49 protein-coding genes and 1 pseudogene (1 of these 50 running past the window's edge) are annotated in these 57,671 nt (G+C 41.0%); 26 read left to right on the top strand and 24 right to left on the bottom strand.

Features of this window, described 5'->3' with window-relative positions:
* Window positions 1-529, bottom strand: partial view of an ABC transporter ATP-binding protein gene (locus IQ246_RS07655; protein WP_194001650.1) — the beginning only. The gene continues 1,280 nt to the left of window position 1, outside the view; the window shows 529 of its 1,809 coding nt (coding positions 1-529); the start codon lies at window positions 527-529; the stop codon falls past the left edge of the window.
* 143 nt (window positions 530-672) lie between these two features.
* Here IQ246_RS07655 and IQ246_RS07650 point away from each other — a divergent pair, with 143 nt between their 5' ends.
* The 3 genes from IQ246_RS07650 (at window position 673) to IQ246_RS07640 (ending at window position 4,020) form a co-directional block, all read left to right on the top strand.
* Window positions 673-1,521: a prohibitin family protein gene (locus IQ246_RS07650; RefSeq protein WP_194001648.1), complete on the top strand. Its 849-nt coding sequence runs from the start codon at window positions 673-675 to the stop codon at window positions 1,519-1,521.
* A gap of 81 nt (window positions 1,522-1,602) precedes the next feature.
* A complete protein-coding gene (locus tag IQ246_RS07645) occupies window positions 1,603-2,019 on the top strand; it encodes a DUF1824 family protein (RefSeq protein ID WP_194001646.1) in 417 nt (138 codons plus the stop codon).
* 72 nt (window positions 2,020-2,091) lie between these two features.
* On the top strand, window positions 2,092-4,020 hold the full coding sequence (locus IQ246_RS07640) for an ABC-F family ATP-binding cassette domain-containing protein (RefSeq protein ID WP_194001644.1): 1,929 nt from the start codon (window positions 2,092-2,094) through the stop codon (window positions 4,018-4,020).
* 156 nt (window positions 4,021-4,176) lie between these two features.
* Here the strand turns inward: IQ246_RS07640 and IQ246_RS07635 are convergent, their stop codons facing one another.
* The gene (locus tag IQ246_RS07635) at window positions 4,177-4,995 is read right to left on the bottom strand and encodes a TlyA family RNA methyltransferase (protein ID WP_194001642.1); all 819 of its coding nucleotides are present in this window, start codon (window positions 4,993-4,995) and stop codon (window positions 4,177-4,179) included.
* A 585-nt stretch (window positions 4,996-5,580) separates the two neighbouring features.
* Between IQ246_RS07635 and cysK the strand changes: the two are divergent.
* From cysK to IQ246_RS07620, 3 genes and pseudogenes are all read left to right on the top strand, one after another.
* Window positions 5,581-6,539 (top strand): annotated as a pseudogene (gene cysK / locus IQ246_RS07630) (cysteine synthase A).
* A gap of 15 nt (window positions 6,540-6,554) precedes the next feature.
* A complete protein-coding gene (locus IQ246_RS07625; protein WP_194001640.1) occupies window positions 6,555-7,244 on the top strand; it encodes a J domain-containing protein in 690 nt (229 codons plus the stop codon).
* 135 nt (window positions 7,245-7,379) lie between these two features.
* On the top strand, window positions 7,380-8,252 hold the full coding sequence (locus IQ246_RS07620; RefSeq protein ID WP_194001638.1) for a 6-carboxytetrahydropterin synthase: 873 nt from the start codon (window positions 7,380-7,382) through the stop codon (window positions 8,250-8,252).
* Window positions 8,253-8,461: 209 nt separating this feature from the next.
* Here IQ246_RS07620 and IQ246_RS07610 read toward each other — a convergent pair whose 3' ends face one another.
* A complete protein-coding gene (locus IQ246_RS07610) occupies window positions 8,462-9,457 on the bottom strand; it encodes a PrsW family intramembrane metalloprotease (protein WP_194001636.1) in 996 nt (331 codons plus the stop codon).
* On the bottom strand, window positions 9,450-10,370 hold the full coding sequence (locus IQ246_RS07605) for a class I SAM-dependent methyltransferase (RefSeq protein ID WP_194001634.1): 921 nt from the start codon (window positions 10,368-10,370) through the stop codon (window positions 9,450-9,452). The genes IQ246_RS07610 and IQ246_RS07605 overlap by 8 nt, the downstream gene beginning before the upstream one ends.
* 313 nt (window positions 10,371-10,683) lie before the next feature.
* On the opposite strand from IQ246_RS07605, the gene mscL reads away from it, so the two are divergent.
* Window positions 10,684-11,115 (top strand): large conductance mechanosensitive channel protein MscL, encoded by a 432-nt coding sequence (gene mscL / locus IQ246_RS07600; RefSeq protein WP_194001632.1) that lies wholly within the window; start codon window positions 10,684-10,686, stop codon window positions 11,113-11,115.
* 88 nt (window positions 11,116-11,203) lie between these two features.
* Here mscL and IQ246_RS07595 read toward each other — a convergent pair whose 3' ends face one another.
* On the bottom strand, window positions 11,204-12,892 hold the full coding sequence (locus IQ246_RS07595) for a DUF3352 domain-containing protein (protein WP_194001630.1): 1,689 nt from the start codon (window positions 12,890-12,892) through the stop codon (window positions 11,204-11,206).
* Between the two features lie 629 nt (window positions 12,893-13,521).
* Here IQ246_RS07595 and IQ246_RS07590 point away from each other — a divergent pair.
* The 3 genes from IQ246_RS07590 (at window position 13,522) to IQ246_RS07580 (ending at window position 19,689) form a co-directional block, all read left to right on the top strand.
* Window positions 13,522-16,197: a M1 family metallopeptidase gene (locus IQ246_RS07590; RefSeq protein WP_194001628.1), complete on the top strand. Its 2,676-nt coding sequence runs from the start codon at window positions 13,522-13,524 to the stop codon at window positions 16,195-16,197.
* Window positions 16,198-17,244: 1,047 nt separating this feature from the next.
* Window positions 17,245-18,456: a glycosyltransferase gene (locus IQ246_RS07585; protein WP_194001626.1), complete on the top strand. Its 1,212-nt coding sequence runs from the start codon at window positions 17,245-17,247 to the stop codon at window positions 18,454-18,456.
* A gap of 42 nt (window positions 18,457-18,498) precedes the next feature.
* Window positions 18,499-19,689, top strand: a complete 1,191-nt coding sequence (locus IQ246_RS07580) for a glycosyltransferase family 4 protein (protein ID WP_194001625.1) — start codon at window positions 18,499-18,501, stop codon at window positions 19,687-19,689.
* An 18-nt stretch (window positions 19,690-19,707) separates the two neighbouring features.
* On the opposite strand, the gene IQ246_RS07575 is transcribed toward IQ246_RS07580, so the two are convergent.
* Entirely contained in the window at window positions 19,708-19,965 is a 258-nt protein-coding gene (locus tag IQ246_RS07575; RefSeq protein ID WP_244141955.1) for a hypothetical protein, read from the bottom strand.
* Between IQ246_RS07575 and IQ246_RS07570 the strand changes: the two genes are divergently transcribed.
* The 7 genes from IQ246_RS07570 (at window position 19,947) to IQ246_RS07540 (ending at window position 29,849) form a co-directional block, all read left to right on the top strand.
* The gene (locus IQ246_RS07570; protein WP_194001623.1) at window positions 19,947-22,094 is read left to right on the top strand and encodes a polysaccharide biosynthesis tyrosine autokinase; all 2,148 of its coding nucleotides are present in this window, start codon (window positions 19,947-19,949) and stop codon (window positions 22,092-22,094) included. The two genes, IQ246_RS07575 and IQ246_RS07570, sit on opposite strands and share 19 nt — an antisense overlap.
* 2 nt (window positions 22,095-22,096) lie before the next feature.
* A complete protein-coding gene (locus tag IQ246_RS07565; RefSeq protein WP_194001621.1) occupies window positions 22,097-23,527 on the top strand; it encodes an O-antigen ligase in 1,431 nt (476 codons plus the stop codon).
* Window positions 23,528-23,554: 27 nt separating this feature from the next.
* On the top strand, window positions 23,555-24,730 hold the full coding sequence (locus IQ246_RS07560) for a glycosyltransferase (protein ID WP_194001619.1): 1,176 nt from the start codon (window positions 23,555-23,557) through the stop codon (window positions 24,728-24,730).
* Window positions 24,731-24,748: 18 nt separating this feature from the next.
* Window positions 24,749-25,702 (top strand): glycosyltransferase family 2 protein, encoded by a 954-nt coding sequence (locus IQ246_RS07555; protein WP_194001617.1) that lies wholly within the window; start codon window positions 24,749-24,751, stop codon window positions 25,700-25,702.
* Between the two features lie 97 nt (window positions 25,703-25,799).
* On the top strand, window positions 25,800-27,185 hold the full coding sequence (locus IQ246_RS07550) for an oligosaccharide flippase family protein (protein WP_194001615.1): 1,386 nt from the start codon (window positions 25,800-25,802) through the stop codon (window positions 27,183-27,185).
* A gap of 512 nt (window positions 27,186-27,697) precedes the next feature.
* Window positions 27,698-29,422: an AarF/ABC1/UbiB kinase family protein gene (locus tag IQ246_RS07545; RefSeq protein WP_194001658.1), complete on the top strand. Its 1,725-nt coding sequence runs from the start codon at window positions 27,698-27,700 to the stop codon at window positions 29,420-29,422.
* Between the two features lie 52 nt (window positions 29,423-29,474).
* Complete coding sequence (locus IQ246_RS07540) at window positions 29,475-29,849, top strand: hypothetical protein (protein WP_194001613.1); 375 nt, start codon at window positions 29,475-29,477, stop codon at window positions 29,847-29,849.
* A 79-nt stretch (window positions 29,850-29,928) separates the two neighbouring features.
* Here the strand turns inward: IQ246_RS07540 and IQ246_RS07535 are convergent, their stop codons facing one another.
* The 9 genes from IQ246_RS07535 to IQ246_RS07495 form a co-directional block, all read right to left on the bottom strand.
* Window positions 29,929-30,963 (bottom strand): Npun_R2821/Npun_R2822 family protein, encoded by a 1,035-nt coding sequence (locus IQ246_RS07535; RefSeq protein WP_194001611.1) that lies wholly within the window; start codon window positions 30,961-30,963, stop codon window positions 29,929-29,931.
* A gap of 16 nt (window positions 30,964-30,979) precedes the next feature.
* A complete protein-coding gene (locus IQ246_RS07530) occupies window positions 30,980-31,870 on the bottom strand; it encodes an Npun_R2821/Npun_R2822 family protein (protein ID WP_194001609.1) in 891 nt (296 codons plus the stop codon).
* A 4-nt stretch (window positions 31,871-31,874) separates the two neighbouring features.
* Window positions 31,875-32,849, bottom strand: coding sequence for an Npun_R2821/Npun_R2822 family protein (locus IQ246_RS07525; RefSeq protein WP_194001607.1), 975 nt, complete (start codon window positions 32,847-32,849; stop codon window positions 31,875-31,877).
* Window positions 32,850-32,852: 3 nt separating this feature from the next.
* The gene (locus IQ246_RS07520) at window positions 32,853-33,812 is read right to left on the bottom strand and encodes a glycosyltransferase family 10 domain-containing protein (RefSeq protein WP_194001605.1); all 960 of its coding nucleotides are present in this window, start codon (window positions 33,810-33,812) and stop codon (window positions 32,853-32,855) included.
* Window positions 33,813-34,017: 205 nt separating this feature from the next.
* Window positions 34,018-35,229: a glycosyltransferase family 4 protein gene (locus tag IQ246_RS07515; RefSeq protein WP_194001603.1), complete on the bottom strand. Its 1,212-nt coding sequence runs from the start codon at window positions 35,227-35,229 to the stop codon at window positions 34,018-34,020.
* 4 nt (window positions 35,230-35,233) lie between these two features.
* Window positions 35,234-37,483 carry an ATP-binding cassette domain-containing protein gene (locus IQ246_RS07510; RefSeq protein ID WP_194001601.1) on the bottom strand — a complete coding sequence of 750 codons (2,250 nt, stop codon included), beginning with the start codon at window positions 37,481-37,483 and terminating at the stop codon, window positions 35,234-35,236.
* 171 nt (window positions 37,484-37,654) lie between these two features.
* A complete protein-coding gene (locus IQ246_RS07505) occupies window positions 37,655-38,818 on the bottom strand; it encodes a glycosyltransferase family 4 protein (RefSeq protein ID WP_194001599.1) in 1,164 nt (387 codons plus the stop codon).
* 17 nt (window positions 38,819-38,835) lie between these two features.
* Complete coding sequence (locus tag IQ246_RS07500) at window positions 38,836-39,678, bottom strand: putative nucleotide-diphospho-sugar transferase (protein WP_194001597.1); 843 nt, start codon at window positions 39,676-39,678, stop codon at window positions 38,836-38,838.
* A 155-nt stretch (window positions 39,679-39,833) separates the two neighbouring features.
* Window positions 39,834-40,757 carry an alpha-1,2-fucosyltransferase gene (locus IQ246_RS07495; RefSeq protein WP_194001595.1) on the bottom strand — a complete coding sequence of 308 codons (924 nt, stop codon included), beginning with the start codon at window positions 40,755-40,757 and terminating at the stop codon, window positions 39,834-39,836.
* Between the two features lie 637 nt (window positions 40,758-41,394).
* Here IQ246_RS07495 and gloB point away from each other — a divergent pair.
* The 3 genes from gloB to dnaB all read left to right on the top strand — a co-directional run bounded on the left by gloB (window position 41,395) and on the right by dnaB (window position 44,672).
* On the top strand, window positions 41,395-42,165 hold the full coding sequence (gene gloB / locus IQ246_RS07490; RefSeq protein ID WP_194001593.1) for a hydroxyacylglutathione hydrolase: 771 nt from the start codon (window positions 41,395-41,397) through the stop codon (window positions 42,163-42,165).
* A gap of 178 nt (window positions 42,166-42,343) precedes the next feature.
* Entirely contained in the window at window positions 42,344-42,802 is a 459-nt protein-coding gene (gene rplI / locus IQ246_RS07485; RefSeq protein ID WP_194001591.1) for a 50S ribosomal protein L9, read from the top strand.
* A gap of 526 nt (window positions 42,803-43,328) precedes the next feature.
* On the top strand, window positions 43,329-44,672 hold the full coding sequence (gene dnaB / locus IQ246_RS07480) for a replicative DNA helicase (RefSeq protein ID WP_194001589.1): 1,344 nt from the start codon (window positions 43,329-43,331) through the stop codon (window positions 44,670-44,672).
* Window positions 44,673-44,825: 153 nt separating this feature from the next.
* Here the strand turns inward: dnaB and IQ246_RS07475 are convergent, their stop codons facing one another.
* Together IQ246_RS07475 and IQ246_RS07470 are read right to left on the bottom strand one after the other, a co-directional pair.
* On the bottom strand, window positions 44,826-45,347 hold the full coding sequence (locus IQ246_RS07475; protein ID WP_194001587.1) for an FKBP-type peptidyl-prolyl cis-trans isomerase: 522 nt from the start codon (window positions 45,345-45,347) through the stop codon (window positions 44,826-44,828).
* Window positions 45,348-45,425: 78 nt separating this feature from the next.
* Window positions 45,426-45,749: a phasin family protein gene (locus IQ246_RS07470; RefSeq protein WP_194001585.1), complete on the bottom strand. Its 324-nt coding sequence runs from the start codon at window positions 45,747-45,749 to the stop codon at window positions 45,426-45,428.
* Window positions 45,750-45,883: 134 nt separating this feature from the next.
* On the opposite strand from IQ246_RS07470, the gene IQ246_RS07465 reads away from it, so the two are divergent.
* Window positions 45,884-46,192: a TIGR03792 family protein gene (locus tag IQ246_RS07465; protein ID WP_194001583.1), complete on the top strand. Its 309-nt coding sequence runs from the start codon at window positions 45,884-45,886 to the stop codon at window positions 46,190-46,192.
* A 255-nt stretch (window positions 46,193-46,447) separates the two neighbouring features.
* Window positions 46,448-47,353, top strand: coding sequence for a site-specific DNA-methyltransferase (locus tag IQ246_RS07460; protein ID WP_194001581.1), 906 nt, complete (start codon window positions 46,448-46,450; stop codon window positions 47,351-47,353).
* A 46-nt stretch (window positions 47,354-47,399) separates the two neighbouring features.
* Here the strand turns inward: IQ246_RS07460 and IQ246_RS07455 are convergent, their stop codons facing one another.
* The 3 genes from IQ246_RS07455 to IQ246_RS07445 all read right to left on the bottom strand — a co-directional run bounded on the left by IQ246_RS07455 (window position 47,400) and on the right by IQ246_RS07445 (window position 48,159).
* Complete coding sequence (locus IQ246_RS07455; protein WP_191760344.1) at window positions 47,400-47,612, bottom strand: hypothetical protein; 213 nt, start codon at window positions 47,610-47,612, stop codon at window positions 47,400-47,402.
* Between the two features lie 145 nt (window positions 47,613-47,757).
* Complete coding sequence (locus IQ246_RS07450) at window positions 47,758-47,970, bottom strand: helix-turn-helix domain-containing protein (RefSeq protein ID WP_194001656.1); 213 nt, start codon at window positions 47,968-47,970, stop codon at window positions 47,758-47,760.
* 33 nt (window positions 47,971-48,003) lie between these two features.
* A complete protein-coding gene (locus IQ246_RS07445) occupies window positions 48,004-48,159 on the bottom strand; it encodes a hypothetical protein (protein ID WP_194001579.1) in 156 nt (51 codons plus the stop codon).
* A 258-nt stretch (window positions 48,160-48,417) separates the two neighbouring features.
* Here IQ246_RS07445 and IQ246_RS07440 point away from each other — a divergent pair, with 258 nt between their 5' ends.
* Window positions 48,418-49,470 carry an SGNH/GDSL hydrolase family protein gene (locus IQ246_RS07440; RefSeq protein ID WP_194001577.1) on the top strand — a complete coding sequence of 351 codons (1,053 nt, stop codon included), beginning with the start codon at window positions 48,418-48,420 and terminating at the stop codon, window positions 49,468-49,470.
* Between the two features lie 84 nt (window positions 49,471-49,554).
* On the opposite strand, the gene larE is transcribed toward IQ246_RS07440, so the two are convergent.
* Window positions 49,555-50,385 carry an ATP-dependent sacrificial sulfur transferase LarE gene (gene larE, locus IQ246_RS07435; RefSeq protein ID WP_194001575.1) on the bottom strand — a complete coding sequence of 277 codons (831 nt, stop codon included), beginning with the start codon at window positions 50,383-50,385 and terminating at the stop codon, window positions 49,555-49,557.
* Window positions 50,386-50,521: 136 nt separating this feature from the next.
* A complete protein-coding gene (hrmK, locus tag IQ246_RS07430; protein ID WP_194001573.1) occupies window positions 50,522-52,372 on the bottom strand; it encodes a hybrid histidine kinase/response regulator HrmK in 1,851 nt (616 codons plus the stop codon).
* Window positions 52,373-52,544: 172 nt separating this feature from the next.
* Between hrmK and IQ246_RS07425 the strand changes: the two genes are divergently transcribed.
* Window positions 52,545-53,411: a branched-chain amino acid ABC transporter permease gene (locus IQ246_RS07425; RefSeq protein ID WP_194001571.1), complete on the top strand. Its 867-nt coding sequence runs from the start codon at window positions 52,545-52,547 to the stop codon at window positions 53,409-53,411.
* Window positions 53,412-53,432: 21 nt separating this feature from the next.
* On the opposite strand, the gene IQ246_RS07420 is transcribed toward IQ246_RS07425, so the two are convergent.
* Both IQ246_RS07420 and lipA read right to left on the bottom strand, forming a co-directional pair.
* Window positions 53,433-53,570 carry a photosystem I protein PsaX gene (locus tag IQ246_RS07420; protein ID WP_194001569.1) on the bottom strand — a complete coding sequence of 46 codons (138 nt, stop codon included), beginning with the start codon at window positions 53,568-53,570 and terminating at the stop codon, window positions 53,433-53,435.
* Between the two features lie 159 nt (window positions 53,571-53,729).
* Window positions 53,730-54,689 carry a lipoyl synthase gene (gene lipA, locus IQ246_RS07415; protein ID WP_194001567.1) on the bottom strand — a complete coding sequence of 320 codons (960 nt, stop codon included), beginning with the start codon at window positions 54,687-54,689 and terminating at the stop codon, window positions 53,730-53,732.
* Window positions 54,690-54,948: 259 nt separating this feature from the next.
* On the opposite strand from lipA, the gene IQ246_RS07410 reads away from it, so the two are divergent.
* Both IQ246_RS07410 and IQ246_RS07405 read left to right on the top strand, forming a co-directional pair.
* Window positions 54,949-55,584 carry a response regulator gene (locus IQ246_RS07410; protein ID WP_194001565.1) on the top strand — a complete coding sequence of 212 codons (636 nt, stop codon included), beginning with the start codon at window positions 54,949-54,951 and terminating at the stop codon, window positions 55,582-55,584.
* 701 nt (window positions 55,585-56,285) lie between these two features.
* The gene (locus tag IQ246_RS07405) at window positions 56,286-57,620 is read left to right on the top strand and encodes a hypothetical protein (RefSeq protein WP_194001563.1); all 1,335 of its coding nucleotides are present in this window, start codon (window positions 56,286-56,288) and stop codon (window positions 57,618-57,620) included.
* The last annotated feature ends 51 nt before the right edge of the window (window positions 57,621-57,671 follow it).

Here is a 57,671-nt window from a genome sequence, read left to right as displayed (position 1 = left end):
CACCAATAATTAAAACGGTTGTGGCAACTTGGATGATATCATTTGCTCCACTATCCAAAAATCGCTCTAATTGGTTAATATCATCACTGAGGATGGACATTAAACCGCCAGTGCTGCGTTCTTCAAAATAAGCCAATTCTAATTCTTGCAAATGTTTGTATGCATCCAAACGCAAATCATGTTGAATATTCTGGGCCAAATTTCGCCAAAGTCGAGCGTAGGCGTACTCAAAAATTGATTCTAGTATCCAAACAATAACAGTGAGGAAGGAAATAATCAGAAATTGCCAAAAGACATCCTTCACTCCTAACTGTGCAATGATGGAATTCTGCTGCTTTACTACTACATCCACCGCTATACCAATTAATCCAGGTGGTGCTAAATCAAAAAATTTATTCAAAATAGAATAAGTAGTCGCCAGCCAAATTTGTTTACGATACTGGTGTCCATACTCAAGGAGGCGCTGGAGAGGATGTGCGGAATGTTTACGCCTTCTTGATGCCCGATGAGATTTTAATACTATAGCCACGGCTTTTCGCAGTTGCGTGTAAATGATATTACCACAAAAATAGGGAGCATTTTAACTTTTGTAGCCTTTGGTATGTGTAGGTAGGCATCTGACGTGTCAACATAATACAGGACTTACCTGCGGACAAAAACGGAGATAAAAACTTGAAAAATCAGCAATTAGGAAATTGGCAAACCACAGTCTTCGGAATTGTGTTGGCAATATTGGTGATTATTGGACTAAATGCCTTTATTATTATCAACCCAGGACAAGCAGGAGTGATTAGCATCTTGGGTAAAGCCAGAGATGGTGCTTTATTGGAAGGTATTCATCTGAAACCACCCTTCATCTCCGTAATTGATGTGTATGATTTGACTGTACAAAAGTTTGAGGTGCCAGCAGAAAGTTCTACTAAGGATCTACAAAATTTATCTGCTAGATTTGCGATTAATTTTCGCCTTGATCCCATACAAGTAGTTCAAGTCAGAAGGAAACAAGGAACTTTAGAAAATATTGTATCAAAAATCATCGCACCTCAGACACAAGAAGCATTTAAAATTGCAGCTGCTAGAAGAACAGTGGAAGAAGCAATTACCAAAAGAAGTGAATTGAAGGAAGACTTTGATAACGCGTTAGGCGATCGCTTAGACAAATATGGGATAATTGTGTTAGATACTAGCGTAGTTGACTTGGCTTTCTCACCGGAATTTGCCAGAGCAGTTGAAGAAAAACAAATTGCTGAACAACGAGCACAAAGAGCCGTTTATGTGGCGCGGGAAGCTGAACAAGAAGCCCAAGCAGAGGTAAATCGCGCTAAGGGTAAGGCGGAAGCTCAAAGACTATTAGCAGAGACTCTCAAAGCCCAAGGAGGACAGTTAGTTCTGCAAAAAGAAGCAATTGAAGCTTGGAAGACTGGCGGCGCTCAGATGCCAAAAGTTCTCGTTATGAGTGGTGACTCAAAAGGCAGCGTCCCTTTCCTTTTCAACCTAGGGAATGTTTCAAATCAACCCTGATTCGAGTAAATAATATTAATAAGTTGGGCTATGCCCAACTCAGACACCAAAGAAACATCAACCAGGGAATAATCCAAGTTTATGTCAACTCCTAATCATCACAATCTCACCGCTGAAGAAGCGAAAAAAATCCTGAATAAATTCAACTGTCTAGACATTGCACCTGTCCTCAAGCCATCAGAAAAAGCTGTAACTCGCCATGCTTTAATTTTGCTTACCAGCCTTTCTGATTATCAAATTTTAGGAATTTGTGCTGATACAGCAGAAGAAGGAATTTTAGCTATGAAAACCTATTCTCTGGCTTTTGGTTATGAAGCACCCAACAATCTACCTACATCGGAAGGCCCAGTTTATATAAAATTAAATGGTAAAAATGGCTTGTGCTATCTAGATTCCTATTTCGGACATCATCGCGGGGTATTAGTGTCTTGCCAATCTTACCAAGAAGGGGGAATTAACGAAATGTATGGACATTTACCTTTGGATTTATTTGTATAGATTTTGGCAGTAGGTAGGGAGTATGCCTTGCCTACTGAATTAATAACCAATAATAATTAATTACTAAATATTATGAGTATTATTACACTACAATCAGTGAAGAAAGACTTTGGCATCAAAGAAATTCTCAAAGATGCTAGCTTTAGTCTTGATGCTACCGATAAAGTTGGTTTAATTGGTACTAATGGTTCTGGCAAATCAACCATATTAAAGATGATAGCCGGGCTAGAAACAATTGATAGCGGTCAAATTTTAGTTAACTCTGGCTCTAAAATTATCTACTTACCACAGCAGCCAGATTTAGATGAAAATCACACAGTTTTAGAGCAAGTTTTCGCTGATAGTGGCGAACATACAGCTTTGGTGCGTCAGTACGAAGAACTTTCAGATAAACTGGCTCATTATCCAGATGATAGTCAACTAATGTCTCGCCTTTCTGTAGTGATGCAACGTATGGATGCAACGGATTCTTGGGAAGTAGAAATCAACGCCAAAATCATCCTTACTAAGTTAGGAATTTCAGACTTTGACGCCAAAATAGGTACTTTATCTGGAGGCTATCGCAAGCGCATCGCTTTAGCATCAGCACTGCTATCAGAACCCGATGTTTTACTCATGGATGAGCCAACAAACCATCTTGATGCTCTTTCTGTGGAATGGTTACAAAGTTATTTGAACCGTTATCGTGGCGCACTTTTTCTCATAACACACGATCGCTACTTTTTGGATCGGGTCACTAATCGAATTGTTGAAATTGACCGAGGCGACATTTATACTTACACAGGTAATTATTCATATTATCTCGAAAAGAAAGCTCTATCTGAAGAATCTGCCGTTAGCAGTCAACGCAAACATCAAGGTGTGTTGCGGCGCGAATTGGAATGGCTTAAACGTGGTCCAAAAGCCAGGAGTACGAAACAAAAAGCTAGAATTGACCGCGCTCATGCTCTGCGAGACACTGAGTTTAAGCAAGTTCAGGGTAAAGTTGATATATCTACAGTTGGTCGTCGTATAGGCAAAAAAGTTATTGAACTAAATCAAGTTTCTAAAGCCTACGATGGACGTACCCTCATCAATAATTTTACCTACGAATTTAGTCCAGAAGACCGCATCGGCATTATCGGCGGTAACGGTGCAGGTAAATCCACTTTAATGGATATGCTTACTGGGCGGGTTAAACCTGATTCTGGTAGTGTGGAAATTGGTGGTACGATTCATATCGGTTATTTTGACCAGCATTCTGAAGAATTACTTACAGCGTTGAATGAAGATCAGCGCGTGATTGACTATATCAAAGAAGAAGGAGAATTTGTCAAAATTACCGATGGTACTCAAATTACTGCTTCCCAAATGCTGGAGCGGTTTCTGTTTCCTGGGAATCAGCAATATGCACCAATTCATAAACTTTCTGGTGGAGAAAAACGCCGTTTATTTCTGTTACGCGTTCTCATGGGTGCGCCCAATGTCTTGATTTTAGATGAACCTACGAATGATTTAGATGTACAGACATTGGCAGTACTAGAGGATTATTTAGAAGATTTTTCGGGGTGTGTAATTGTAGTTTCTCACGATCGCTACTTTCTTGATCGCACTATAGACACAATCTTTTCCTTTGAAGAAGGCGGTAATCTCCGGCAATATCCAGGTAATTACTCAGTTTATTTGGACTATAAAAAAGCCGAAGAAGCACAGCAACAAGCTGCTAATACTAAGGAAAAGCAAAAAAATGTAGCAGTTCACAAAACTGCATCTGTGCCCAAAGAAGTAGAGAGTAAAAAGCGGCGGGGACTATCAAATTGGGAAAAAAAAGAATTTGAACAGTTGGAAGGTAAAATTGCTCAGTTAGAAGCCCAGAAAGCAGAAGCCGAAAAAGCATTGACGAATGTCCATGCTGGGAGTTACACCCAAGTGCAAAAACTCTATGAACAGGTGGAATCGCTCAAGCAAGCAATTGATGTGGCAACTGAGCGCTGGTTAGAATTGGCAGAGATGGAGTCTTAATGTCTTAATATAGTGCGTCATGGCTTTAGCCTTGCCCATACGTGTCAACTTTAGTGCAAAAGCTTATCCCACATTCGTTATCTTGTTCCTAGCCTCCGGCTGGGAATGCTTTTTTGGAGACTATGCCTTCACTGTAACGTCAGGCGGTAGCCCTGCTTAATTTTTCCGTAAATCGGCTGTTGCTGATTGTGTTATTTGCTTAATTGCCGCTAAATCAGGCGATGGTGTCTCACTATTTATTCCCAACCATAAAAGATATTCGATATTCCCAGCAGGGCCAGTAATCGGCGACCAGGTTAAGCCTTTGTATTTCCATTTTAACTCTTGAGCCGCCTGTAAAACTTGAAAAATAGCATCAGCTTGGTCGTTAGGATCGCGCACAACACCTTTTTTACCCACACGGGATTTTCCGACTTCAAACTGTGGCTTGACTAACAATACAGCTTCCCGGTCAGCTTGAGTTAGCTGCCACAAAGCAGGTAAAATCTTGGTTAAGGAAATAAACGATACATCCACCACCGCCAAATCAGGAATAGGGTCATCTTCCCCATACAACTCATCTGGCCTTAGTTGTCGCAAATTGGTACGTTCGCGCAAAATCACCCGCGCATCATTTCGTAAACGCCAGTCAACTTGTCCGTAACCGACATCAATACCATAAACTTTTTTTGCTCCAGCTTGCAAAAGACAATCAGTAAAACCACCAGTAGAAATGCCCCCATCTAAACAAATGCGTTCTACTACAGGAATGGCAAATACTGACAAAGCTTTGAGGAGTTTTTCACCACCTCTAGAAACAAAAGGCGATCGCTCCTTAACCTTAATTTGAGCCGAAATATCAACTTCTGTACCAGATTTATCAACTACCTGGTTATTAACACTAACTTCCCCCGCCTGAATTAGCCTCTGTGCTAAGGCGCGAGAAGAACATAAATTTAGCTCTACTAATAATGTGTCGAGTCGCTGTTTAGCCAATTAACTAGATTCTCCTGATAAGATTAAAGTCAAAGCACGATTGATAATTTCTTCTCGGTTAACCAGCTTTCCTGCAAACGAATTCGTCCAATACCATTCGATTGCTTTCGAGATATAACTTATAAAGGGCGATCGCTAATCTTATTACTTAAACCTATAATATTTTATTTTTACATAATATTTTTTGATGTCAAAGCTTAACTTAAAATATTATACATAATGATACCCGTCAACATACTTAGGCTACTTGGCATATTTAATAATGCGAATTGGAACTTTTGTCTTACCGAAATAACTTAGTATTAATTAAAAATTGTGTTTGCATCGGGCAACCTCTATGTATTTTTCCGCTCTAAACTATCAGTAACTATATCAAACACTGATTTCTTCGTTGAAACAGAATCTGCAAGGACTGGTCTCAAAGCCTTGTAAATATTGGCTTGCGAGTTTTCGGATGGGTCTATTAACTATAACTAAGTAGTAAGACAAAATTAATTACACAAATTTCGACCTGAAACCCTTATGTAGCCTAAAACCTAATGTGTAAATATTTCTGTCCGATTACTTATTAACTAAGGATTAATTATGCGAATCGCTCGTAACATTACAGAACTTGTCGGTCGTACACCCCTAGTGCAATTGAACCGTATTCCCCAAGCAGAAGAGTGTGTTGCTCAGATTTTGGTGAAACTGGAAAGTCTGAATCCATCTGCATCAGTTAAAGACCGGATTGGAGTAAGCATGATTAATACCGCCGAGGAAGAGGGACTAATAACTCCCCGGAAGACAATTTTGGTGGAACCTACCTCTGGAAATACAGGAATTGCCCTAGCAATGGCAGCAGCAGCTAAGGGTTATCGATTAATTTTGACAATGCCCGAAACAATGAGTGGGGAGCGACGGGCAATGTTGCGAGCCTATGGAGCTTAGAACTAACACCAGGTGCTGAAGGTATGAGTGGGGCAATTCGGCTGGCACAGGAGATAGTTAACAGTATGCCAAATGCTTATATGTTGCAACAGTTTCGTAATCCAGCTAATGCAAAAGTTCATCGAGAAACGACAGCTGAGGAAATTTGGGAAGATACTGATGGACAGGTTGATATAATTGTGGCAGGGGTTGGAACAGGTGGTACAATTACTGGTGTAGCAGAAGTAATTAAAACACGCAAGCCGAGTTTTCAGGCGATCGCTGTTGAACCAGCCAATAGTCCAGTCTTGTCTGGGGGACGACCTGGACCGCACAAAATTCAAGGAATTGGCGCTGGGTTTATTCCCCAAGTGCTAAAAGTGAAATTAATTGATGAAGTGATTACGGTCACTGATGAAGAAGCGATCGCTTATGGTCGGCGTTTGGCAAGAGAAGAAGGGCTACTATCTGGTATTTCCAGTGGAGCCGCATTATGTGCGGCAATTCAAATTGCCCAGCGTCAAGAAAACAAAGGACGGTTAATTGTGATGATTCAGCCCAGTTTTGGAGAGAGATATCTAAGTACACCATTGTTCCAAGACCTAGAGGCAAGAGTAGCAGCTAGCGTCAGCTAACGATAAATTAGATCAATGGTCGATTCTAACCACTACGAAACACTCAAAGTTAGTCAAAATGCCAGCCAAGCGGAGATTAAGCAAGCTTATCGCCGCTTGGTAAAATTATTTCATCCTGACAGTAATCAGGAAACAGCGGATAAAGAGCGAATTATCCGTATCAATGCCGCGTATGAGGTCTTAGGCGATACTCATAATCGTCTCAATTATGACCAACAATTACGAGGTAGCTATCAAAAATTAAATAGCGATCGCCAACAGCGTACAAATTATGCTCAAAAGCGTTACAAAGCAACACGGCAAACAGGACGGGATGCTGACGAACAAGTCGATGAATGGCTGCGACAAGTTTATCAACCAGTTAATCGCCTGCTTTGTAGCATTCTTTATTCTCTAGAGGAACAAATGGAGCAATTAGCTGCCGATCCCTTTGATGATGAGTTGTTAGAAGAATTTCAGGAATACTTACAAGCTTGTCGTGATGACTTCAAGCAGGCACAAATGACTCTTCGCTCTCTGCCGAATCCTCCTAGTTTAGCAAGAGCAGCAGCTCACCTCTACTACAGCCTCAGTCAAGTTGGAGATGGCCTAGAAGAGTTAGCTTACTTTCCCTTGAGCTACGATGATCGTTATTTGCATACAGGTCTAGAACTATTCCGCATTGCTGAAAGATTGCATTGCGAGGCCCAAGCATCGGTTGAGTAGTTAGTAGTCAAGGGTTAAAAGTCAAGATTAATTTCTTTGGACTTTGGACTTGAGACTCCGCGAAGCAGCTGAAATTAGTTTATGCTGGAAGCAGTAAAAGGTTAAGAAATTTTAAATTTTTCTATCAGTATACTCATGCAATGCATTGTTAATCGCCGTGCTCAGTTTTCAGCAAGTCATCGCTATTGGTTGCCAGAACTAAGTGAAACCGAGAATATTGAGAAATTTGGTGCTTGCTCTAGATTTCCCGGACATGGACATAACTATGTATTATTTATATCCCTTGCTGGGGAATTAGATAAATATGGCATGGTGCTGAACTTGTCCGACGTGAAACACGTAATTAAACGGGAAGTTACCAGCCAATTGGACTTCTGTTATCTCAACGATGTGTGGGTAGAATTTCAGCAAACTCTGCCCACAACTGAGAATATTGCACGAATTATCTGGCAAAGGCTAACACCTCACTTGCCTCTAGTTCGTGTGCAGTTATTTGAACATCCTCAACTTTGGGCAGATTATATGGGAAACGGAATGGAATCCTACCTCACCATCAGCACTCATTTTAGCGCCGCTCATCGGCTGGCTCATCCTCAGTTCAGTGATGAAGAAAACACTGAGATTTACGGCAAGTGTGCTCGTCCCCACGGTCACGGACACAATTACCATTTAGAAGTCACTGTGAAAGGGCAAATTGATTCGCGCACTGGGATGATTGTTGATTTAGGTGCTCTGAATCAGGCGGTAGAAGGTCATGTGCTTGAGCAATTCGATCACACTTTTCTAAATAAAGATATTGCTTACTTTGCCCAAGTCGTTCCCACTGCTGAGAATATCGCACTTTACATTAGTAATTTACTGCGATCGCCTATCCAGGAATTAGGAGCTATGCTCTATAAAGTTAAACTGATCGAAAGTCCTAATAACTCCTGCGAAATCTACTGTACTGAGTCAGAATCCAACTTAGTCAATAACGTAATAAATGAGCCTGTTTTGGCAAAAGTTTAAGTAATTCGTAATTGGTAATTATTTTTACCATTACTTATTACTTAGTAGTATTTAATTGCTTCAGTATGCTAGTTTCAAACAAAAAAATTCTCCACCAATAATCTCATAGCGATTTCTGCGATCGCCTGCAAATAGCTGTAAGTCAGCAGTCGTCCAACGCACTGGAGTTGTTTGCATAAAAACCCTCTAGCATTTTTCTAAATCATATTTTAAAAATATCGACGACATGCTGAATGTCGCAAATAACGATAAACTACCCAGGCTAAAATTCCGAAAACAAGATTTTGCGAAACTTGTCTAAGTGCAAACCATATTATCTCAGTGTCTAAAATCTGCGACCAATGCAAAGGGCTAAGTTGTCTTGCTAGGATAAACAGCCCAAAAATAGCATTTCCACCCAGTATAAGGGCAAACAGCACTAAACCCTTCTGCCAGTAACAATGCTGGGGTGTGTAACCTGAGATCAAGATGATAGGGGTTTTGCCTTGTACTCTTCGCAGTAATTGCTCCAGTCGCCAAAACATCCACAACAGCAACGGAAATAAACCATAGCTAAGGTAATGTAGGGGTGGTGAGTAACGCCAAGCACCAGATAAGACATTGATTAGGGCATGACAGATTACAGCATTAAGCCAAGCCCAAGGAACAAGCTTCCTGTCTCGATGTAAGCGGATGGTGGAAGAAATATATATTGCCAGGGCATACCCCCAAGGGGCAGAAAACATGGCGTGGACTGGCGTGCCGATACTACGGTCAAGAATTGATGCAGTGCCGTGGAAAATGTAAATGCAGTTCTCTTGGGCGGTGAATCCGAGAGCAACAGCTATGGTGAAGAGGAAAATGGTAGCAGGAAGTAATCGATACCTACGTTGCAGATAGCAGGTTGGGACAATAACCCCCATCAACTTGCAACCTTCTTCAATTGGCCCTATTTCTACAAGCTGCCGTAAGGCTACACCAACAAGCCCAGATGTGCAGCCCCTTGTTGCCAAACATCCCTGAATTTGCTGCCAGTTTACAAGCCAGTTGAATACAGTTTCAAAAATCCATTCGATACTAAGAGCACAGAAACCAGATATTGCCCCAATAATAAAGAACAACAGCAAGCGTAATAGAGGTGGGGCATTTGGGATACGACAATAGTAATAGCCCAGCAGCAGCATTGGGGGCATTACTGCCCACAGTAGTAAGAAGAAATTAGCCACTCACCTGAGCAATTACTGTGCGGTGACGGGGACTGTTAGCAGTCATAGTGGGAGTTTGGAAACCCGCCTGAACAATAACTTCCTCAATGTCTAAAGCGAAATATTCATCTAAGTACGGTTCAGTACTTTTGAGCAGTGTCAAAATGTAGGCTGGCATTTTCTTGTAAGCTTCAGACTGGGGATTCATGTCCATAATTGCCAAGTAGCCACCTGGACGTAGCACACGCCGTACTTCAGCAAAAATTTTTCGGGTTGCTGAATGGGGTAATTCGTGGCACATCAAGAAAATGGAGACTAGATCAAATGAGTTATCTGGTAGCCCAGTCGATTCAGCTTGGGCATGAAGCCAGTTAATTTTAGCCTGACTTTGTTGGGCGCGGTAGTGGGCAACGGCTAAGAAATAGGGAGATAAATCTAAGCCTGTAATTTTGGCATGGGGATAAATTTCTTGCAGGGCAAAGGTACTTAAACCCACACCGCACGCCAAGTCTAGGATATCTTGGGGTTGATTAGGGATTTGCGTTTTGAGGATATCGTGGTAACTTTGGCGTAGTTTAGCATCTCCTTGTGCTCCAGCATCCTGCCAGATTCCGGCGTGGACGGTACAAGCAGCAACTTCCAACTCAAAAGCAGCTTTCCAACTGAGGTCTCCGCCCTCGTAGGCATGGAATGGTCGCAAGTAATATTCCGGGTAGGAAAGCTGAGGATTTTGTACCTGAGCTAGATCAGTTTTCCAATCACGCGCCTGTAGCGTCTCGACTTCTTGCGTCCAAGGCACGCCAATTTTCTCGGCACGTTTAATCATCATTTGTCTGGCTTGATGCTTAGCTAGGTTAGCCAAAGGCTTGATGGCCAATATGCCATTTACCAAGCGGGAAGCAAAACCAGGGGCAGTGTTTACAGCAGCGGTCATAAATCAGTTTGCGTTGAATAGCTTTTTCTACTTATGACATACTTGCTGCAAGTCAGTCTAGAAGTAAATTGAATTGGATAACGGCAGTTTGCCTGCCCTGACTTGCTACTGATTAGCATAGAAGCTTGACATTTGCAGATAAACGTGACTTACATCTGTTAAGAATCACACTGATATCGAATATATTTTTATCAGAGAAATTTATTCAAGACTGGTAAAATTTCGGTACTTAACAAAATCTATCTCAGCAGAGATGGCAAGAGCGTAAGTGTCATTTACAAGAAGACTACTACAAACTTATCGATACAAGATTATGGCAAGAGCAAGAAGAAGGGCAAGTGGCTTTTTAAGAGATTTTCAAGAATTTGCTCTCAAAGGCAATGTAGTTGACTTGGCGATCGCTGTGATTATTGGTAGTGCTTTTGGCAAGATTATCACCTCCTTTGTAGAGGATGTGATCATGCCATTAATTAACCCCTTGGTGAGTTTGAGTGGCAAAGACTGGAGAACAATCACCATTGGGCCGGGAATCGCGATCGGTAAGTTTCTCGGCTCAATAGTTGACTTTCTAATCCTTGCTTTGATTTTATTTTTAGTAATTCAAGCCTTACAACGATTCAAGAGGCAAGAAGAAGTCGCTGGTGATTCTCCACCAGACTCTAACCTTGTAGCGCAGGAAAGATTGACTGGTGCGTTGGATAGACTGACACAGACCTTGGAATCTCGGAATAATCAGATTTTATAAGTGTAGATTCGGGATTAGGGACTGGAAAGAATATAGGAACTGAATTCTTTTTTAATACTCAATATTTGATCCCTAATCCTTAATTCTCCTATTTTGTAGTATTTGGTTTGAGAGCTAACAACATCTCCAATTCACTAGTGGATTTATCCGGGCTAGTAGCAGTAACACCAAGACCACGAATGGAAGTCAGGATGGCATTGGCTTCAGGCGCAATGGGTTGACCTTGTGCCGCAAAACGATTTACCAAGGATAAAGTTTTATCCATGTCTAAGTAGAAATAACCGCCGTTGGGCTTTTGTAAAGAACCAGTAATATTTTTGAAAGTGTCGCTATTGTCAAGAGATTGACTTTTGCGATCTGCAACGGCCTCAGCAACAGGGCCACCAATAGCCACAAATAAGGTATCTTGATCCAGCCAACCATGCGCTAATAAAGCTCCTTGTTGGGGTATTTGCCATTCAGTTACGTCTTTACCACCGATATTTCTTTTGGCGATATTGATTTGTTGTGTTTTGGCGAGGGTATCCAATTTCGTGAAGGTGCCTTCTGCTGTTTTGCGATCGCTAGTATCAAATACTAAAGCTCCTCCAAAACCAACACTCTTCAACACACCCTGATCGGATGGAATAGCAGCGAAGGCAAATTCCCCATTCATCCATCCAAAAACCTCTTTATCTAGGTCAATATTGACCAATTTCAATTGCCCACGTGCCTGTTCTACTACTTGCTTAAATTCCGGGTAATCCTTTGACTGTTCTACTAGCGTTTGCCAGCCACTGCTGATGCCCTGTCCACTAACTAAAGCAAAAGTCTCAGTGGGAAATTGCCCTACTATCTTCGCGGGAGTCGTTTGATATTGGAATTTGCTAAGTTGCGGGTCTAAATTGGCGATCGCTTTTACCCGCACTCCTGCATCATCAACACCAATACCCGCCACCATCGATTTCACCTGCTTCAGTTGCGTCAGGGTTTGTGGCGGTAACTTTGTCCCCTGCGGACTTTGAGCTAGCAATTGCTGTACCATGCCGGCATAGTCCGGGACATAAATTTGAGCCAGCGTGTTTTTGACATCCACACTTTTGGCAATAATGCTACTTGCACCTTCTTTACTGGCAAAGGAGGGCTGCCCTTTAAAGGTGTCGATTGCCTTTTCTACAGCTTGCTTTTCGGGAGAAAATACCACATGGCTATTATTCAAAACAACACTGTATGTCGGTTTACCATTTTCTATAGTTTCTGTAATTTTTTGACCTTGGTAGTCAGATTCCTGGATTTTGACTCCTTTTTGCGACTTTAATTTATTAGCAAAATTTAAGGCACTTAGTTTGTCTTTAATACCTACAACCATCAGGATATTGGGTTCCTGCTGTATATTTATTGGTGTATTAGGTGCGCCAGAAGGCCCTTTCTGTTGCGCTGGTTTGGTTGGATTTGGTGGCAGTACAGCAATCATTACACCACCAACCCAAGGTTTTATGTCTTTTTCGTAGGAAATGTTACTATCAGGGAACATGTCTTTATTGAAGTCTTCCAGACCTTTTGCCACTAACTTTTGCGCTTCTGGAGTACCAAACTGCTGCAACTTTGCCCAAGCTTGAGAATCAGTGGTAATATAAGTTGCAAACAATGCTGTTGAAGGTATCACTTTAGCGCTGTCCAGAGCGCCAGAACTATCCCCTAATGGGCCTTTAAAATACATATAAGCTGCTACACTTCCTGCCACAACTACAGCAGCGGCAACAGCAGGAACTAAAAACTTTGATTTATTTTCGGGCATTCTTCTTATCCTCTTTTCCTCAAGTTGTCACCGACATTTATACAAGCGTCATTGTAGAGTTTTCGGATTTATTAATAATTTTTACTAATTGATCGGTATTTACTGATAAAATTAGTAGTCCTACAAACTAGCGATGTGGAATTACTCTAAAAAATACTTCAATGGGATGAGGAGCGAATCCGCAAATGATATGTTGTTCATCTCAAAAAAAATAGTCCGTTCAACAACGGCAAGCTATCCTAAGTTATAAGCATACTAAGGAGTATTTGTACTTAATAAAGACTTATTGAGGTGCAAGAAACTCTTGACCCGATGACAAAAGAGTGCAAAATAACAGCTTACATTAGGAAAAATAGCTATGGGAGGGATATGGAGAGAAGTCAAGGCAGAGGCTTCCTCTGTGGACGCGTACGCTGCAAATAAGCAAGCCACCCAGAGCGTTTCGTAGAGAAGCGTCTCGTTGTCAAAAATCGGAAATTCGGGAGATATTGATTCAAATCCCCAACCTCAGAAGGGAGTTTTTACCCTAATACGCCCTGTTGATTTGAGAAATACACCCGATACCGCTATTGTTCTTAATTACATTCAGCCAGACTTTTCAGGATTACAAGGTAGGTCAGTAAGGATCAATGTCGCAGTCTTATTTTGATACAGAGAATAACGGACACAAATCTTTTGAGTTACCGGGGGCAAGACCACACTACAATCCCGATCGCCCCGGACAAGTAGAGCATATTTTTCTAGATATTAGCTTGGATATCCCTAACCAAAGCTACCACGGCAATTGTAGTATTCGTCTGTTGCCAATACGTAATGGTATTGAGCGTTTGACTTTGGATGCTGTCAACCTGAATATCGAATCTGTTCAAGTTGACAAGGTGCCGCAAAATTTTGACTACGATGGAGAACAGCTTTCCATCCAACTTTCTGAGACGACGCAAATTGAGAAACACTTATTGATTGCGATCGCCTACTCTGTGGCAAAACCACAACGCGGTATTTACTTTATTCAACCAGATAAAAACTACCCAAACAAGCCCACCCAAGTGTGGACTCAAGGAGAAGACGAAGACTCTCGCTTCTGGTTTCCTTGCTTTGACTATCCAGGTCAACTTTCTACTTCAGAAATTCGCGTCCGCGTTCCCAAACCTCTCATTGCCATTTCCAATGGCGAACTTATTGACACCGCAGAAGATGGTAATGACAAAATCTACCATTGGTCACAGCAGCAAGTTCATCCTACCTACTTGATGACTCTGGCAGTAGGAGACTTTGCTGAAATTCAGGAGCAGTGGAAAGGTAAACCCGTCACTTACTACGTGGAAAAGGGACGGGAGGAAGATGCCAAACGCAGCATGGGCAAAACTCCCCGTATGATCGAATTTTTGAGTGAAAAGTATGGTTATCCATACCCTTTTCCGAAATACGCCCAAGTTTGTGTCGATGACTTCATCTTTGGCGGGATGGAAAATACTTCCGCAACTCTGCTCACAGATAGATGCTTGTTAGATGAACGTGCTGCTATAGATAACCGCAATACAGAAAGTTTAGTTGTTCACGAACTCGCGCACCAGTGGTTTGGTGATTTGGTGGTGATTAAGCATTGGTCTCATGCTTGGATTAAAGAAGGGATGGCTTCTTACTCTGAGGTGATGTGGACAGAACACGAATATAGTCTACAAGAAGCAGCTTACTATCGTTTATTGGAAGCTCGTCGTTACCTTAGTGAAGATAGCAGCCGCTACCGCCGTCCAATGGTAACGCACGTTTACCGGGAAGCCATTGAACTTTACGATCGCCACATCTACGAAAAAGGATCTTGTGTTTATCACATGATTCGGGCGGAATTAGGAGATGAATTGTTTTGGCAAGCAATTCAAACATTCATCCAAGATAATGCTCACAAAACCGTAGAAACAATAGACTTACTCAGGTCAATTGAAAAAGCAACCGGACGTAATCTATTGTTTCTTTTTGACCAATATGTTTATCGTGGTGGTCATCCCGATTTTAAAGTCGCTTATTCTTGGGATGGAGATGCTAACTTAGCAAAAGTTACAGTAACTCAAACCCAAGCAGCAGCAGATAAAAATGGTAGTAAGGATTTATTTGATCTGAGAATACCCATAGGTTTTGGCTATGTACAGCAGGATTCAGCTGCCAAACTCAGCACTCAGGGAGAAGTCAGAGCAGTGGAAGCTGCTGAACTGAACTTAGATAATTCAGCACTCAGGACTTTTACTGTGCGGGTGAATGAACGCGAACAAAGCTTCTACTTCCCACTAGAAAACAAACCCCAATTTATCAGTTTTGATGTTGGGAATAATTACTTAAAAACAGTATCTTTGGAGTATCCAGTACCGGAATTAAAAGCACAGTTAGCATTTGATCCCAACCCAATTTCTCGCATCTATGCAGCGGAAGCTTTAGCTAAAAAAGGTGGGTTAGAAGCAACTAAAGCATTATCTGCGTCACTGAAAAATGATCAATTCTGGGGGATGCGTGTAGAAGCAGCTAAACAACTCGCAGAAATCAAATTAGATCAAGTCTTTGATGGGTTAGTTCCTGGGTTAAAAGATAAAAATGCTATCGTGCGACGATCTGTAGTGGAAGCACTTGCTCAAATCAAAACCCCTGAAAGCTATAAAGCTATGAAAAATCTCGTACAGAAGGGCGATCCCAGCTACTATGTAGAAGCAATGGCATCTCGCAGTATTGGAGCGATGTCTGCGACGGGCTTCGCCCACGCATCTGCTAACTTAGAAGAAAAGCCCAAGGAAGATAAGGTGCTAAAGCTGCTGAAATCAGTTTTAGAAGAAAAAGCGGGTTGGAATGAAGTAGTGCGGAGTGGTGCGATCGCAGGCTTAGCTGAATTCAAAACCTCGGAAGTAGCTTTAAATCTGCTGATAGAATATACCAAACTCGGTGTACCTCAACCCTTGCGTCTAGCTGCCATTCGAGCTTTGGGAAAGATTTCTGGAGGTCAAAGTCCGGTCAATTTGCAACGGATTTTAGAAAGATTATCAGAACTTGCAAAGGAAACCTTCTTTTTAACGCAAATCGCTGTAGCCGCAGGATTAGGGCAAATGGAAACCCCCAAAGCATCGAGAATTTTGCGATCCCTAGCCGATCAAACAGCTGATGGACGTGTGCGTCGCTATGCCGAAGAAGAAATTTCTAGGGTACAAAAGAACATTGGTTCAGAACAAACGCTGCGTCAGTTGTGTGAGGAATTTGACCAACTCAAACAACAAAATCAGGAGCTTAGAAGTCGCTTAGAAAACTTAGAAGCAAAATCTAAGTAGCACGGCCACATCAGTAGATAAGTGTAATTAAAAGTAGCTATTTGGTAATTGGTAATTTTTTACCACTGTTACCAATTACTATAGTTATACTTTGCATTACAACTTCTACTATAAGTTTGCCAAAAATAATCAATCTAAAAGTTATTAACATTTACCATCTATTAAAAATTAATTTAATAAAAATTAAACTACAGATAAATACTATGCTTACTAAGATTAGTTCAGGACTTACGCAAGTGCCACAAAAATCTCAATTGTTTGTAGTGAGGACTTTAGTCCTCAAAATAAGGACTAAAGTCCTTACTACGAACTTAAAATAATATGCCAGTTGCGTAAGTCCTGTGGTTATGCTCAACACTCACTAATAGAGTTTTTGGATAGTCGAAGTTAAAAAAGATACATTTATAGTTTTTTACTTAATTCAACCCTGCTCCCCAGTCCCTTTTACGTTTTGCTTAACTTTGTGAGCGTTTGAGTTTTGCAGCTTGGGATCAGGCTAGCTGTGGGTTTGTATTTAAAAGTTATTGTGAATACAGAGAATATTTGATTTACCACCTGATATCTACCTTTAGAAATACAACAAATTGAAGAGGTAATTAGATTCTGATGTAGATACAACAAAGATTATCTCGGTCTTTATTGAACGTGAGTTCGACTCAAAGCCGAAAGGCTTTTCTGAAAAGAATTCCTAAATTCAGATCGCACATTTAGTGTCAATTAGTTAATGTATTGAGATTATTCTCAATAGTCCAACCTTGTTGACTAAAAAGTGTGTGATATCTGACCACACCACAAGCCTTTACCCTAACTAATGAGAAGCTGCTCTCAGTTGGATACTGCGTTACTCTTTCAGAGTTAAAGCAAGTATCTGTAGCATCTACGAGTTCTTCTTGAGAGTAAGGGTTCTACTTTGTAATACGCGTTTAAGCTCACGCTAAAGAAGAAGATTTTACAAAGGTTTGAAGGTTATTTTGCTTATCAAACTCACGTTGTTGACGGTAGAAATACATCTGAGTGTTTGCACGCAAGTTGTGCAGGGTTGTCTTCATGCGTAAACCGATTCTAACAATTTTTTACCAATTCAATCCTTGGAACACCAGTATTGGAGGAATTCAGACACTAATCAAGACCTTTATCAAATATGCACCCAACGAATTTGAAGTGCGGCTTGTAGGAACAGGAGACGAAAATCAACTTACTTTCAAGTGGCAAGCAGCAGAATTTGCAGGTAGAGAAATTAGCTTTCTGCCTTTATTTTCCTTGAAAAATGATAATTTTAGAAGTTTGATACCCACCACACTCAAGTATACGGCTGCCCTTTTAGGACGTTGCTTGTCCTCAGATTTTATGCATTTTCATCGGCTAGAACCAAGCTTGGCAGCGTGGAATTGGCATGGAGAAAAAACTCTGTTTATCCATAATGATATTCACACGCAGATGCAAGCTGCCGGTGAGCAAAAGGCGATTCTATGGCGAAGATTTCCCGCAGCATATTTTGCTCTTGAAAGTTTATTAGTTCGTCAATTTAGCCAAATTCTTTCATGCAATACCGATGCAGCAGAATTTTACAAACAGCGTTACCCCTCGGTGCAAGACCGTGTTGCATACATCAAAAATTCGTTTGACAACGAAATTTTCTACTCCTTGAGCCAGGCACAACGGCAAGCCTATCGGCGTCAACTGGCTCTCAAGCTGGGTCTAGACGAGGAAACACGTTTTATTCTGTTTGCAGGTCGGCTGCATCCGCAAAAAGATCCAGTGCTGCTAGTACGTGGGTTTGCTGCTTTGAATCAACCGCAGACTCATCTTTTAATAGTGGGTGATGGGGAGTTAGCGACGGAAATACGTGCGGAAATTGGTCGGTTGGGATTGTCTGGTCGGGTGACGATGTTGGGGGCAGTTGCAATAGAGGAACTGGCAAAGTTACATCGGATCAGCAATATTTTTGCTCTTAGCAGTGCTTATGAAGGTCTACCTTTGGTGGTTTTGGAAGCCTTGGCCAGTGGGACACCAGTAGTGACAACTAGATGTGGTGAAACCCCAAAATTGTTGGCTGCTGACAGTGGAGTTGTTTGTGAGCACCGTACACCAGAGTGTGTAGCAGATGCCTTACGCCAAGTAATACTGCATCCGGAAAATTACCCAAGTGCTTCCTGTATAGGAACTGCACAGCCCTATGCTGCCCGCACTATTATCCAGGGTTTTTATAGCAAAATGCTAAATCGTTGGGAGTTGGTAGGCAACTCGGCTGTTAGCTGATCACTAGACTAGATGAACCATTTTGAGAAAAGAACTGATGCCATGAAAATAGCCGTCATTGGTGCGAAAGGTTTGCCTCCTAAACAGGGAGGAATTGAGCATTATTGTGCAGAAGTGTATCCTCGCATGGTCGCGCAGGGTCATTGTGTTGATTTATTCGCCCGGTCTTCTTATACCGACTGTTCTTGGTTTGACCATTATGATTATTGGGGTGTGCGAGTCATCCCCTTACCAGATTGGCATTTGCGTGGTCTTGATGCCTTTATGACTTCAGCGCTAGGAGCGATCGCTTCTTGTGTCCAGCAATATGATATTGTTCATTTTCATGCTCTAGGGCCATCTCTATTTACTTGTTTACCCAAAATTACCACTTCTGTAAAAGTTGTAGTTAGCTGTCAGGGGTTAGACTGGCAACGCGCCAAATGGGGCAATTTTTCCAGTCACTTAATTCTGATGGGGGAAAAAGCAGCAGTACGCTTTGCCCACGGGCTAATTGTGGTATCAAAAGACCTAAAATCTTACTTTCTCCAAACCTACGGACGGGATACAGTCTACATCCCTAACGCTCCCGCCAGCTACAGTGCGTCAGACCCAAACTTCGCCTACGGTGCATCCCTTGGTTTGACAAAGGGGCGCTACATTCTCTTTTTGGGCAGACTTGTACCAGAAAAGCGTCCCGACTTGCTAATTGAAGCCTTCCGTGCTCTAAAGCCAGCTGGATGGAAACTAGTTCTAGCTGGAGGTATCAGCGATACTAAATCCTTCGCTGCAAAGCTATTAGAGAAAGTTGCCACCGATCAAAACATCTTATTCGCAGGCGAACTCCAACGTTCTCGTCTCTGGGAAATCGTTCGGGGAGCAGGGTTATTTGTCCTACCTTCTGACGTGGAAGGACTACCTTTGGCAATGTTAGAAGCGATGCGCGAAGGTATACCGGTGCTGGCCAGCAACATCCCAGCCCACCAGCAATTAATTAGTGATCGGCAAGGGATGCTTTTTACAGCAGGAAATCTAGACTCTTGTATTAGTTCCTTAGACTGGGCAATTAATCACCCGATGGAAATGGCAACAATGGCTAAGAATGCACAAAGATACGTGCAGCTTCAATATAGTTGGGATCACATTACTTCTGAAACCTTAAAACTATATACAACAATTCTGAATTCGCCTGAGCCAGTAGGTGTATCGGAGCCTAGTATTAGCAAACTTGTTGGGTTTATTGGTAAAAAATAGGTTCCAAATAGTCATTAGTCATTTGTCATTAGTCATTTGTCCAATTGTTAACTGCAACTGCAACTGCAAAGGACGATTAACCAATGCCCAATGCCCAATGCCCAATCCCCAATGCCCAATCCCCAATCCCCAATCCCCAATTCCCAATGCCCAATCCCCAATTCCCAATTCCCAATGCCCAATCCCCAATCCCCAATTCCCAATCCCCAATCCCCAATTCCCAATTCCCAATCCCCAATGACACAAAGGTATATGTAATGGAGAAAGGCTTTTCATCCTTACCAACGGTTTTGAAGCGGCGAAGTTTGCCAGCCTTGGCTACATTTGCTGCCGTAATTGGGGGTGCAGTTGTTTACCTAACTTTTGCCCCACGTATGTATCAAGCATCAGCACGACTGATGCTTGATGATAAGAGGGTAAGTGTTTCCGATTTGGGACGTGACCTCACCCAAGTGCCTGTGGGTATACCTGGTGGCCCCAGCCCATTAGCCGATCAAGCTGAATTAGCCAAATCGCAACCTGTTTTAGAGCGATCGCTAGCGAAGGTTTTTTCCGAGCCTCAAAGCCAAACCACAATCAAGCAATTCAGTCAAGATTTGCGAGTAAAAATCGTCCCAGCTACGAATATCTTGGTTTTGAGCTACCAAGCCCAAGACCCAATTATGGCTGCAAAACTCGTCAATGCTGTTTCTCAAACAATGGTTGAGGAAAGTGCAGAACAGATCCGTAAAGAAGCCGCAAGCGTACGGAATTTCTTGGCAAAAGAAGTACCAACAGCTCGACTGCGGCTGCAACAGGCAGAAGTTGTAGAAAACAGATATAGACAAGCCAGTGGGATCATCTCCTTTGACGACCAAAGCAAAAGTTTAGTCAATAGTTTAGCCAATCTGGAGGATCAGGAGCGGACTCTAGCGGGTCAACTCCAAGGGGCGCGATCGCGCGACGCATCCCTACGACAAATTACCTCCACCACAACCCTCAACAATGCTTATGCATCTGTACGCGGTGGTCAAGATGAACAACTCCAAAAGTTACGCGCCAAATTGGCAGACTTAGGAACGCAACTTATCGATGCTCGTTTGCGCTTTACAGAAAACCATCCCACTGTGATTACACTGCTTGAGAACCAGGGAGATGTCCGGGCTTTGTACACTAAAGAACTAGCTCGTCTCTCACCTGGAAATCCTGCTATTTCTCCTAGCAGAATTGCATCTGACTCCCTTAGCCAGAATCTCACTTCTGAACTGATCTCCAATGAGATTGAACGTTTGACAGTAGAGAATAAACTACGAGTTGTTCAGTCTGTGAAAGCCAACCTCCAAGCTCGCCTAGCACAACTCCCAATTCAACAGCAACCGCTAACTGTACTCACCCGCCAACGCGAAGAAGCAGCTGAATCCCTCAAGTTGTTGCAAAGTAAACTAGAAGAAGCACGTATTGCAGAAGCGCAACTGGTTGGTAACATCCGCATTATCGAAGAGGCGAAGCCAGCGACTTCTGCCACTTACCCCAAACCTCTTATTGTGCTCCTACTAGCCGCTGTATTGGCAGCTATCTTAGCCATTATCGTAGTACTGCTATTGGAGGCGATGGATAAGACACTCCATGATGCTTCAGAAGCTGAGGAACTACTGAAAACACCCTTGCTAGGAGCATTGCCCACCCTACCGGAATCAACCCTTAGCCTGCAAGCATCAGAAAATTTCTTAGATGATATTGCTTTAGTTGAACCTTACCGGATGCTGCTGAAAACCTTGGAGTTTCGCAGCTCTAAGAAGTTGCGGAGCATTGTGATTAGTAGCACTCAATCTGGCGAGGGGAAATCCGTAGTGGTTTCGCACCTAGCAGCCATCTGTGCCATGTTATCTAGGCGGACATTGATCGTGGATGCAGATTTGCACCGCCCCATGCAACACAAGCTGTTCAACTTAGCTCCCAAGCCGGGGATTATGGATGTGCTTAACGGGCATCAATCCCTACTAGATGCAGTGCAACCGATAAACGATATCAAGAATCTCTCAGTGTTAACTTGTGGTGAATTATATGGACGTCCTTCGCAGTTACTAGAGTCAGAAGCAATTAAGTCACTGATTGTAGAAGCTACTGCTAAATATGATTTTGTGATTATAGACACTTCTTCACTTAGTGTTAGCGCGGATGCTGCTACTTTAAGTCGTTATAGCGACGGTATCATGCTGGTTACACGCCCCAGTTTCACACTCAAGGAATCACTGCAAAAAGCTATATCAGAACTTACACAAAATCGTATACCGATTTTGGGAGTAGTAATCAATGGTACGACAGAGCAAATTGAAAAGTCTTATCGGTATTTCTCCCGTCCTCTCAAACGTTTAACCGCTTTGGGGAGTACTACCAATTCGTTTAACGGTTCAAGGTCTAAATGACGATGTTGACTAATCAACGCGCAAGTTCTCTAGTAACACTCTCGATTGTATTAGCAGGTCTGGGGATTGGTATATTTGCAGGCTTCCTTGCCAGTGTTCGGCCTGCTTACCTGGGTTTAGTTGCGATCGCAGTACCCTTAGTTTTCTACTTCTTTACCAAATTTGAGCAAGCGGTTATTGGTCTATTAATCGTGCGTAGCGCTCTCGATCCTTTCTCTGATCAGCAAATACCAGCGGCGTTTGCTATTGGTATTAATGTTCTAACTTTACTTTATGTGGTGGCAACATTATTGGTCGGTCGGCCAGTCCGTACTGATCGGTTCTGGTGGTTGTTTGCGGGCTGGGTAGCTCTACAGGGCTTATGGGTGATACTCATACCTCTGGGAGGACAGTGGCTTCATACTGGTGTTTGGCGAGATAGCGTACGCGAGTGGGTACGTCTTTTTTCCTGGCTGATGGTCTACTTGCTGGTGATGCAGCTCAAAGACCGAGTTCATCCGCAAAAGATAGTCTCTGCACTATTTTTTGCTCTGGTCATACCCCTAACAGCAGCAATGATGCAGACGATCCTTCCTGTTTCGCTCTTACCAGCCATACTCAGAGGAACTCAAGACCCAATTCTGGGAGAGATTTCCCGGATTAACGGTACTCTTGGTCTTTCCAATACCTTCGCCACTTTTTTGTTGCTATTCATTGGTTTGACTTATTGGAAAATAAGTCAGTCGCAGCAGCGTTGGCCTTGGCTAGTGTTACTTGGTTTACTCTGCTTTTTTTATGTGAGTACTAAAGCCCTATTTGCTTTGATGATGCTGGGCGTTTTTATTCTGGTTTTGATTGCACCAAGATTAAGCATGATTAATCTGATTGGTGGAGCATTGTTATTTGGTATAGTCATTGCTCTGTTTGCTAGTACAGAGTTTGGACAACAACGCCTTAGTTCCTTAGCTCAAACACCGCTCTTTAATCCAGATATGGATATATCACGAGCGATTCTTCTAGCACAGGGAGATTACAACAGTTTTAACTGGCGGTTATCACAGTGGACTTATCTGCTAAAGGCTTGGGAGCAGTCTCCGATCTTTGGTTATGGTCTGGCGACTAGCCGCCATTTAACTATTTACAATAACTATGCTCACAATGATTATCTGATGACTTTAGCAGAGGGTGGAGTCGTAGGTTTTTTAGTTTTTATAGCCTTTCTTGGTATTCAGGTTACACATTTGATTCACTTACTCCAGCGCACCTCCCGAAGCATGGCTCAGCAAAAGCTGTGCTGGGTATTGTTAGCTATGCTTCTGTCCATAATAGTCGGTATGATTACGGAGAATATTTGGACTCACACAACTTTCTTTTTCTATTGGTGGACTCTGTTTGCGGTTACTGCTTGGGACTGGAATCAACTAAAGCTTCTGGACAACTTTGTGGCTGAGTAAAACCTCTATAGCAATCACATACGCAAAATGACCCAGCGCTTGATTGACTCTAGCAATCATACCCAATTGACAGCACGACATCAACGACCCTATCGAGTAGTTTTGGTGCATCCGAGTGCAGGGGTTAACTGGAGTGGTGGCTCAGAAATATTTGCCATTGAACTTGCTCGTAGCCTCAACGCTGACTTTGAGGTGGAATTATTAGCAGGCGCACCCTGTAGCCCTTTTTATTATCCGGCTGGTGGCATTCCTCGCACAAAGGCGCGTCAGATTCTCAATTATTTGTCGATCGCTTCGGTAATGAGACGTTTTTCTCCTCATCCTGACATCGTTATTGAACACTTGACTAGCTTTTTGCCTTGTGCTACACGATTGCTGCAACACCCAGCTGATCTGATTTTTCCTTGCAATGATTACGGGGGCTTAGCAATGGCAGCTTTTGTCCGCGCCCTGATTGGTACGCCGATTGTTTATACCGAACATACTGGATTGCTAAATCAAGGGCGATCGCTTGCACGCAATTTGCGATTCCGCCCCGATCATCTCGTAGTTTTTTCAAAAACGATGGCTGATTTTGCCCGCACTTTACAACCTTCCCAAGCTACCAGCATTATTCTCAACGGCGTAGATACTAACCGCTTTTCACCTGAAGGAGAAAAGATGGCTTTGGGTTTAAGCAAACCTCTGGTTCTATGTGTAGCTTCTCTCAACCGTGACGGACACAAGCGAGTAGAATTAGCAATTCAGGCAGTTGCGTCCTTACCACAAGTCAGTTTTCTCATTTGTGGAGATGGCCCTGATCGAGCCTACTTTCAATCTTTAGGTGAGAAATTATTAGGAAGCGATCGCTTTGCAATCAGAACATTTCCTGCTGAGCAAATGCCCAAAGTTTATCGCAGTGCAAATGCATTCACTCTACCTTCCATTAATGAACCATGTGCGCTTTCTTATTTGGAAGCAATGGCTAGTGGTTTACCAGTAGTCGCCACAGATGATGAAATGCGTCGCCATGTTGTTGCAGATGCTGGAATTCTCTGCGATGTCACAGATATAGGTAGCTATGCTACTGCTATTGCCAAAGTCTTGAGTGGAAATTGGCAACAAAAAGCTAGACGGATTGGCTCACGTTTTAGCTGGGAGGCTGTTGCTTTGCACTACCGCGATGTCATTTTAAAGACAATTCTTCAGTCTAGAAAATCCTAGTTTGATGAGCTTGATATTATGCCAAAAGTTTCTGTGATTGTTCCCGCCTACAATGCCATGACTTATCTGCCGGAAACTTTAAAAAGTGTCTTACAGCAGACTTTTACAGATTTTGAAGTACTAATTATTGATGATGGTAGTACAGACAATATTGTGCAATGGGCAGGTGAACTAGTAGACTCGCGAGTCAAGTTGATTGTGCAACAAAATCGGGGTGCATCGGTGGCACGGAACACAGGCATTTCTCAGGCACAAGGCGAGTATATAGCGTTTTTAGATGCCGATGATCTGTGGGAGCCAACTAAGCTAGAAAAACAAGTGCATTGTCTGGAAGATAACCCAGAAATAGGCTTGGTACATACGAATATGTTGTTAATTGATTGGCAAGGCAAGTCTTCAGGCAGAGTCATGAAATCTCATGCCGAAGGTGATGCTTTAAAACAATTACTCAAGCAAAATACAATTGTTACTTCTTCGGTGATAGTCCGCAATGATTGCTTGAAAACTGTCGGCGAATTTGATCGGAACTTACGCTACTCTCAAGACTGGGATATGTGGGTTCGGATTGCTGCTCGTTACCCCTTGGCTGTAATTAAAGAACCTCTAGTTTCTTATCGACAGCATCTTAATAATGCCACGAAAAACTGGCAGATGCTGGAACAAGGTTTTGGAATGATTGAGAAATTATTCCAATCGGTTTCACAGGAGCTAATGTATTTAAAAAACCGCAGCTACGGTTATGCAAGTATCTTTTTAGCTTGGAAAGCCATACAAAATAGCGATCGCCAACAGGCAATATATTTTCGTACCCAAGCGATCGCCCATTATCCTCGGCTACGCTACTCTGGTGAGTGCATTCGTCTGAGTGTAGCAATCGCAATTATGCAATGTTTGGGAGCTGATGGTTTTAGCAGAGTGCTGGGACTGATCTACGCTGTGCGTCGGCAAATCCGATCAATTATTGCACAGTGATATCTCAAAAAACAGGCGATCGCTATATCCCACCATTTGCCATCGGCGATTAATGACACAATCACCGGAAAAATTTCCCTCGACATAGGAAGTAATTATGGGACTACGCCATCAAGCCTTAAAAGGCGGATTTATCATGCTTATCCGCCAAAGTTTGGGTATATTACTCAGCTTGGTAGGTGTGATATTAATTACTAGAGTAATTGGGCCAACTGAGTACGGATTTTTTGGAGCAAGTAGTGGTATTGTCATTTTCTTTTACCGTTTAGCTCCATCAGGTCTAGATGTTTATCTACTTCGCAAAAAGAATAATCCAGAGCAACATGAGTACAATCAAGTTTTTACTCTCTTGCTATGTATTAATATTATCTGTGTCGTCGGTCTTGTGCTGGGAAGACAGATTATCGCTCAGTTGCTGAGACTTCCAGAAGTTGCACCGCTTGTGGGAACTTTAGCTTTAACTATACCTCTGAGTACCTTAAATCTGCCTTGGGTGGTAAAGCTGGAACGTGACCTGAATTATCACCGCATAGCATATATTGAGTTACTTAGCCAGATTAGCTACTATCTCGTAGCGATACCACTAGCACTACATGGATATGGTGCTTGGTCTCCCGTTTTTGGCTTATTTACACAGCAAGGTTGCCAATTGGCACTAAATTACTTGAGCAGCAATCTCCGGCTGTGCTTATCTTGGAATCCAGCTTTAATTCGGACAATGCTTGAGTATGGACTAGGCTATGCGAGTTCGATTTGGATTTGGGAATTGCGTACGTTAGTCAACCCAGTTATTGTGGGGCGTTTCGCTGGCGCTGAAGCCGTTGCTTTTGTGGCTCTATGCATTCGCCTGGTTGAAATGCTTTCTTTTGCTAAAGCAGTAACCTGGCGACTTGCGATGGTGGCACTTCCTAGGTTAGGAGATGACAAAACTCGTATACGCAAAAGTATTCAAGAGGGAATGCGCCTGCAAGTTTTGGCAGTTGGGCTACCAATGGCGGGGTTTGCGCTAGTGGCTCCTGTAGTCTTGACGCTCGTTTTTGGGAAAAATTGGAATCCAGTTTTGCAAGTACTTCCGTTTATTTGTGTGAGCTATCTTTCCCATGCCATTTTTAACCTACATCGCTCGGTATTATATCTACAGGCTAAAAATCTTCTAGTGACTTGGTTTCATCTAGTCCATGTAGTATTGTTTGCGGGAAGTGCGTTTTTGCTAGTGCCGCGCTTGGGGATGATTGGTTATGGCTGGGCTGAAATCTGTGCATTAGCCAGCTATTTTATTCTTCACTTATACATGGCAATAGAGGTAGGGGGTCTAAATTATACTGAAGCACTTATTTGGTATATGATCTCGGTTGCGGCTCTGATTTTGAGTGCATTTAGTGGTTCAATCCGTTACCTATCTTGCTTGTTGTTACTGCTTCCATTGATATCAATTAAAGAGAGAAACAGCCTGATTGGCTATTTTAAAATATTGAAGTCTTAGAGTAGATGATAAAGGTAAATCAATCTTGAATTAGCATTCTGATTAACAACTACAGTCTTTTTGAGTGCTCTGTCTGCGATCGCTTATTCGCCGCTGCAATCTATCAATCAATAATCAAAGCCTAGTGTGTGAATCATTCCCAGTGGTGATAGTAATAGTACTATTGCCCTATGTAGCTGATGAGCAAGACGAATACTTAATTATTGCATCCTCATTACGATGCTTTTACATAGGAAAATTTTATATTTATATAAATAATAGTTAAGAAAAAATAAAATCATCAAAAACTTAGATAAGTAGTTGTAGTTTTATAAAGTATAATTAAGAAAAAGATAGACAAATCTCAGCAATTAATATAGGCAAAAATAGCCTCGAACATCATCCTCAAAGGGGTTGAGTTCTAATTGCTTGAGATGAAAGACTATTACTATCCTGCACTTGCAAACAGCTTGCTAGTCGGGAGACAAACAAACAAAAGTGTAAAATTCCCAGTCAAAGAGGCAAATAAAGGCGTGGGTCAGTATCAACCTGCTCAGCTAAAGCAATATAATCCAGACGCGATCGCTCGTTACTATCGTTACCGTCCCTGGCAAGCTTGGGGGCGAGTGCTGAGAATTATCTGGTCTTTTGCAGGATTTACATTCAGTCTCAAGTGGGACGAATGGCAAGATAAAATTGAGCAGAACAAGGGTAAACGAGCTATCCAGTTGCGAGAACTGCTCACCCGCCTCGGCCCTGCTTTTATTAAAGTTGGTCAAGCCCTCTCCACTCGCCCTGACCTGATCCGCAAAGATTTCTTAGAAGAACTGGTGAAGCTGCAAGATCAGTTACCACCTTTCGATAGTGCGATCGCCTACCAAATGATCGAAGCTGAACTAGGCCGCCCAGTTCACGAAAGTTTTAGCGAACTTTCGCCAACGCCAGTAGCGGCTGCTAGTTTGGGTCAAGTCTACCGTGGGCGTCTGGTGAGTGGCGAAGAAGTCGCAGTGAAAGTGCAACGCCCCAACTTACGCCCGACTCTCACACGCGACCTGTATCTGTTACGTTGGGCAGCAGGTTGGCTAGCTCCTTTGTTGCCTCTCAATCTCGGTCACGACCTAACTTTAATTGTGGACGAGTTTGGGACTAAATTATTTGAAGAAATAGACTATATCAATGAAGGCCGCAACGCCGAAAAATTTGCTAGTAACTTCCGCGACGATCCGCAAGTCAAAGTTCCAGCTATTTACTGGCGTTATACCAATACTCACGTTTTAACCCTGGAATGGATTAACGGCTTCAAGTTGACAGATACTCAACGTATCCGGGAAGCAGGTTTAGACCCAGAGGCGATCATCCAAATTGGCGTGACATCAGGTTTGCAACAGCTGTTGGAACACGGCTTCTTCCATGCTGACCCCCATCCCGGTAATTTGTTCGCCATACCCGATGGTCGGATGGCTTACATCGACTTCGGTATGATGGATCAATTGGAGGAAACAACCAAAGAAACGCTGGTGGATGCCTTAGTGCATCTTGTAAATAAAGACTACACAGACTTAGCCGAAGACTTTGTTAAGCTAGGCTTTCTGACTCCAGACACAAATATTTGCCCAATTGTGCCAGCATTGGAAGCAGTGCTGGGAAGTGCCATTGGCAAAAATGTCAAAGATTTTAACTTCAAAACTATTACCGATGAATTCTCGGAACTGATGTACGAATATCCTTTTCGAGTACCGGCAAAGTTTGCTTTGATTATTCGTTCATTGGTGACGCAGGAAGGTATAGCTCTGAGCCTCAACCCGGATTTTAAAATTGTTGAGGTAGGTTATCCATACATAGCACGGCGGTTGCTAACAGGGGAATCGCCCGATTTGCGGCGGCGATTACTAAATGTGTTATTCAAAAATGGTAAATTCCAGTGGCAGCGGTTAGAAAATTTGATTGCGATCGCTCGTACTGATGGTAATTTTGATGTATTGCCCACAGCACAGATGGGGTTCCAATATTTGATGTCAGATGAAGGCAAGTTTCTCAGACGACAATTTGTGCTAGCTATCACTGAAGATGACCGCCTCCACACTGAAGAAGTCCAACGTCTGTGGAACCTGGTTAAAGATGACTTACAACCGAATCGTTTATTAAATTTAGCGATCGGGCTTTTAGGTGATTTATCTAGAGAAGGCGCAGCAGCTATTTTACCAAAAGCTACTTTCCTCGTGCCTTTTGCAGAAAATCAGTCAGCAATTAAAAAGTAAAATATCAAAATTTGCACAGCATATCTTGTTTTAATATCAATCAGGAGTTTTAATGTACTATTTTCCTCTGCAACCGCCCTATTTTCTGTTACTTGTTGGATTTCTGGCAGCATTAACTTCTGGTCTAGCGCTATCAGGTACTTTGAAAGTAATTGTGCAAAAATGGTCAAGCGAGCGTACCGAAACTACTAAACCGCGTTCTGCGTTGAAACAATTGGTTGTGCCATTTATTGGTATAACTGGCGGTGTTTGTCTATTTCTTTCTTCAGGTTTAGAGATATTTGGCTTTCCCTCCTTGTTAGCTTTAGGAGTAGGTTTGCCTGTTAGTCTGCTTACTTGTTTGTTAATTTGGTTGCAGTTGGGAAGTATGCTAACTTTTGCAGAACGCCGAGGAATGCAATCTTTAGATTTAGATTCTTTTTCATAAGACTTATTACAGAAGTTGTAAAAATGTGAAGGTTAAAGAGTCAAAGGGATGAAAAACTCCACCCACAAGGGGATAAAGTTTATTGAGTGATTCTATCCTTGAAGTTACGATAGTTAAGCTTAATATTGTTAACTTTTTGCTGAATAAAACTGCTAGTAGTCTTTTGTAGACGTATTAACGGACTCTCAAGCCTAAAACTTTGAGGTCTTTGTTCTGGCGATTTTAAATACCGATAATGCAAAAACACGTCTCTGTATGGAACGTTGACATCTTCACCAGCGCAAAGTTGAGTAAAGTTTGATGCACCGATACTCATATAGTGCAGATATGTCAGCCGCCGTCCTTGGTCGTAGAGGACATTATCTACCACATCAAATTTAGAACTCCAGTGATTACCAGTCGCTTTCTCCGAGTCATGGTAAGCAAAGTTATAATATGAAATTCCACTCCTCAATACCATGTAATTAAATACAGATTGGTCAGGTGCGACTAAAGCCATTACATCAGCTTCACCAGCCTCTAATTTACTGAGGATATCTGTCACCATAATCTGAGTAAAAATATTTTTTTTAGATGCAAACCAACCAGCACAGAATATTTGAGACTGCAATTTTTCCTGATTGAAAACTTGCTGTAGAAGCTCTGGTGAACCATCAAAAATGTACTTCAAGTCAGACTTATACTGAAAATCATTTACTACCCAATCATAACTATCTAACTTTTCATATACATAATCTATCGGCCCCATTAACAAGGTATCTGCATCAAAATAAATAAATTTATCAAAGGGCCCATCCACAGCACAAAATTTGCGGTGCATCGGTAACTCATAGAGTTGAGAAAAGCCCCACTCTCGCCAAGTTTTTTGTGCCCTTGGATAATTTTTCCATATCTGGGTTGCAAATTTATCCCAGTAAAAAATGGCAGCAGAGTTTTCAAATAAAGTGACATTATCTCTAGCTGCAATCTCTTCTCGTACTCTATCTAATCGTTCATTATATGGAATTATACAAATAGGAATTTTCCTACCAGCATTAGCTTCTATACTGTTGAGCAACGCAACTACTTGGTCATAAACTACATCATTACCTAGGATATAAATACCATCGGTCATCGGGATACTCCTAATATTAAGTTCGGGCAAAAACAAAAGGAAATAAACGGCGAGTCAATTTTGGAATGAAGGCAAATTTCCCTTCATGAAGGTAACGATAGTGTTCCCATAATTGCCAATAAGGACTACCAATTTTAATCCGCGTACCAGCCCAGTGGAGATATTTTAGTCTTTGTCCTCGGTCATAAAGAGCGTAATCTTGCTGTTGAAAATTTCGCGAACCTGCCCAACTACCAGGCCCACCCCCAGGAATTTTGACGAGATTCCCACGTTTAGCAATCAGCTTGAGAACAAGATAATTCAGAATAGGTTGGTCTGTAACACCTTCAGAAAAATCGAAATATTCGCGATGCATTGCACACTCGCGTAAAGCTTCATCCATCTGTTGCTCGGTAATAACTCCCTTTCTAGAAGCCCAAAAGCCACTATTGAAAACGTCTTCTAATTGAGCATCTGAAAAAATTTGTCGTTCTTGTACAAATGGGGAAAAAACATTCCGTAGCTTTTCGTTAGCATGATGATAATCGCAACAAAAAAAATCGACTTTTGAAAGCTTGTCTAAATTGTCAGCGATTTTTTCAAAAACGACAATATCAGTATCAATATAAATAAACTCATCTAAAGGCCCAAACCATGCCACTAGTTTACGCATTTTATTAGGTAATGCGAGGAAATCTCGATCAAAAATTTCCCCTATGCGTTTAGTTAAGTTCTCAAGAAATTCTAAATCTGGGAAAACTTGTACATTATGTAAGTCGGCAAGCTGCTCTGCCACTTTGTGATAGTTATCATTAAAAGGAATGAGATAAACGGTCACTTCTGGGTCATAGTGACGAATACTATTGAGTAAAGCGATCGCATTATCAATAACACGGTCATTGGCAACTATATAAATTCCTCGACTCATAGGATTACCCTTGATTAATTAACTTTAATTTTCGCAACGTTCTTGTAAGTAAACTCGGTGGTGGAGCGTCATAACGCTTAGGAGGATTGTTAAAGACTGGACGCTTCTCTGGTTCATGCAAGTAACGATAGTAGAGAAATAAATCTCGATAGGGAAACTCAATATTTTCTCCAGCACAAACTGCTTGATTAATATTAGGAGGAATACCAATATAATGCAGATAAGTTAATCGAGTCCCTTTATCATAAAGAATTCTATCTTGTTCTTCAAAATGTTTAGAAGTAACAGAACAGCCTGTAACTTGATTATTTGGTAAATGATGAGCAAAGTTGTAAACTGGTATACCAGACCTCATAAACATATAGTTCAGAACTGGCTGATCTCCTGTGGGATAGAGTATTTCTCTCTCACCAGTTTTCAAATAAAATAACAATTGTTCTAGTTTAGATTGGTCAAATAGCCCTTTTTTAGAAGCGTAAAATCCTGAGCAAAAAATTTCAGTTTTTATCCGATTTTCTTCAAAAACTTGGAATAATTTATCTGAATTGATGTTATAAACTTTATCTGGATATTTAAACTGGAAATCATAAACAACACAGTTGTATTCATCTAATTTTTCAAAAATAAAATCTAGTGAATTCATCACTAGAGTATCGGCATCGAGATAGACAAATCTATCAAAAGGGCCATCAAATGCACAAAAGCGTCGATGACCACCATAAATTCTGTACTTATTCTTGTTCATGCTAGCAGGACTAGCCTCTAACATAAATTTATCCCAGCGGTTGATTGATTCTTGATTATCGTAAATAAATACATTAGGACGCTGAGCTATTTCATCAATAATCCGCTGTATTTGGTCATCAAAAGGATAGATGCAAACAGGAATTTCTTTGCCCAATATCACATCAATACTGTTGAGTAAAGCAACCAGTTGATCAAAAACATAATCATTCCCAAGCGTACAAATACCATCCATAGTTTATGAGTGTTGAGTAACAAAATTTGATAGCCAGTTGAGCAGATTTAATTTGTGTAATATAATTTGACGTGCTTCTGCGATCGCATCCTTGGCAGCATACCAAGCATCAGGTGTAGAGGTCACTTCTTGGATATAAGCAACGCCTTTTTCATCTAAACTAGGCAATCTTAAAAAACTACCAGGTGGCAACAATTTATCAGCAGCCGAGCCACCATAGTAAATCGGTAGACACCAAGCAAGCAAACTATCCCAAAGTTTCTCACTTACATACCAATTATTATCAGCATAATTTTCAATTGATAGATTGTAGTAGTAAGGCGCCATCCCATACCACTTATTACTAAGTTCTCCTAATGTTTTCGCCCATACGGGTAAGTTCCGCCCATACAAATCAAACTTAATTTCACTTGATTGTATAGACTGCAAAAAGTCTAAACGCTGGCGGTGGTTAGCTGTACGGCTAATTCCTGAAGTAATCCAACTGCATGGAGCAACTTTTTGAGGACATGGCATTTCATTTAAATCTTGAAAGGTATTTGAGTGATACCAAATAGCAGGCATATAGTCAGGAGTAGGAGCAAAATCATCAGGGCCAGAAACATAGCCACAATACTTCTGAGCTTGTTGATAATTATGATTGTTTATTTGTACAATTTCATCTAAAGGTGGTTCTCTGAGTAAATAAATAATTCGCTCTTTATTGACATTACGCAATAGAGAATCGATGTTTAATTCTGATGCTTGCTGCGGGTTGCGAAAATTATCTAACCAAGATTTATGTGGCAATGTTTTGGGAAAATCAAACTGATACATCATCAAAAAATCTGGTTTTGGTGCTAGTGCTAACATTTGCATATTGCCCCAAATTCCAAATTGATTTGGGGTTTGTTGCCACAGCCAATCGCCTCTAGTTTCTAAACCTCGATAGCTGCTAATCATACCTACAGTTTTTATATTCATTTTATTTATTAGTTATTTGTCATTTGTTCTTTGTCATTTGTCAATAGTTATTCTGCTACTCTTCCACTCCTTTTATAGGATTCCTATTTGATTTTTTAAAAGACTGCGTACACCTCTAAACTCCCTTTTTTCCTATCCCCCATCCCCTGTCTCTACGAGTCAGTTCACGAATCAAATCGCATTACTATATCTCCCCCATTTTTCATTACGCAATAAGTGGGGGAAGTAGAGATGTATCGACGTAACTAAGGATTTTTGCCGCTCTATTTTCCCAAGAAAATTGCTTGACAAACTCAACACTATCTGGATAACCCTCTACTCTTTTGGGATGAGTTTGTAGAACTCGCTTCAAACATTCGGCGAATTTGCTAGGGTTATCTGGCTCACACCAAGCAGCGATAGCTTTAGTATCTTGAAACTCAATTAATGATGGAATTTCCGTGGCTACAATCGGAGTTCCAGAGGCGAAGTAGTCAAACAGCTTTAGGGGAGATGTAAAAGTTGCTGCTTTTCCTGAACAATGAGGATGAGCTAAAATATCGGCTGCTTGTAGCAAAGATGCTAACTCATGATGCAAAACATAACCTAAAAATGTAATGTTCTGAACCTGCTTTTCTTTTGCTAATTGCTGATAGTATTCGACTTCTGTTGACTTACCACCTGCACAGACAAATTGCACATTTGGCATTTCACTAGCCACGTCAATTAGTACATCAATACCTTTAAATTGTTGTAGCGCTCCTGCATACACTACCAAATGCGATCGCTGATTTTTCAGTAATTTTTTGCGCCATTCTGCGGCTTTTTCTGGTTGTCTCTGCATAAATAAGCGGTTAAAACCATTGTGCAGTTTAATCACTTTTTCTGGTGGAATGCCATTTTTAATCATGGTTTCGCGGATGGCGTCTACAACTGTGACAGCAATTTGAAACAGCGGACTTTTGACAATTTCTGGCTCGAATAGCTTATCTTCGTGATGATGGTGTTCGTAAATTGCGGGAATGCCATTTTTGATGGCAGCTTTTACAAAATTCCAGTTGCGGCTATGGACAAGTTTGGTAGTGGGAAGTATATAAAATGGTAAATAGTACTTAGTGGCAATGGTGTTAGAGTCAGTGAATTTGCTTTGAAAATGATCAATCGGCCAAGGCATTGGTAAGGGAGCAACTTTCAACTTGTCATTAAGGTTGTAATATTTAATAAGTTCTGTCGGAGTTTTTTTAGGTAGAAAAGGAGAAGCTAAATTAGCTAGGTTAATAGCTCTTGATTGTTTATCGGGGTATACCAAAACTGTTGAATATCCCAAGTTAGCGGCGGCGTTAGCTGCATTTGTGGACTGTACTAAGTGAGCCTCTGGCTGGGGCAATTGTTCACCAATAAAAAAAATGTAATGTTTTTTTAAATTAGCAGTTTTCATAATTTTATACGGTAATTTTATCCTCAATTTTTTCTAAGTTATCTAGCAGGTAGATAGTAGAATCATACGTTTCTTTAACTAATTCCTTCTGTTCTTTTTGGGTATATATCAAATTATCAGCTAGAGAACGGAGAGAACCAAGTATAGGATTAAGACCAATCTTAAATTCAATCAAAATATGATTAAATATTTCATATTGACTGGTTAAAACGCTATGATTTTGTTCATAAGTTGAGAATAATTTACCTTTCAATTGCATGTTAACAACATCGTCAAAAACATCAATTGTGTTGAGAATTCTCCAAGCTGATTTGTATGATTCTTCAATTAATTCCTGCCGTTCTTGAGAATTGTCTACCATATCATCAAGTAATAAACGTAGGAATCCAATCATTGAATTCAACTGCGTCCGAATTTCATGAGAAATGCGGAGCAAGCTTTGATTACGTTTGACAATAGCTTCTGGTTGTTCAGCAAATTGCATTGAGTATAAGCGTGAGTAGTAACCACCTTTTTGCAAGAGTTCTTCATGGGTTCCTACTTCTACTACACATCCTTGATCTAATACAGCAATTTGATCGGCTTTTTGGACTGTAGAAAGACGGTGAGCAATTACTAGGGTTGTACGATCGCGACTGAGATCATCGAGTGCAGCTTGTACTAAGCGTTCGGAAACGGTATCTAAAGCACTGGTAGCTTCATCAAGTATGAGAATGTCTGGATTTTGTAGCAGGGCGCGGGCGATCGCTAATCTTTGTCTTTGTCCACCAGACAACATGACGCCGCGATCGCCAATCAGGGTGTCAAAACCTTGGGGTAATTTACTGATAAACTCATAGGCATTTGCCCGCTTTGCCGCTGTGATAATTTCATCTTCGGTAGCTTCTGATCGTCCATAGGCAATGTTATTCCCTACCGAATCATTGAACAGAAAGGTATCTTGGCTGACAATGCCCATCCGCTTTCGCAGGGATACAGCATCGAACTCACGCAAATCAGTGTCATCAATGGTAATACAGCCAGATGTTGGATCGTAAAATCTGGGTAAAAGGTCTGCCAAAGTGGATTTACCAGCACCTGAACCGCCTACCAATGCTAAGGTTGTGCCATGCGGTAAGTATAAATTCACATCTTGGAGCACCAACTTATCATGACTGGGGTAAGCAAAGGAAAGGGAATTAAAACGCACTCCCTCTTGTAATTTGGTGTAGGGAAGTTTACCATTGCCCATGAATGGCTTATCATCTAAGCTCAAAAACTCACTAGCTACATCCACACTGGTAGCAGTACTCGCAAAGTTGCTGCGAATAGTATTTAATTCAGAAATTAATGGCAGCACTCGCAGCAGTAAGAATAAGTATGTTAAGAGTACAGGGGCAAGAGAAGTAATCTGGTTGGCAAAGAAGATTTTACTTAAAAGTACAATCAGCAGTAAAGCTGTAATGCCCATAACTTCACTCAGAGGTGTGATCGCTGCCGAATTTACCTGAGATTGAAAATCTGCTTTTTCGCGATCGCGGATTAGCTTTTTAATGCGTTTATATTCTTTCTCTTCGTTTCCAGTTGCCTTGACTAATCGAACCCCGTTCAGGGTTTCCAGTACAGTAATTGAATATGCTTTAGACATATCACTAAGCTGTTTACCAAACTTTTTAGAACGATAAATAGCATACTGATTTATTAATGTTACTAACGATAGTAAAATCGTTGAAGCAATCGTCAACTGCCAAGAAATTGACAGTAATAACCCAACAAAAACTAAAATAGTAATCCCTAAAATACCTAACTTGACTGTACTCCCTACAGCACCTGCCGCACGACCGATTTCACCACCAAGTCTATTAATTAAATCACCAACTTTTGTCTTAGCGTAATAATCTATGTCAATTTCTAGTAACAACCTTAGTCCGGCTTCTCGCATATCTGCTGTTAGCGATCGTGTTAAAGAGCTTGATGCTAAAGCACTGGCATAAGCGGCTAAATTTTTTAAAATAATTATGAATATAATTGCTCCAGCCATTACTGCCGTGCGGTAATTCACTGGAATATTTTCAAACGGAGACATTATTGCTTTGAGAATAGTAGGGGCACGACTTAAATCTACTTCTTGCCCTACAATTCTTAAAACCACTGGCACAATTAGAGCTGTGCTGACCCCATTAAATAAAGCTCCAGAAAATCCTAATAATATTGTTAACAGAATCAAACCTGGATATGGTTTAGCAAATCTTAGTAGTAGTTTTCTGGTAGACATTGGCTCTTTTTTGCTATTCGCTTATTAATTAACATTATTCATCAATTAGTTGCTAAATTAGCTAATCATCAAACAAATAAAACTAAATAATCTCATACTTTAAATTCTTGAAAACACAGTTATACCCTTATCTGTAGCTTTTATTAGTTCTACATATAAATTACCTCCAATTTATAACCGAGAAATTATTGAATTAAGCGTCGAAGCCATAGCCTCTATACTGTAGTGCTCCACACATCTTTCTCTTGCCTTGAGAGCTAGCTGGTTCGCCGACTCTAAATCTTGAAATATCAATTGAATTTGTTCAGCAATTTGTTCAGGACAAGCAGGCTCAACCAGATAACCAGTATTGCCTAAAATTTTTGGAATATCTCCAACGCGGGTTGATAATACAGGTTTAGCCATTGCCATGCCATCTGTCAACTTGAGAGGAAATTGAGCACGAGTTTCAAGGGTATCTCGCTGGGGAACAACAATAATGTGAGCAGCCGCTACCAAATCAGGCATAACATCAGTTGGATACTTTGGCAGTTTGATAATCCAGCGTCCCCACTGTTGTTGAAGTTGCTGATCATAATCATCATAAGGACTGCCACCCACAATCACTAGTTTCAAGTCTGGTTGATTAATTTTATCTAATGCTATCAGAACATCTTCTAAGCCTTTATAAGGTCTTGGCGCACCAGGAAACATTAAGATACGATATTCAGATAAACCATAGCGAATTCTGCTGGACTCAGGATTATATCGAGCAGGATCAAATAAGGAAATATCTTTGCCATTGGGAACAAATGTACCGCCAAAACGCTGTTGTAAAAATGTAGTATGCACCGTCACAGCATCAGCGCGATTTACTAAACCTTCCATCCATTTCACGTACAAAGGATGATAAGGATTTCTAAGTGCGCCGTCTGGTTTTAATAATTCTCTAGCTAATTGTTTGAGTGTAGGATGATAGTGCCAGTCATCACCACCATGCCAACTAAGTTCCCAATCATCTATATCTAAAATTAGTGGTTTTTGGCTATATAGTTTTTTTAGTAGGGCAACTCCAAAACTTGCTGTTTGTGGTTTAATTGCATAAATTATATCTCCATTAATTTTGGGCAAAAGTTTTCTCATTTCACCAAAAAAGGCTGGAAAGTTTTTGCCAGGTAAATGATAAATATTTAACTCTGATGGTAAATTTCTATACAAATTTTTTCCAAATAAAAACCCCATAATTTCAACTTCTAGCCCTAGCTTCATCAGGGCTATTCCTATCAGGTATGCACGCAGAATAGCCGCACTTGATAAGTCTGAAACCAACAGTGATATTTTTGAAAATTTTTTCACTAGTTTTTCATTGATTTTTATTTAGTGCGCCAAGGATTTGTAACTTGATTCGGCAAAAATACTTGAGCGAATCTGTCAAAAACCCTTGTATATAGAGAACGAGTAATATTTTTAGCATATTGAGGACGGTAAGGATACGTACAGTGAAGTACTTTAATTTCATCTTGGATATTATAAGCGTCTTGCCATTTACTGAGATAATTATAGGTAGGCGGTAGTATTTTCATTTTAGGGTGTACAGATGCGATCGCAGAAGCAAAAGCCCCTTGGTCTTTTAAAAGTAATTTATCTTGGTTATTTTTAACAATTTCAAAATAGTGTTTAAATTCCTGAAAAAATACCTTAGTTATCTCTGTTTTACGAAAAGCCATAAAACCACCATTATATTGCACACTATCTTCTTTTAAAGGTAGACCAATAGATTGCAAAATTGGCAAAACACTAGGTAAAAGCTCTTGTTGCTTTCCACGTAATAAATTGGTTGCTTTAACAATAGAAGGTTGCACATCCTCAGTTAATAAAAAGTCATATTCATCTAAATACTCAAACACGTCATTGATATCAGAAAGTAAGCAAATATCGGAATCTAGGTAAATTGTTTGATCAAATTCAGAAGCTTCATATAGAGCTAATTTTGCTTGTCGTGATGCTAAAACTGTATTCTCGTTTGCAGGGGCTGGCTTTAATATTACATTTTTAAAAGCCTTAAGCAAAGGATAGAAAACTTTAGGAACATGGTCAATTAAAATGATTACAGGCTCATGATGAAATTTCCTAATTGCCGCTAAAAAATGAATGCAATCTTGAAAAGAATAAAGCCCTGTTAAAATTGTAATAAATCCTCTAGTTTTTGTTGCCATAAGTCAATACTTTAGGGTTGATATAGGAATCATATTTGATTTCGGAAAAAAATTCAGTACATCTTTATTACTTCTTCTCCATGCCCCATTCCCCATTCTTCATTCCCTGTCTCTACTAGTCAGTTCACGAATCAAATCGGATTACTATATCTGATTTAATGTGTCCATTCCCAGACGCTTTTACTCCAGTCTTCGTTATAGTGGAAAACTCCTTGCCATTCGTAAAAGTGAACAAAATCTTGGATTCTTAAGGCTTTATTTATATCTCTAATCATGTATAAAGGTCGTTCTCCGTAAAATGATGCCCACATAGTATAACTACTGGGAGGGCCAATAATATAGTCACATTCTGCTAATGAATACATATCTTCGATTATATGATTGTTCCCATAGACATAAGATAAATGCTGAAAATAATGCTTATCTTGGATCTGATTTGAGCAAATCAAAAATGTTACCTTTTTATTAGGAAATAGTGCTTTTGCTGATTCCATTACCTTTAAATACTCTTCAGGTGAATAAAAAAATATTCCATTTTGATGCTGTTGGTAATCTCCATGACGAATATGAATTCCAATGATAGTATCAGCCTGGCTGCGAATCTTTAAGATGAGTTTTTCTATATTCAACTGATACTTCCTTAAAGGTTGAAAATAAGCCCGAATTTTTTTCCCATTCTTTCGGAGATTCGGTATATCATCTACAAACCATCCACCACGAAACATCCATCCTTGGAAAAAATTTATAGCCCCTGGTTTTATCTCATTTACTACACTAGAGTTACTCCAATTGAATGGCTTATTACGCTTAATTTCAAGTGTATTAAAGCGTCTGCTCTCAGCTAAATAACGATTAATATTATAGTAATATTTACGTAAAAAACTGTTTCCAGGAATGGAAAATGTGGCAGTAGGGTAGCGACATAGAATATCTCTAGCTGTTGACTGAAAAAATTCAGCATACTCTTCAAATGCTGGATTCAGAACAGTGAAATTATTTTCAATGGCATAAGCCATAAAATTAGCAGAAAGTAAAAGTCTATTGCCTAATTGTCCAGATTTTGCTGATATTACCAACATTTGATGATGTGAATTATAAAAATATTTACTTTATATAAAATCTTCTGCTACATTCCTGCTTGTTATCATTTTTTTAGTGAAATTTCAGCTTTAGGTGTTAAAAAAATAAATACACATAAACTGTATTTAAAAAACATTTATTTTCATAATATTAATAACCAGATTTTGACTATGAATAAAATTCTATGTTTTAAAGATTTTATAGTAACCTATTTGTTTATTAAGTTTTTCAAAAATTTAAAACATGATGAATAACTTTGCTCAAATTTTAGTTTAAAAAAGAAACCTATCCAAAAGTCTAAACAGCATTAAATTGGCTAGATGTTAATACATGTAGTTCTTCTTTAGCTCAATAAATTTTGAAATCATGAAAGTGAAAAATAACATAATAAATTTAACTTTATATTTGCAGTTATCCCTAGAGAAATCTTACTGATAAAATCAGATAAAATTTACTTTCCGTAAGTATATTTACCGTAAAAATACGGTTGAACATTATCATGATTTATGGAGGGTTACAGGTATAATGAGGAAAGTATAAATAGTTGATATAGCTGCTGTTAGTAACCCTGTTGCTTGCTGAAGCAGAGAATTGCTAATTAATACCAAACATCTATTTGCGACTGAGGCAGAGGTAATGCAGATAATACGTCTTGAAGCACTCTCAGACAACTATATATTCTTACTGCACGACAGCAAAGATAATATTGCCGCCGTTGTTGATCCAGCAGAGGCTGAACCAGTATTAAAGAAACTGACAGAATTAAAAGCTGAGTTAGTAGCGATTTTCAATACGCACCATCATAACGATCATGTGGGTGGTAATAAGCAGTTAATTCAACAATTCCCTGAAGTGAAAGTTTATGGGGGATCTGAAGATCGTGGGAGAATTCCTGGACAACAGGTGTTTTTGCAACAAGGCGATCGCGTTCAGTTTGCAGACAGAATAGCTGAAGTGGTCTTCGTTCCCGGACATACTCGTGCTCACATCGCTTACTACTTTCCCCCAAAGCAAGCTGGTGTCGGCGATTTATTCTGTGGTGATACCCTGTTTTCTGGCGGTTGCGGTCGCTTATTTGAAGGGACACCGACGCAAATGGTAGACTCTTTAAGCAAACTGCGCTCTCTACCCGATGATACGCGCATCTGGTGTGCCCATGAATACACCTTAACAAATCTGCAATTTGCCATGACTGTGGATGGCGACAACGCCGACCTCAAGAAGCGCTATGATGAAGTGAAGGCCTACCGTAGCCGAGGAGAAGCCACCATTCCCTCGTTATTGGGAGTGGAGAAGCGCACCAATCCCTTTTTGCGTTGGGAGCAGCCATCATTACAATCAGCTGCCAAAAGTAGCGATCCAGTGCAAACCTTTGCCTGGATACGGGGGATGAAAGACAGGTTTTAGTCAAGACTCAACACGCCTTGTGATTTTTCTGGCGCTAATAGTTGCGATCGCACCCAACCTTTCGCTACGATCTGTAAGCTTTAGGGTATAGGCAAAGCTACTTGGGAGACAGCTACACCCAGATAAGCTATCCTGCCCAAACCCAGTTAATGAGATTTTACAGGAAAAACGGAAAACGATGGTGAAACGCGTACAGTTAGTTTTAAATCAGGATATCAGCAAGCTGGGCAAATCTGGCGACTTAGTGGACGTAGCTCCCGGCTATGCTCGTAATTATCTGATTCCCCAAAAATTGGCAACCCATGCCACTCCCGGTATTCTCAAGCAAGTAGAACGCCGTCGTGAGCAAGAGCGTCAGCGACAATTAGAACTCAGACAACAAGCTCTAGAACAAAAAGCAGCTCTAGAAAAAATTGGTAGCTTGACAATTGCTAAGCAGGTTGGTGAAAACGAAGCAATTTTCGGTACTGTCACCACTCAAGAAGTTGCAGAGGCAATTCAAGCAGCTACTAATCAAGAAGTTGATCGGCGTGGCATTACCATCCCTGATATTAACCACCTTGGTACTTATCAAGCCGAGATTAAGTTACATTCTGAAGTAACGGCGCAAGTTGATATTCAAGTCATCGCTAGCTAACTGCTTCTTGGTTTTTTACCACAGATGTACACAGCGAAAAGTTCTGTAGGCGGGTTTCCCAACCTAGGAAACTTTTCAAGACAGCGAAAAGTTTGCGCGTCCGGGTTTCCCGGCGCAAAACTTTTCAAGACAGCGAAAAGAGTCTGTGTTAGGACTTACGCAACTGGCACACAAGGCTTCTGGTATAAGAGTCAAGGGTCAAGGGTCAAGGGGAGCCACTGCGCCCTTGCGGCTCTTTTGACTTAAAGCAAGTGGCGTTCAAAAATCAAGGTTTTTTGGACTTTTGACCTTTGACTCTAGACAACCTCTGGCGTTAAAAATATGACACTTGCGTAAGTCCTGTGTGTTTATCTGTGGTTTTCAATCTCTTGTTTTAAAGCTTGGGGAAATTGTTGTAAAGAAAACTAGCCTCTACAGCTTTCTCCAGTAGGTATTGGATTATGAAAGTAATAGCGAAACCCCGATCGCAAATCTGTCTTGGAAAGTTCTGAGTGTTTTTTGCAAAATCTCAAAACTGAAATCGTATATGGCTGAAGAACTGAGTTTTCAAGGTGATGGTAGCAATCGCCTACCACCCCAGAATATTGAAGCGGAAGAAGCGATTTTGGGGGGAATTTTACTAGATCCAGAAGCGATCAGTCGAGTTAGCGATCGCCTCCTTCCAGAAGCTTTTTACATTAGCGCTCATAAAGATATCTATCAAGCGGCTGTGAGGCTCCACGCTCAAGGTAAACCCACAGACTTGCTCGCGGTCACAAGTTGGCTGACTGATCATGATATCCTTGCCCGCATTGGTGGGAGAAATAAATTAGCAACTCTAGTAGACCGCACAGTATCAGCAGTAAACATCGACTCTTTGGCAGGGTTGGTGATGGAAAAATACCTGCGGCGACAGTTAATCAAAGCTGGTAATGAAATTGTGCATCTCGGTTATGAGACAGAAACTGAGTTACCAATCGTCCTCGATCAAGCAGAACAGAAAGTCTTCGGCGTTACTCAAGAACGTCCGCAATCAGGTTTAGTTCACATTTCTGATACCCTGATTAATAACTTCCAAGATATTGAAGATCGAAATCAAGGCATTGCCTTACCTGGTATTCCCTGCGGATTTTACGATTTAGATGCCATGACCAGCGGCTTTCAGCGTTCTGATTTGATTATTGTCGCTGGGAGACCCTCAATGGGGAAAACGGCCTTCTGCTTGAATCTTGCTCATAACATTGCCGCTACTTATAAATTACCAGTTGCTGTTTTCAGCCTGGAAATGTCCAAAGAGCAACTAACACAACGTCTATTAGCTAGTGAAGCGCAAATTGAAAGTAGTTATCTGCGGAGTGGACGCCTCAGTCAAACACAGTGGGAACCTTTAAGCCGTGCTATTGGTACTCTCTCAGAAATGCCAATTTATATGGACGACACGCCCAATATTACAGTCACACAAATGCGTAGTCAGGCGCGGCGACTCCAAGCAGAACAAGGAACCCAACTAGGATTGATTGTCATAGATTACTTGCAATTGATGGAAGGAGGAGGTGATAACCGCGTCCAAGAATTATCAAAAATTACGCGGAATCTTAAAGGTTTAGCGCGTGAGTTATCTGTACCAGTTATTGCCCTATCTCAGTTGAGTCGAGGGGTAGAAGCACGCACCAATAAGCGCCCGATGTTGTCTGATTTGAGAGAAAGCGGAAGTATTGAACAAGATGCGGATTTAGTAATAATGTTGTATCGCGATGAATATTACTCCCCAGATACTCCCGATCGCGGAATTGCAGAAGTAATCGTAGCTAAACACCGCAATGGCCCTACAGGTACTGTAAAACTTCTATTTAATCCACAATTTACTAAGTTTCAAAATCTCAAAATTTAAAAATTTAGCTAGACAAAATAATTAGTAAAAAAGACTGGGTAGTGGGGATAAAAGATTGGGTAAAAAAGGAAAAATTATGGAATTTGCTCTAACCCAGAACATATTTTGGAACATCTTCCCAATCCCCAATTCCCAATCCCCAATCCCCAATCCCTACTTAACTTCTAGTAATTCCACATCAAACAGCAGAGTGGCGTTTGGTGGAATCACACCACCAGCACCGCGAGAGCCATAACCTAACTCTGCGGGAATGATTAACTGACGACGACCGCCTACTTTCATTGTGCCAACTCCTTCATCCCAACCTTTGATTACTTGTCCTACACCGATTTTAAAGTCGAAGGGTTGACCGCGATCGCGTGAGCTATCAAACTTAGTACCATCTTCTAAAGTGCCGGTGTAGTGAACCACAACTTTTTGCCCGGTTTTAGGAGTCGCCCCAGTTCCTTCTTTTAACTCGACATACTTCAATCCAGAAGGGGTAGTTACGGCATTGGCATCAGACATAGTATTACTCGTAATTAAGGTATTGTTTTCAGTTATAGTCATAGGCGCTGCTAGGGTTTGAGTCAATTGGGTAGCAATAGCAGTACCCTGTCTACCACCAACTTGCGCTAACACCAAAAGCACAACAAATGACAGCATGAACACCACGCTGAGGAAAATCGCTTTCAAAATCAGTTCTCCCTACTTAGGTAGTCTGGCAAAAGGATTACCAACAGGACACATTTAGTTTAAATCACAAAGGACATTCTAACGCCAAAGCTTATTTTCTAAATCGCGCAATTGACGCTCTAAACGGTCAATTCTACCCCGTAATTCGTCCACTTCAGACTGGCGAGCCACTCCCAAATCCTGCATCATATTTCGCATTTGTCGTTGCATTTGGACATCCCAGTTTCCCTGCTCCGACTTTAACTGCTGTGCAATATCATCAATTACCGCCTTGGCCTGTTCAGGATTAAGCTTGCCGTCCTTAACTAAGTCATCGCTGACTTGCCGTAGTTTTTCTGCAACTATAGACGTTGTACCAAGACCTACCATCATTAGCTGTTGCAACCAGTTGTTGCTGTCCATACTCCCTTCCTCTTCTTGTTTCAAACCAGCCGACCCTTGCTCCTGAATGTACCCAATCAAGTTATGCTGTAAGCGTAGTTATTCTAGCCTACAGTTCTATTTTGGCAAACTACCAAACACAAGGATCAAAGGGTGTGGTTATAGAATTCCTTAAATTTCAGGTTGCCCCCGATTTACGGGAAAATTTTATTCAGAAGGATGCGGAAATTTGGACAGCAGCGCTGGCTAAATTTCCTGGATTTCTCGGTAAAGAGGTTTGGATCACCCCCAACGGCTCCCAAGAAATTATCATAATAATTCGTTGGGCAACGCAGGAACAGTGGAAAGCCATACCCCAAGCTGATTTGCAGGCAATTGAAGATCAATTCCTTCAAGCAGTAGGAAAATCCTATCCAATTGTGGAGTCAGCTGAGTATCAAGTACGGAAATTCCCCCATAGTTGACGGTAATGCGTATACAAGCAGTGGTGAAACAACGCTGCAAACAGAAATCTGAGGGTTAGCTTGCGACTATCAGAACTTGGATACTGATGTATCGTTAACTGGAGAGCATCGCAGTACATCAAAAGTGCATCTATCGGAGGTGATGACAATTGCGATCGCTTTCAAATCATTATAACTTTTCAACAAACTAGAACTTTTATCTTCAAAACAAGCTATGAGTATACATCTGAAAGAACTTACAACCAGTTATAACTTTTGAAAGAAGAACAAATAACTCCACCCAAAGAAATAATTTTTAATGCCTATTACACCCAAAATAATGGAGCAGTGTATTTGGGTGATAGCCTTAAACTCATCAAATTCATTGATGATAATAGTATTAATTTAATCCTGACTTCACCTCCTTTTGCTTTAACTCGAAAAAAAGAATACGGTAACGAAAGCGCTGAAAAATACATTGAGTGGTTTCTGCCTTTTGCCTATGAATTTAAACGAGTTTTGGCAGATAATGGCTCATTTGTTTTGGATTTAGGCGGTGCTTATCTTCCTGGTAATCCTGTGCGGAGTATCTACCAATACGAACTTTTAGTTAGATTGTGCAAGGAAGTAGGTTTTTTTCTCGCTCAAGAATTCTACCACTACAATCCGGCTCGACTGCCAACCCCTGCTGAGTGGGTGACAATCAGGCGAATTCGGGTGAAAGATTCAGTAAATGTAGTTTGGTGGTTGGCTAAAACACCGAGTCCTAAAGCAGACAACAGAAAAATTTTAAAGCCATATAGCCAAAGTATGAAGCAATTACTCAAAAATGGTTATAAGGCCAAAATACGTCCTAGCGGACATGATATTTCTGATAAGTTTCAAAAAGATAACCAGGGTGCAATTCCACCAAATTTGTTAGAAATTGCCAACACTGAATCAAATAGTACTTATTTACGGCAATGTAAAGCAGCAGGAGTTAAGCCCCATCCAGCACGTTTTCCTCAAGGGTTCGCCGAGTTCTTCATCAAATTTTTAACTGATGAAGGTGATATAGTTTTAGACCCCTTTGCAGGTTCCAACACAACCGGATTTGTTGCTGAAACTTTACAACGCCAATGGATATCTTTTGAAAGTAATGAGGATTATGTTATGGGAAGTCGCTATCGATTTAGTCATTAGTCATTAGTAAGGAAAAAGAACAAATGACAAATGACTAACAAATTACTTAAATTTCTCGATTTACCTGCATTTGATGAACTTGATCCGCTAGCTCTTGACGACTTTGATCATCCATTTTGTCAATTGCTAACATACCCATGAGAATAACCTCTTTTAAGGTTAAACGTGTTGAATGTGCCTGTTTTTGCACAATCTCCTTAATAATTGGACTAACACCAATTGCTGTACTAGCTCTAGCCACAGAATAATAGGGAAACACTAATGACTTAGCCTAAATATTAGCACTTCCAATAAACTTCTTCTATATATTTCAAACTTAATTTAAATCTGTTTAAACAGATAATACTTGCGTATTGATAACATGGCATCGTATTATATCAGCAACCTCAACAGTAGCTTTTAGGTTATTCCTCTAAGATTTCTACTAAGTCTTCAATCATCACATCAAAGGTACGAGCTAACTTATGGATAGCAGTAAAATCAACTGTTGTCATTCCAGAACGCCGAGCATAACTTCTAACTGTGCTATAAATTACTCCAGAACGATCAGAAACCTCCTTCAATGTCCATTTTTTCTCTTGCGCTAGTTCGCGAATTTTTAATCTGACTAATCCCATACTTGACCGTTGATGCAATTGCATCGTTTAATTTTATATAAGAATATTAAAAGGCGATCGCCCCCGGTCTACCAATCTCAAGGCGATCACATAGCTACCTAATTTTAAGCTTTCTAAAATTAGGTAAATATTTATCATATTAGCAACATCAAAAGCAAAAACATCTACCAATAGATAATCAAAAATCACCCACAAATCGCCAATTCTGTACCACTAGCAAAATTTGTGACACAACAAGCAGTAAGAGTAATGTTCAAGGCTGTAATTTAATACCAAAAAAAATTTGCTTTGAAGAAATTGTAAATTGTCCAATATAATCCCATTAACCACTTTACAGAACTACACAGTGTAAATAAGAATAATAATTTAACCGAAGTAAAATTTTCCTGAATCCAGCCAGTAAATGTTGTCATAGGAAAAAACAGTGAATACAGGAGAGATAGAAGGATGAGGGACCCTTATCTGTTGGCAGCAGGCTTGTTAACAGGATTGGCAATACCAGCGTCGGCTCTTCCACATTTATCAATGATATTGCCAAACAATTCTAGATTCCTGTGGGATTTAAAACAGGGTTCACAGCCAACAGTAAATGAGAAAATCATCCCTAGTGTTAACCTATCTTCTCCAGAATTTAGTAACCAGGCTTTACAACCCCTAGATCAGGTACAGCCAACAGTCGGTGAGAAAATCATCCCTAGTGTTGATATCTCCTCTCCAGAATTAAGTAATCAGACGGAGCCATCACTTAACCCTAATTTCTCAACGGCTAACGGCACATTTTTATCTGGAAATCAACTTTACTACCAAAGATTAGCGGCTCTAAAAACAGGTCAGATCTATAAACATGCAGATGATGATAGCTTGCAGTCATTATGGCAGTCAGCTAAAAACCACCAACTTACTTATGAAGACTGGAAAAGATTATTAGCTTTGGAAGCCAAAGCGATCGCCCAAGGTCAAGGTGCGAATAATCTGAGCATTTTATTAGGCGATTCTTTAAGCCTATGGTTTCCCAATGAAAAACTGCCTAGTGGTAAATTGTGGCTAAATCAGGGCATATCAGGAGATACCTCTAGTGGCATTTTAAAGAGATTGGGGGCATTTTCGGCAACACGACCCAATGTAATTTACATCATGGCTGGAATTAATGACTTACGCAAAGGTGCTAGTAATGAAGTAATTTTGCGTAATCATCGGCGGATTATCCGTATATTACGGCATAATCACCCAAAAGCTCAGATAATTATCCAATCAATTTTGCCTACTCGCCTTTCGTCAATTTCTAATAGCCGAATTCGTCACATAAACGAACAACTTGCTCTAATCGCTAAACAACAAGGAGCTAGTTATCTAAATGTTTATAGTTGGTTTACGGATTTGCAAGGTAATTTGCGCCCAGAGTTAACCACAGATGGATTGCACCTGTCTCTAGATGGGTATGATGTATGGCAATCAGTACTACAGCAGGTAGAATTCAGGCTCACTCAGCGCGAGAATTGAGCGATCGCTTTGCCGAAGTTGCTGGCGATCGCAAGCAACTTCGTTAGCATTCTAGTATTTGTAGAGGCACAGACAATAAAAATCCTATAGTTTAACGCCTAAAGCTTCTCTATTTAAAACCTGATTCAACTTTCCGCTACGATAACCTTCTAAATCCAAGGTTACGTACATAAATCCAAAATCCTGAAATGTGGAAACTAAGGTTTGTAAATCTGTAGTCAACACAAAATCTTTGATTTGTTCTGGTGGTAATTCAATACGTGCTGTATCGCTTTGTGATCGCACACGTAAATTCTGCCAACCTAGTTTCCGCAAGAAAATTTCTGCCCTACCAACTCGTTGTAACTTGGCTACAGTAATCTCTTCACCGTAGGGAAAGCGAGAACTCAGACAGGGTTGAGCAGGTTTATCCCACCAAGGTAAACCGAGTTGTTGCGAAAGTTGGCGAACTTCTACTTTAGTAACACCAACTTCTGCTAAAGGCGATCGCGCACCTCTTTCCTTAGCCGCCTGAATTCCTGGGCGATAATCATGCAAATCATCAGTGTTCACCCCATCCACTATATATGGATAACCCAATTCCCAAGCTAAAGGTTTGAGAGTGTCGTGCAATTCACTTTTGCAAAAATAACAGCGGTTGACTGGGTTAGAGGTGTAATTAGGATTTTCCATCTCGTGAGTCTGGACGACTTTATGAGGAATCCCAATCGTTGCTGCTTGAATTTTGGCATCTTCCAACTCTTCGGGTAACAGCGAAGGAGAGACAGCTGTTACAGCCAAAGCGCGATCGCCCAACACATCATAAGCAATCTTGGCAACCAAAGTGCTATCAACACCCCCAGAGTAGGCAATCAATGCCTGCTCCATTTCTAAAAATAAAGCTTTTAGTTGCTCCAACTTTTCTGTCAGCATCATTTCCCATCCTGCTAAAACCCAATAGCACCCAATAAATACTATTGTAGTCAGCAGTCAGGAGATAGGAGTCAAGGGTCAAGGGTCAAGAGTCAGTAGCTATTCCCCTTGTCTCCCACTCCCCCACTCCCCCACTCCCTCATCTCTCATCAGTTGCAGTCGGTAGTTTACTATATTTAGCTATTAAATTTGCTAAAAGTGGTAAATCAATAGGCTTAGAAGTATAGTCATTGACTCCAGCAGCTAGACAGATTTCGCGATCGCCTTTCATCGCCATTGCTGTTTGGGCAATTACTGGAATCGTCCGGTAGTGAGGATTTTCTCGTAGTTGTTGCACCAATTTAAGACCGTTTCCATCTGGCAGGTAGACATCCATTAAAATCACTGCTGGATCTAACTGTGTTAACGCTTCCCACATCTCGATAGCAGTCTTTACCCAAGTCACCTTATATCCCAACTTACTTAAATAAATTTGCATCAAGTTGGCGTTAGGTAAATCATCTTCTACCAGCAAAATATCTGTAGAGGAACTAGAAGCGAGATAGGACGGAGGGACAAGTAAATTAGCGGACAAAGAAGAATTACTGACTCCCCCTCTCTCATTTTCTCCCGCCTCTTGGTTGAGGGGAAGTACAAGAGTAAAACGGGAGCCGCGATCAATTTCAGATTCTACTTCCACGCAACCACTATGAATTTCTGCAAGTTTCCGAGTTACTGTTAAACCCAATCCAGTACCTTCGATGCCATCAGCTACAGCGTTAGCAATTTGGAAATAGGGTTGAAACAAGTGAGCTTGGTCTTCTTGAGAGATGCCAATGCCTGTATCCCAAACTGTAAAATACACAAATACACCTTTGGGGGCTACCTGTAAGCCAACACTTCCGGTATTGGTAAACTTTAAAGCGTTGAAAAGTAAGTTCAACAGCATTTGCTTGAGTCGCAAGGGATCAGCTACTAGGGTTGTAACATCAGGATCTAGTTCTAGGCGCAGTTTCAAACCCTTATTAGCGGCTTTCTCTTTCACCATCGCCAAAACATTGCTACACAACACTGGCACATCCACGGTTTCCCACTGCACTTCCAGCTGGTTTGCTTCAATTTTAGAGAGATCCAAAATATCATTAATTAGCGCTAGCAGGTGCTTACCACTTGACTGAATGATAGTTAAATACTCTTGGTGGCGTTCTCTGGTGGGATCGTAGCCTTGAGCTAAGAGCAAGTGGGTAAACCCGATAATGGAACTAAGCGGTGTGCGAATTTCGTGACTGGTATTTGCCAAAAACTGGTTTTTGAGTTGATTAGTGCGCTCCAGTTCTTGATTAGAGCTACCTAATTGTTGGTATCGTTGCTGGCAAGATATTATTTGCCTAAGCTGTGCCAAAGCCGTAGTACACTGCTTGGCAGACCTTGCCATCAATTGTGAGATGAGTTGAGCTTGTGATGCTATAAGTAAGTCGCAATTAGATGCTAGGGGTGCTGTAGCGATCATTAGCCAGCCTATAACGTCGCCAAAATTATCCACTAACCGCCATGCCTTTGGTGGTTGTTGCTTCTCAAGCTGCTGCAAATCTTTGAGTTCTATGACTTCTTGTAACTTTAACCGCAGCTTTTTGCGTTTTTTGGGCGTCACTTCTAGGAGTGAAGATTGTGAAGTTGAGGATGGAGAACAAGAAATGTAACAAACTGTGCCAACTGTTTCTTGCGGTTGAAATAGAGCGATGCCTACGATACACTGCGTGAACGCTACCCTACTGGTATCCATAGCACTGTAGAGCTCATTCACCAGAGTTTGAAAAATTTCCGTTTCTGCGGCTTTTGCCTGTGGAACAGTTATACAAGCAGAAAGTAGGCAATCATTAAGGCGACTTTGCAACTGGTTCAAGCTGCTCTCCAGCCACAACTCGGCACGAAGTTGCTGAATTGTTTTCAAAAGTGTTGGCGTTGGATCTATCTGTGAGTTCTGTTCTGGTAAGCTTGAATACTGCTGCATGGTCAACTAGACCGGTGAACAAGTTAGCTTCGCATAAAAATGCGAACAGGATTCTATGTAAATTAGCGGACAACTCTTTTATATTTATAAACCATAACTTATGTAGCAGCCAGTCCCAAAATTATTGTATTAAATTACTCATTTAAAATTTTTTAATAAGCAACTTAAAACTATGGATACACAATTCGCTCAACTAATCGTCAACGGGATTGCTGTGGGAAGCATTATTGCTCTAGCAGCAGTTGGATTGACACTTACCTATGGAATTTTACGGTTATCTAACTTTGCTCATGGTGACTTTCTGACTTTGGGAGCTTATCTTACCTGGCTGGTAAATACTCTTGGAGTCAATATCTGGCTGTCGATGATACTGGCGGCGATCGGAACAGTAGCAGCGATGCTTTTATCAGAAAAGTTACTCTGGTCAAGAATGCGCTCTATCCGTGCTACCTCCACTACGCTGATTATTATCTCCATAGGACTGGCCTTATTTATTCGCAATGGAATTATTTTAATTTGGGGCGGTAAAAACCAAAATTACGATGTACCTGTAACTACTGCTCTAGATATCTTGGGCTTAAAAGTACCACAAAATCAATTATTGGTATTGGGTTTAGCAGTGCTAGCAATTTTGGCGCTGCACTACCTTTTGCAAAACACCAAAATTGGTAAGGCGATGCGAGCAGTTGCTGATGATTTGGACTTAGCCAGAGTTTCCGGTATTAATGTTGACAGAGTAATTATGTGGACTTGGCTAATTGCTGGCACTCTCACATCTTTGGGCGGCAGTATGTATGGGTTAATTACAGCTGTGCGCCCCAATATGGGATGGTTTTTAATTTTACCATTATTTGCCTCAGTAATTCTCGGCGGAATTGGCAATCCCTACGGTGCGATCGCCGCAGCTTTTATCATCGGTATTGTTCAGGAAATCAGCACCCCTTGGCTGGGTTCTCAGTATAAACAAGGTGTCGCACTGTTGATTATGATTTTGGTGCTGCTCATTCGTCCCAAAGGTTTATTCAAAGGCACGATTTGAGCAGCACCATTCCACTTCTAACTATTGAATAATGTGGAAATAGTACGCAGCTACCAGAAAGTTGATAGCTAACAGTAGCAGTGCCCAGCCTGTGCGAAAGGCGTAGGGAGGTTTAGCTCCACTGTCGGCAACTGGTAAATCTTTACTTTTAGCAGTCATAATGCGGTTCTCCTAATGTCAGGACTTTTTAAGAAATACCAAACAGGTGTACCCATTACCCAAAATGTTTAAAAATATTTGTGTGATTTGGGCATTGGGGATTGGGGGCTGGGGAGTGAGGAGTGGGAGAGTGGGAGAGTGGAGGACGTAGCAACATAATTATTCTTGTCCCCCCCTGTTTTGCCTCATCTTCCCCTCCTCTACTCCTCCTATCTCCCCCTCTTCGCCTGCGTGGTAGGAACTACGAACTAGAGGGCCAGAACGGACGTGGTTGAATCCCATTTTCCATGCTAAGCTGCCAAGCTGCTCGAATTCCTCTGGAGTCCAATATTTTTGGACTGGCAAATGTTCTAAGGAAGGACGCATATACTGACCCATAGTCAGGCGATCGCACCCCACAGATCTTAAATCAGCCATTGTTTCGATCACTTCATCTAGCGTTTCTCCATGTCCCAGCATCAAACCTGATTTGGTGGGAATAGTCGGCTCGATTTCTTTGACCATAGCTAGCACTCGCAGCGAGCGATCGTACTTTGCTCCTCGGCGCACTGGCCCGGTTAGCCGTCGCACCGTCTCGATATTGTGATTGAAGCAAGCTGGTAAAGCTTGGACAATCATAGCTATCCGCTGGCGTTGATCTTCCTCCTTAGCTGCTATACCACCCCAAAAATCTGGGGTCAGTACTTCAATTTGAGTTTCTGGGTTCAGCTGGCGGATAGTGGCGATCGTTTTCACAAAGTGATTTGCTCCTTGATCGGGCAAGTCATCACGGGCTACAGAAGTCAGCACCACATAATGCAATCCCAAAAGCTGCACCGCCTCTGCCACTTTTTGTGGTTCCTCTAGGTCAACAGGCATTGGTGCATGACCTTTATCAACTTGACAAAAGGCACAAGAGCGTGTGCAGGTAGGCCCCATTAGTAAAAAGGTCGCAGTTTTTTGGGCGTAGCACTCCCCCCTATTGGGGCAGCGTCCTTCTTCACAAATCGTATGAATTTGACGCTGCTTAATAATGCGCTGTACCGTGGAGAGTTCGCTGGCTCTGGCAATAGGGCGACGTAACCAGCTAGGCATTGCTGTAATTTCAGACTTGAGTTGGGCTGGTTGTGACGAAGTCATAGACATCCAAACAAGATGCAGAGATAAAGTAAGGCGAGTTTCTTGTGCCCTTGAGCAAAGTTAAGGCCTTAAATATCACCATGACACAAATTGAAAAGAACATAAGCAAAAGTTTTACAAAATACCTCCAGCTATGTCATTTATACCGAAATATACTGTCCCCCAATCAAGAAAAATTTTGGATATAGTGGGAGCATTCTCAAGGTCAATCGGCAAAGCCGCTATTTACATTTAAAGTTTCTGTTTAGAGCAATCAGCCGTGGCAAGTAACAAGATTCTAGTTATCGATGACACTACAGTTGTCAGGGTAAAAGTACGAGAAATGTTGCCTCCAGGCAATTTCGAGGTACTGGAAGCAAAAGATGGGATGGAAGGACTAAACTTCATCCTTCAGGAAAAACTCAGCCTAATCATGTTGGATTTTCTGTTGCCAAAAATGAGTGGCTGGGAAGTTTTCCAGCAAATTCAAGCCCAGCCGGAGTTACGAAAGATTCCTTTGGTAATCATGTCTGGTCGTAAGGAAGAGGTGACGGAGAAAATCACAGAACCCTTTGAATATTTTGAATTTCTAGGAAAGCCTTTTGATCAGAAGCAACTAATTGGCGCGATTAAGTTAGCTATGACAAAGGCTAAACAGCCTCGCCCCGAACCAGTTTTGGTAGGAGCCGCTGTTGCTCCTAAAAATGGCACTGTAGCAACCTCTAGTAGTACAGGTGTAGCAGTAGCAACCCTTAGTACTGAAAACAGTACATTAGTAGCCTCTAATAGCGGATCTGCTTCCTCCGCAGAAATAAATGCGCTAAATGAGAGAATTGTCACAATGCAAGCGGAAATTGATGGTTTGAAAAAACAGCTAACTCAAGTGGTAACTTTTATTAAACAGAAAATTAAGTAACATTTGCGTTCTCTATTTTCAATAGACTTCTTGCATAAGTCGAGATTTGTTAAATCGAACCACAGATAAACACACACAGAAGCACTGAACGCTGGCTTTCAGGCTCAGAACTTCGCAATAAACACAGATGTTTAAGCTGTTACGCAAATAAGCTTGTATATTTCGTACTTAGGTTGTCAAGAGTCAAAAGTCCACAGTCAAATCAATTCAAAATTCAAAATTAGTAATTCAAAATTTCAATTAGTTCAGGATTGAACCCACCACTAATTGAAGACCACTGAATAAGATTCAGTGGGAGCCTGTACTCGGAATTCCTTAATGCAAAATTAATCTTCTTAATTTTGCATTGTGAATTTGGAATTTTGAATTCAAAAACGGTCAAAGGCTAGCTTGGACTTTTGACTCTTGACCTTGGACAGCCTAAGCACAAAAATATTTGATCTAGACACGCATCAGTTCATCTGTGTGCATCTGTGGTTATTTTTGATTTTATTTAGATCAGTCTAAACATAGAATGTAGGCAAGGCATCACGAGTCGTCGCCGCCTGGTGGCGATCGCATTCTAGCACGAGCACTGAATAGTCTTTGGCCAAACACTATAAGGAAAAATGAGTAATTTTTCAGTACAAATATAGCTATTGCTAGATGCTGTGATTCTCTCGAAAGCTATAATCACAACTGTTGAACAGAGAAATTAACTTGTGGATGTCATACTAGAGCGATCGCACGAATTAAAACAAGCCTTAATTGATTTTGTCCTGGATGCAGAAGGGGAACTAGCACAAGCACTAGAAACGTATGCAGCGGCACATTTACGCCGTGGAAGTGGTGATAGTACACAGCAGGACTTAATTATTGACAGCTTTCTCACCGAAGGGAAGGTCGCTGACTTGTCACCACTAGAGTTGTTTATCCAAAGCAATCCCGATTTATTAGAGAGCGATCGCAACCTGATCAACAACTGGCATCGTAGTTTTATTGGCTTATTTGCCATAGCTAACATTCTACCTGATGGCTTTGAACTAACGAACTGCTTAACAGATAAACACTATATTGTCAAGCCAAACAATGCCAAAACACTACAGGAAATATCTCGCTTAAAAGTAGGAGAAATCATTTTAACCCGTATTTCTCCCGTTACCGATAGTTACTGGATGTTTTCTGGCCCCTACACACTGATGGGTAAATTGGGTAAACCAAAACTTGCTGTAGCAATTGGTAATTTCAAAGATAACTATAAAAGTAATCTTTACAGCGATGCTCCAGACTTGCTAGAAGAAGCTTGGCAGTCGGTAGTACAATACCATCAACAGTTTATTGACTTTTTTGGTACTGATGAAATCACACTGCCTGGATACCAGCTTAATAAAAAAATAGCTGAATTCCAAGAATTAATCACTGAGAAACAATTAGCAGATGCAGGAATTGATACATCCAAATCCCTGGCTGAAGTGGCAGAAGCAGCTGGCATTGGAGATGAGGAAATCAAAGCAGCGGCAGAAGAATTTGGTGCTGACTCAAAGGCAGTTTCTCAAATGTTTAACAGCAAAAACGGTAATAGTAAAATGGTGATGCCAAAGGTTGATTTACCTGCCGAACTTAAGAAAGCAGAACAGGTAACGGCTCTTTCTCATCCTCGTTGGGGACAAATGTTTTTACCAACATACAATAAGATACAAGCAATTTTATCAGCAGAGAACTGGCAAAGCGTTGAAGGATCTGAAAAACTAATTCGCTACTACCTCGAAGATAAAAGTATTAATACTTTTATCTGGCATCGATTAGCGCAACAGTATCCAACTCACTTAGAAAATGTGTTGCAGACATTTCTACAACGTCCAGAATTTAGCCTTGAAACTGACTTAGACGCACTTTTGCAAGAATTCCACAAACCTATTGAGCCGGAATTACCAGAAATTGCCAGTGTACCTATACATCTACACAACTTATTTCAAGAAGCTTTAGGAGAAGTGAACAAATCTAAGCCTAAGAGTAAAGGACAACAAAAGCCAGCAAAGGGTTTTCAACGAAGTTAACAGATATATTACCCAGGAATGGGGGATGGGGAATGGGGCATGGGGCATGGG

This window comes from aff. Roholtiella sp. LEGE 12411, assembly GCF_015206995.1.
Classification (GTDB): Bacteria; Cyanobacteriota; Cyanobacteriia; order Cyanobacteriales; family Nostocaceae; genus Komarekiella.
The sequence above is the reverse complement of the archived record's forward strand: the minus strand, read 5'-3'. Positions and strand labels throughout refer to the sequence as shown.

What these genes read in the sequence shown, in the direction of transcription:
- IQ246_RS07535 (WP_194001611.1), bottom strand. Translation starts at nt 30,963, where the DNA reads ATGACCGATGGTATTTATATCCTAGGTAATGATGTAGTTTATGACCAA.
- IQ246_RS07580 (WP_194001625.1), top strand. Translation starts at nt 18,499, where the DNA reads ATGAAAATAGCCGTCATTGGTGCGAAAGGTTTGCCTCCTAAACAGGGA.
- IQ246_RS07575 (WP_244141955.1), bottom strand. Translation starts at nt 19,965, where the DNA reads ATGAAAAGCCTTTCTCCATTACATATACCTTTGTGTCATTGGGGATTG.
- IQ246_RS07595 (WP_194001630.1), bottom strand. Translation starts at nt 12,892, where the DNA reads ATGCCCGAAAATAAATCAAAGTTTTTAGTTCCTGCTGTTGCCGCTGCT.
- rplI (WP_194001591.1), top strand. Translation starts at nt 42,344, where the DNA reads ATGGTGAAACGCGTACAGTTAGTTTTAAATCAGGATATCAGCAAGCTG.
- IQ246_RS07540 (WP_194001613.1), top strand. Translation starts at nt 29,475, where the DNA reads ATGTACTATTTTCCTCTGCAACCGCCCTATTTTCTGTTACTTGTTGGA.
- IQ246_RS07450 (WP_194001656.1), bottom strand. Translation starts at nt 47,970, where the DNA reads ATGGGATTAGTCAGATTAAAAATTCGCGAACTAGCGCAAGAGAAAAAA.
- dnaB (WP_194001589.1), top strand. Translation starts at nt 43,329, where the DNA reads ATGGCTGAAGAACTGAGTTTTCAAGGTGATGGTAGCAATCGCCTACCA.
- hrmK (WP_194001573.1), bottom strand. Translation starts at nt 52,372, where the DNA reads ATGCAGCAGTATTCAAGCTTACCAGAACAGAACTCACAGATAGATCCA.
- IQ246_RS07510 (WP_194001601.1), bottom strand. Translation starts at nt 37,483, where the DNA reads ATGTCTACCAGAAAACTACTACTAAGATTTGCTAAACCATATCCAGGT.
- IQ246_RS07640 (WP_194001644.1), top strand. Translation starts at nt 2,092, where the DNA reads ATGAGTATTATTACACTACAATCAGTGAAGAAAGACTTTGGCATCAAA.
- IQ246_RS07470 (WP_194001585.1), bottom strand. Translation starts at nt 45,749, where the DNA reads ATGGACAGCAACAACTGGTTGCAACAGCTAATGATGGTAGGTCTTGGT.
- IQ246_RS07525 (WP_194001607.1), bottom strand. Translation starts at nt 32,849, where the DNA reads ATGGATGGTATTTGTACGCTTGGGAATGATTATGTTTTTGATCAACTG.
- IQ246_RS07585 (WP_194001626.1), top strand. Translation starts at nt 17,245, where the DNA reads ATGCGTAAACCGATTCTAACAATTTTTTACCAATTCAATCCTTGGAAC.
- IQ246_RS07495 (WP_194001595.1), bottom strand. Translation starts at nt 40,757, where the DNA reads ATGTTGGTAATATCAGCAAAATCTGGACAATTAGGCAATAGACTTTTA.
- IQ246_RS07560 (WP_194001619.1), top strand. Translation starts at nt 23,555, where the DNA reads ATGACCCAGCGCTTGATTGACTCTAGCAATCATACCCAATTGACAGCA.
- IQ246_RS07645 (WP_194001646.1), top strand. Translation starts at nt 1,603, where the DNA reads ATGTCAACTCCTAATCATCACAATCTCACCGCTGAAGAAGCGAAAAAA.
- IQ246_RS07425 (WP_194001571.1), top strand. Translation starts at nt 52,545, where the DNA reads ATGGATACACAATTCGCTCAACTAATCGTCAACGGGATTGCTGTGGGA.
- IQ246_RS07420 (WP_194001569.1), bottom strand. Translation starts at nt 53,570, where the DNA reads ATGACTGCTAAAAGTAAAGATTTACCAGTTGCCGACAGTGGAGCTAAA.
- IQ246_RS07530 (WP_194001609.1), bottom strand. Translation starts at nt 31,870, where the DNA reads ATGAGTCGAGGAATTTATATAGTTGCCAATGACCGTGTTATTGATAAT.
- larE (WP_194001575.1), bottom strand. Translation starts at nt 50,385, where the DNA reads ATGATGCTGACAGAAAAGTTGGAGCAACTAAAAGCTTTATTTTTAGAA.
- gloB (WP_194001593.1), top strand. Translation starts at nt 41,395, where the DNA reads ATGCAGATAATACGTCTTGAAGCACTCTCAGACAACTATATATTCTTA.
- IQ246_RS07590 (WP_194001628.1), top strand. Translation starts at nt 13,522, where the DNA reads ATGTCGCAGTCTTATTTTGATACAGAGAATAACGGACACAAATCTTTT.
- mscL (WP_194001632.1), top strand. Translation starts at nt 10,684, where the DNA reads ATGGCAAGAGCAAGAAGAAGGGCAAGTGGCTTTTTAAGAGATTTTCAA.
- IQ246_RS07515 (WP_194001603.1), bottom strand. Translation starts at nt 35,229, where the DNA reads ATGAAAACTGCTAATTTAAAAAAACATTACATTTTTTTTATTGGTGAA.
- lipA (WP_194001567.1), bottom strand. Translation starts at nt 54,689, where the DNA reads ATGACTTCGTCACAACCAGCCCAACTCAAGTCTGAAATTACAGCAATG.
- IQ246_RS07625 (WP_194001640.1), top strand. Translation starts at nt 6,555, where the DNA reads ATGGTCGATTCTAACCACTACGAAACACTCAAAGTTAGTCAAAATGCC.
- IQ246_RS07565 (WP_194001621.1), top strand. Translation starts at nt 22,097, where the DNA reads ATGTTGACTAATCAACGCGCAAGTTCTCTAGTAACACTCTCGATTGTA.
- IQ246_RS07555 (WP_194001617.1), top strand. Translation starts at nt 24,749, where the DNA reads ATGCCAAAAGTTTCTGTGATTGTTCCCGCCTACAATGCCATGACTTAT.
- IQ246_RS07520 (WP_194001605.1), bottom strand. Translation starts at nt 33,812, where the DNA reads ATGAATATAAAAACTGTAGGTATGATTAGCAGCTATCGAGGTTTAGAA.
- IQ246_RS07550 (WP_194001615.1), top strand. Translation starts at nt 25,800, where the DNA reads ATGGGACTACGCCATCAAGCCTTAAAAGGCGGATTTATCATGCTTATC.
- IQ246_RS07620 (WP_194001638.1), top strand. Translation starts at nt 7,380, where the DNA reads ATGCAATGCATTGTTAATCGCCGTGCTCAGTTTTCAGCAAGTCATCGC.
- IQ246_RS07500 (WP_194001597.1), bottom strand. Translation starts at nt 39,678, where the DNA reads ATGGCAACAAAAACTAGAGGATTTATTACAATTTTAACAGGGCTTTAT.
- IQ246_RS07570 (WP_194001623.1), top strand. Translation starts at nt 19,947, where the DNA reads ATGGAGAAAGGCTTTTCATCCTTACCAACGGTTTTGAAGCGGCGAAGT.
- IQ246_RS07440 (WP_194001577.1), top strand. Translation starts at nt 48,418, where the DNA reads ATGAGGGACCCTTATCTGTTGGCAGCAGGCTTGTTAACAGGATTGGCA.
- IQ246_RS07605 (WP_194001634.1), bottom strand. Translation starts at nt 10,370, where the DNA reads ATGACCGCTGCTGTAAACACTGCCCCTGGTTTTGCTTCCCGCTTGGTA.